We start from the raw sequence: 56,941 nt of genomic DNA, 5'->3' as shown, positions 1-56,941 counted from the left end.
GAAGAACTCGCCGACGAAATGGGCCTCACGCGCGAGCGTGTGCGCCAGATCCAGCAAGAGGCGCTGGTGCGTCTGAAGCGCTTCTTTGCTTCCAATGGCGTACGCAAGGACGCCGTTCTCTAGAAACTGATGACACCCATTCTGGTTTTCGACATCGAGACGATTCCCGATGTCGCCGGCATTCGCCGGCTTGAAAGTCTTCCCGCCACGATGTCCGATGAAGAAGTCGCCGAGCACGCGTTTGCGGCGCGGCGCGAGAAGACGGGCAGCGATTTTCTGCCGCATCACTTGCAGCGCATCGCGGCGATTTCCTGCGTGTTCCGCGACGACAATGGCTTTCGCGTGCGTTCGCTCGGTTCGCCCGCGGACGGCGAGGCGGCGCTCGTGCAGTCGTTTTACCGGACCATCGAGAAGTACACGCCGCAGTTGGTGTCGTGGAATGGCGGCGGCTTCGATCTGCCTGTGCTGCATTACCGGGCGCTGATTAATGGCATTCGCGCGAACCGGTATTGGGATCTTGGCGAAGACGATCGCGATTTCAAGTGGAACAATTACATTAGCCGGTATCACTCACGGCATACGGATCTGATGGATGTGCTCGCGATGTATCAGGCGAGGGCGAATGCGCCGCTCGATGCGCTGGCCAAGCTGTGCGGGTTTCCCGGCAAGCTCGGGATGGATGGCGGGCAGGTATGGCATGCGTTTCAGGCGGGGCGGATCGATGAGATTCGTAATTACTGTGAGACGGATGTCGTCAATACGTATCTGCTGTATTGCAGGTTTCAGTTGATGCGTGGGGGGTTCTCGCCTGAAGAGTATGCCGATGAGATAGCACTCGTTAAGAACTCTCTGGCGCAAGAGCCGGCGCCTCATTGGGGGGAGTATCTCTCTGCGTTCGATAATTGATTTTTTTTTGTCTGCGACGCTAGTCGCGATTTTGGGTTTTGTTTTTGTTTTTGGGTTTTCTCTCGCTGGCATCCGCGGTTTCGTAGCGGTACTTTATGCGTTGCCCCTGTGCGGGGCGGCACCTACTTTTCTTTGCAGCGGCAAAGAAAAGTAGGCAAAAGAAAGCCGCTTTTGTACCTCCGGTGCCTGCCCGGATACCGCTTCGGCACATGTTCTTTGAGCTATCGCGCAGCGACCTCCGCACTCCGTAGAAAGCCCGCAGTCAACCGCGCACAGCGCGAAAACCCAGACACAGTCTGGAGCACATAACGCCGCAATCAGACCGAAGGCAAACACACAAAAACAAGCCGACCGAATGTGCCCCGAGTGGATGTCATCTTTCGCGTCGCGCGCGCGTGACTGCGGGCTTTCTACGGAGTGTTGGCGTCACTGCGCGACAGCTCAAAGACTGTGTGCCGTGGCGTTATTCTGGCGGGCACCGGAGGTTTGAAGCGGCTTTCTTTTGCCTACTTTTCTTTGCCGCTGCAAAGAAAAGTAGGTGCCGCCCCGCACAGGGGCAACGCATGAAGCACCGCTACGAAACCGCGGATGCCAGCACAAAACCCAAAACCCAAAACCCAAAACCCAAAACCCAAAACCCAAAACCACCAACCTCAACCCATTTCAACCACGATGGGCTGATGATCAGAAGCCCGCGTAGCGCTATCAATCTCACACCTTCGCAACCGCCCCTGCAAATCCTCGGTAACGAAAACAAAGTCACACGTCAGCGGCCCATCGGACCACTGGACCGTGTCATAGACACCCGCAGTCATAGGCGGCGTCTGCCCAGGATGCAACGCGGTCCAGGCATCGACGAAAGAGGGACTTCCATCAAGCGGATCCAGCATCCGCCGATAAGCGTCACTGTCGTAAGCACTATTGAAATCGCCACAAACAATCGCACTGACAGGCCGAGCCGTATCGGCAAAAGGCCCGATCGCATTCTCGGCAGGCGCCGGGTTCGCGGCATGAGCAGCCGCCTCCTGCTGCATCTCGCGCAGCCAATCAACCTGAGCAAGCCGCTGCTTCAGCGAATAAAACTCGAGATGAGTAACAATCACCCGTACAGGCCCGCCGGGCGCGCGAAGCACGGCCTCGAGCGCGACACGCTGCATCGACGGCGCGTCGGGATCGGCGGGCCACGGCAGTGAATGCCGGATCACGCGCTCGACGGGCAAACGCGTCGCCAGCGCATTGCCGAACTGCCGGCGCGGCGCGGCCGGCGCATCGAGCTTGAGCGGCGCCAGATCCGCGCCGATCGCGCCCAGCACCGTGTAGCCGGGCAGCAGATCGGCCAGCTCGGCGAACTGGTCGTCGCCGGGATGACCCGCCAGCACCGAAAAGCCTCGCGTCACTTCCTGCATGCACAGCACGTCGAAATCGGCGAGCCGCCGTGCTTCGTCGATCGTGCGCGACAGGTTCACGTCCCCGTGCGCACTGCGTCCCCACTGGACATTCCAGCTGATCAGTCGCATCGTCAAATCTCCGTCGGTGTGTGTCGTTCGTCTACAATCTCGTGTTTGGTTCCACTTTTACAGAGTCTTTCAGGAAGTCGCAGGTGTCCGAAACTGTCCCCCACATTGGTAGAACGCGCTCGTCCAGAAAGGGCAAGCAGGCGCGCGAAGACGCTGCCGCCGGCCCGTTCAAGGCGCCCGAACTCGATATCGACTCGCTCGACATGGAAGCGCGCGGCGTCGGCCGCACCGTCACGGAAGACGGCTCGCCCGGCAAGGTCATCTTCGTCGAGGGCGCGCTGCCCGGCGAACGCGTCACCTATTCGAGTTATCGCAAGAAGCCGAGTTTCGAGCAGGCGCAGGTCGTCGATATTCTTAAAGAGAGCGTGATCCGTACCCGCCCGCAGTGCAAGTTTTTTGGCACGTGCGGCGGTTGTTCGATGCAGCATCTCGACGAACGCGCGCAAATCGCTGTCAAGGGCCGCGTACTCGAAGACAATCTGATGCATCTGGCGAAGCTGCGCCCCGAAACCGTGTTCCGTCCGATCCACGGTCCGACATGGGGCTATCGCTATCGCGCGCGCCTCACGGTGCGCCACGTCGCGAAGAAGGGCGGCGTGCTGGTCGGCTTCCACGAGCGCAAGAGCAGCTATGTCGCCGACATGACGAGCTGCGAAGTGCTGCCGCCGCACGTGTCCGACATGCTGGTGCCGCTGCGCCACATGGTGGAAGCGCTGTCCATTCGCGACCGCATGCCGCAGATCGAACTGGCCGTCGGCGCATCGGTGACGGCCCTCGTGCTGCGCATCCTCGAGCCGATCAACGCCGCCGACGAACAGCTGCTGCGCGATTTCGCCGATCAGCACAACGTGCAGTTCTGGCTGCAGCCGAAAGGACCGGATACCGTTTATCCGTTCTATCCGCTCGACAAGCCGCTCGACTACTCGCTGCCCGAGTTCAATATCCGCATGCCGTTCCGTCCGACGGACTTCACGCAGGTCAATCACCAGATCAACCGCGTGCTGGTCGGCCGGGCGCTGCGTCTGCTCGCGCCCGCAAAGACTGACCGCGTGCTCGATCTGTTCTGCGGCATCGGCAACTTCACGCTGCCGCTCGCGCGGATTTCGCGCGAAGTGGTGGGTATCGAAGGAAGCGAAGTGCTGACCTCGCGCGCGCTCGACAACGCGAAGGAAAACGGCGTCGACAGCCACACGTCGTTCGCGTGCCGCAATCTGTTCGAAGTCACCGCCGACGACATCCGCGCGCTCGGCCACTTCGACAAGTACCTGATCGATCCGCCGCGCGAAGGCGCGCTCGCGGTATCGAAGGCGCTGGCGGACATCGCGCAGAGCGGGGAAGGGCCGCTGCCGAAGCGCATCGTCTACGTGTCGTGCAATCCGGCGACGCTCGCGCGCGACGCGGGCCTGCTGGTGCACGAGGCGGGCTATCGCTTGAAGGGCGCGGGTGTGGTGAACATGTTCCCGCATACGTCGCACGTCGAGTCGATCGCGCTCTTCGAGCGGGATTGAGCGCTCAAAGCTGAAAGCGTCCGCTAAATGCGAAGCGGACGCCCAAAACAAAAACGCCACGGCATCAACCGTGGCGTTCTTGCTTGATGGAAGCCGATCAGACGATCAGAACTGCCACCACGACTTTTCCTTGCCGGGACGCGAATGACCCGTGATGTACGGGCTGTCCGGGAAGGTGCCGGCGAGGATGCGCTTGGTGTCGTCGGCGAGTTGCGGCTGATCGAGCTTCTGATACGACAGCATCATGATGTGCAGCGCGTCTTCGATCGCGGGCGCGTTCTTGTACTCCTTGATCGCGAGCTGCGCGCGGTTGATCGCGGCCACATAGGCGCCACGACGGTAGTAGTAGTCGGCCGCGTGCACTTCATGCGACGCCAGCGCATTCACGATGTAGCGCATGCGCTGCGCAGCGTCCGGCGCGTACTTGCTCTGCGGATACTTGTCGACCACGACCTTGAACGCGTCATACGACTCGCGCAGCGACTTCGGATCGCGCTCGCTCATGTCCTGGCCCGAGAAGCGGCCGAACAGACCGAGGTCGTCGTTGAAGTGGATCATGCCCTTCAGGTAGTACGCGTAGGGGATGTCCGGGTGATCCGGGTGCAGCTGGATGAAGCGGTTGACGGCCTGGTCGGCGGCATCGGTTTCGCTGTCCTTCCAGTTGCAGTACGCGACGTTGATCTGCGCCTGCTGCGCGAAGTGGCCGAACGGGTCGCGGCCTTCGAGCGCTTCGAAGTATTTCGCGCACTTGCCGAAGTCCCCGCCGCTCAAGGCGTCTTGCGCCTCCGTATATAATTTATTGTTGGTCCACGTGGCCGTTTCGTCCGTCTTTTCCGGCAGGCCATGACAGGCCGCTACCAGCGTTACGGCTGCCATGCAGGCGCCATAGAGGGCCGCTTTCCTGGCCAGCTTGTGGGCCACCGTCTTTCGAACAGTTTGAGTAATGATGTTCAAGGCTCGCATTTTCCAGTCTAGCTTTTACGTCCAGGTGACCCAGTCTCGATGACCCGTTCCAATACTCCGCGTCCCAGCCGTCATTCTGCTCAGCACTCCGACCAGGGCGCACGGAAGAGCAACAAAGATTATAGCCCAAGCGCCGACCGCGCCGACGCATCTGCGGGTGATCCCGCAGCCGCGCCGGGCGCCGATGCACTCGACGACGATCTCGTCGACGAGGCAGTCGCCGGCGAGCCCGTATCCGCCGCTGCGCAAGGCCGGGCGGGGCGCGCGGACGAAGCGCCGCGCGTCGTCACGGTGCCGTCCGAACTGGCCGGCGAGCGGCTCGACAAGGTGCTCGCCAAAGTCTTTCCGGAGTTTTCACGCAGCCGGCTGCAAAGCTGGATCGAGGCGCAGCGTGTGCGCGTCGACGGCCAGCCCGCGAAAATCCGTCAGCCGGTGCCGCTCGGTGCGTCGATCGAACTCGTGCCCGATCTGCTGCCCGAACAGCTCGCGTTCACGCCGGAACCCGTGCCGCTCGATATCGTCTACGAAGACGACGCGCTCGTCGTGATCAACAAGCCGGCCGGGCTCGTCGTGCATCCCGCGGCGGGCAACTGGAGCGGCACGGTGCTCAACGGCCTGCTGCATCGCTATGGCGACGCGGCCGCGGGCCTGCCACGCGCTGGCATCGTGCATCGGCTGGACAAGGAGACGTCGGGGCTGATGGTGGTGGCGCGTACCCTCGAAGCTCAAACCGATCTCGTGCGCCAGCTGCAGGCGCGCACCGTGAAGCGCCGCTACCTCGCGCTCGTGTGGGGCAACATGCCGGAAGACGGCACGATCGACGCGCCCATCGGTCGCGATCCGCGCGAACGCACGCGCATGGCCGTGGTCACGGGCGCGTCGGGCAAGCCCGCGCGCACGCACTTCCGGCGCATCGATTCGACCGTGTGGGAGCGGCAACCCGTGTCCGCGATCCACTGCGATCTGGAGACGGGCCGAACCCATCAGATCCGCGTGCATTGTGCGCATATCGGCCATCCGCTGCTGGGCGATCCCGTTTATGGACGCGCGCGCGGCAAGCGTTCCGTCGCGCCGCTGCCGGGCGGCTTCGCGCGGCAGGCGCTGCATGCGTGGCGGCTCGCGCTGGTCCATCCGAAGACGGGCCGGACGATGCAGTGGCGCGCCGACCCGCCGGACGATATCGCTGAATTGTCCGAAGCATTGGGCCTCGGCCGCGAGCGCGAAGACGAGTACGAGGACGACTACGACGATTACGAAGACGCGCACGACGGCGTCGTCGTCATCGAAGGCGACTACGACGACGAAGGCGATCTCGACGACGACGCCGATGAAAATGCAGACGACAAGGACCATCGCGCATGACCTTACCTGAGCTGACCTTCAACGATGTGCTGCGCCCCGAATGGTCCGTGTCGCCGCGCGTGCAGGCGCTCGTCACGACGCGCAACGGCGGCGTGAGCCTGCCGCCGTTCGGCACATGGCGCGACGGTGTCGACGGGACGGGCGGGCTGAATCTCGGCAGGAAATCGGGCGATGATCTCGCGCACGTCGAAGCGAATCGCGCGCGTCTGATGAAGCTGACGGGACGCGACGAAGCGGCGTGGCTGTCGCAGGTTCACGGCGCGACCGTCGTGAACGCCGACGACGTGCTGGCCGCGGCAAAGCGCGGTGAACCGACCACGGAAGCCGACGCCAGCGTGACCGACCGGACGGGCACGGTATGCGTCGTGATGATTGCCGACTGCATGCCCGTGTTGCTGTGCGATCCGCAAGGCCGGGCAGTGGGCGCCGCGCATGCGGGGTGGCGCGGTCTCGCGTCGGGTGTCGTCGAGAATACGGCGCAGCGGGTCGCGTCGCTCGCGGGCACTGACATGTCAGCGCTGCATGCGTATCTCGGTCCCTGCATCGGTCCGCAGACTTTCGAGGTTGGACCAGACGTGCGTGACGCCTTCATGAAGAGTGTCGGCGGCGCACAACGTGACGAAGTCGCCGGCGCATTCGTCACACATCCGACCAATGCGGGCAAGTACCTCGCGGATCTCCCGCAACTCGCACGATTTCGCCTGGCTCAGATCGGTATCACGAACGTGGTCGGTGGCGATCACTGCACGGTCACCGAACGCGAGCGTTTTTACTCATATCGACGCGATCGCGAGACGGGGCGAATGGCCGCATTGATCTGGCTCGCGGACCATTGATCGGTCGATACAAGACCACCTAAGTCCCGCTGCGCAAAGACAATTTTGGTGCACGCGAGTCGATGCGAAACTATCTCGCATGCGATCTTATGCTGCACTGCGCGAACCTAAGAAGACCTACGCGGTTGCGCAGTGCATAAGCGTTCCGCGCATGACTGACATGTCAGACGAGCCCGCCCAGACGGGCTCGTTTTGCATTGCACAGCACGATCGTTCTGCAGAAGTCGGATAGTGTTGAAATACATCGGGAAAACGATAATGAAAAAAATATCGCACTGCGGCAAAATCGGGAGCAAGCATTGACATGCCTTGCGATGGGGCGCAAGAATGTTCTCCACTGGGCAAGGACGTAACGCGGTCGCGATGCAGTCGCTGTTCCCGCGCGAGTACCTGCCTCTCAACCCGTCCGCGAGGACATTTCGGTCAAAAGCAGGCATGGCTGCATCTCACACTTCCTCGACTTCTTCTCGCACGGACACCTCGTCGGACCGCACGCAGCAGCAAGCGAATGCGGCAGGGGTGCAACAATGGTTCGATGCCTGGATGAACGCATGGCGTTCGCTGGGTGCGCAAGCCGCAGCGAACGGCAACCCTTTTAGCGTTCCTTCCATGCCCGACTTCGCGAAAGCGGCGGCGGCACAGGCAGGTTCGGGGCCGTTTTCGAACCCTTTCCTCGAACAGATAGCCAAACAGTTTGCGCAGGCTCAAGGCCAACCGAACGGTCAGGCTGCCGGCCAGCCGTTCAATGCCTTGTTCGGCCAGGCATTCGGTCCTCAGTTCGCGCAACAGTTCACACAGCAGATCGCCGGTTTGAAAATGCCGAGCGCATCGATTCCGCCGAATCGTCTGCAGCAGTTGCAGTCCGACTATTCGCGTGAAGCGATGCAGTTGCTGCAACAGGCGGCGCAAGCCACGGCATCGGGTATCGAACTCAAGGACCGGCGCTTCAGCTCCGACGCTTGGAAGACGACGCCCATCTACACGTACACGGCGGCGTGGTATCTGCTGAACGCGCGTTATCTGCAGGAACTCGTCGACGCGATCGACACCGACCAGAAAACGCGCGAGCGCATCCGCTTCGCCGTGCAGCAATGGACGGCGGCCGCATCGCCGAGCAACTTCTTCGCGCTGAATCCCGAAGCGCAGAAGACGCTGCTCGAAAGCAATGGCGAAAGTCTGCGGCAGGGCGTGATGAACCTGCTCAGCGACATGCAGCGCGGCAAGATTTCGCAAACGGACGAATCGCGCTTCGGCGTCGGCAAGAATCTCGCGATGACGGAAGGCTCCGTCGTGTTCGAGAACGAGCTGATGCAGCTGATCCAGTACACGCCACGCACGGCGACGGTTCATGAGCGGCCGCTGCTGATCGTGCCGCCTTGCATCAACAAGTACTACATCCTCGATCTGCAGCCCGAGAACTCGCTCGTCGCGCATGCGCTCGACTCGGGCCATCAGGTGTATCTGATTTCGTGGCGCAACGCGGATCAGTCGATCGCTCACAAGTCGTGGGACGACTACATCGCCGACGGCGTGCTGAAGGCCATCGACACGACGCGTCAGATCAGCGGCCGCGAGCAGATCAATACGTTCGGCTTCTGCATCGGCGGCACGCTGCTGGCGACGGCGCTGTCCGTGGCCGCGGCGCGCGGCGAGCATCCCGCCGCGTCGATGACGCTGCTCACGGCGATGCTCGACTTCGCCGACACGGGCGTGCTCGACATCTTCGTCGACGAAGCGCATGTGCAGATGCGCGAACAGACCATCGGCGGCAAGAACGGCACGCCGCCCGGACTGATGCGCGGCATCGAGTTCGCCAACACGTTCTCGTTCCTGCGTCCGAACGACCTCGTGTGGAACTACGTCGTCGACAATTATCTGAAGGGCCGCACGCCGATGCCGTTCGATCTGCTGTACTGGAACAGCGATTCGACAAGCCTGCCCGGTCCGATGTACGTCTGGTATCTGCGCAACACGTACCTCGACAACAAGCTGCGCGAACCCGGCGCATTGACTACGTGCGGCGAGAAGGTGGATCTGTCGCGCATCGACGTGCCGACGTTCATCTACGGTTCGCGCGAGGATCACATCGTGCCGTGGGAATCGGCGTATGCGTCGGTGCCGCTGCTGTCGGGGCCGCGCACGTTCGTGCTCGGCGCGTCGGGCCACATTGCCGGCGTGATCAATCCGCCTGCGAAGAAAAAGCGCAGTTACTGGTCGGTGGCGGGCGACGACAAGTCGTTGCCCGGGAATCCCGACGACTGGTTCGAAAGTGCGACGGAAACGCCCGGCAGCTGGTGGCCCGAGTGGACGAACTGGCTCGAGCAGTACGGCGGCAAGAAGGTGAAGCCGGCGGCGAAAGCCGGTTCCGCCGAATTCCCCGTGATCGAGCCCGCGCCTGGGCGCTACGTGCAGCAGCGCGAATAATCGTTCGGGTACCGAAGCATTCGCGAGCGGTCGCCGCCGAAACGCAATGAGCGACCGCCGCCATACGAACAACGAGTGACGACAAGTGGAGTGAGACAGACGCTGTATCGCAGTAACGCTGACTTGACCGGATTAACAACTTGACGGGCTACTGTGGAGCATGTCGCCGCAGCCCCGGAGGAAACTCAAATGACTGACGTAGTGATCGTATCGGCGGCCCGTACGGCTGTCGGCAAATTCGGTGGGTCGCTGGCGAAGATTGCGGCGCCGGAACTGGGCGCCACGGTGATCCGCGCCGTGCTGGAGCGTTCGGGCGTGAAGCCCGAGCAGGTGAGCGAAGTCATCATGGGCCAGGTGCTGGCCGCGGGCTCGGGTCAGAACCCGGCTCGCCAGTCGCTGATCAAGGCTGGTCTGCCGATGGCCGTGCCCGGCATGACCATCAACAAGGTGTGCGGCTCGGGCCTGAAGGCCGTGATGCTGGCGGCCAACGCGATCATCGCGGGCGACGCGGACATCGTCATCGCGGGCGGCCAGGAAAACATGAGCGCGGCGCCGCACGTGCTGCCGGGCTCGCGCGACGGTTTCCGCATGGGCGACGCCAAGCTGATCGACACGATGATCGTCGACGGCCTGTGGGACGTGTACAACCAGTACCACATGGGCGTGACGGCCGAAAACGTCGCGAAGGAATACGGCATCACGCGCGAAGATCAGGACGCGTTTGCCGCGCTTTCGCAAAATAAGGCGGAAGCCGCACAGAAGTCCGGCCGTTTCAATGATGAGATCGTGCCGATCCAGATCCCGCAGAAGAAGGGTGATCCGCTGTCGTTCGCGACGGACGAGTTCGTGCGTCACGGCGTGACGGCCGAATCGCTCGCGGGCCTGAAGCCGGCGTTCTCGAAGGAAGGCACGGTGACGGCGGCGAACGCATCGGGCCTCAACGACGGCGCGGCGGCTGTCGTCGTGATGTCGGCGAAGAAGGCCGAGGCGCTGGGTCTCACGCCGCTCGCGCGCATCAAGGCGTACGCGAACGCGGGCGTCGATCCGAAGGTGATGGGCATGGGCCCGGTGCCGGCCTCGCGCCGCTGTCTGGAGCGCGCGGGCTGGAGCGTGAACGATCTCGACCTGATGGAAATCAACGAGGCCTTCGCGGCGCAGGCGCTGGCTGTGCACAAGCAGATGGGCTGGGACACGTCGAAGATCAACGTGAACGGCGGCGCGATTGCGATCGGTCACCCGATCGGCGCATCCGGCTGCCGGATTCTCGTCACGCTGCTGCACGAAATGCAGAAGCGCGACGCGAAGCGCGGCCTGGCGTCGCTGTGTATCGGCGGCGGCATGGGCGTGGCGCTCGCGCTCGAGCGTCCGTAAGCAGAAGCGGACGTTTCACGAGGAGGCCGGCACGCGCCGGTGTCCGCTGAAGAGCGGCCGGCGGCGTGGCGCGGTCCGGTGCACGCAGCGCGAGTGAGCGGGTGCGCCGGACATTGGAAGGCGAAGCACGAGGCGGCTGGCGTCTCGTAAAACGATAATGGAGTGTGTTTTATGTCACAACGAATTGCGTACGTAACGGGCGGCATGGGTGGCATCGGCACGAGCATTTGCCAGCGTCTGTACAAGGATGGCTTCAAGGTGATCGCGGGTTGCGGCCCGAACTCGCCGCGCCGCGTGAAGTGGCTCGAAGATCAGAAAGCTCTGGGCTTCGACTTCGTTGCTTCGGAAGGCAACGTGGGCGACTGGGAATCGACCAAGAACGCATTCGACAAGGTGAAAGCGGAATGCGGCGAAGTCGACGTGCTGGTGAACAATGCGGGCATCACGCGCGACGTCGTGTTCCGCAAGATGACGCATGAAGACTGGACGGCCGTGATCGACACGAACCTGACCAGCCTCTTCAACGTCACGAAGCAGGTCATCGACGGCATGGTCGAGCGTGGCTGGGGCCGCGTGATCAACATTTCGTCGGTGAATGGCCAGAAAGGTCAGTTCGGTCAAACGAACTACTCGACCGCGAAGGCGGGGATTCACGGTTTCACGATGGCGCTCGCGCAGGAAGTGGCCACCAAGGGCGTGACGGTCAACACCGTTTCGCCGGGCTACATCGGCACGGACATGGTGAAATCGATCCGCGCCGACGTGCTGGAAAAGATCGTCGCGACGATTCCGGTACGCCGTCTCGGCACGCCGGATGAAATCGGGTCGATCGTTGCATGGCTGGCGTCGGACGAGTCGGGCTTCTCGACGGGGGCCGACTTCTCCCTGAACGGCGGCCTGCATATGGGCTGATCCGTGAGCGTCCTGTTTTGTCGCAGCACGAACAGAGCAGGACGTTGCATGGTTCAGATGTTTCTGGCGGCGTCTGGTACGCGCGGCGACAAGCTGTGCGTGCGGCAGGACGCCGTTTCTGCGCTTCATTCGCGCTCAAAGGCGTTACATGACCACTACTACAAAGAAAACAGCCGAACGACTCATTAAGAAATATCCGAACCGTCGACTGTACGATACAGAGACCAGCACTTACATCACGTTGACCGATGTGAAGCAGCTCGTGCTGGATCAGGAGGATTTCAAGGTCATCGATGCCAAGAGCAACGAAGACCTGACGCGCAGCATCCTGTTGCAGATCATTCTCGAAGAGGAGAGCGGCGGCCTGCCGATGTTCTCGTCGCTGATGCTGTCACAGATCATCCGTTTCTACGGACACGCGATGCAGGGCATGATGGGCACGTACCTGGAAAAGAACATCCAGGCGTTCATCGACATCCAGAACAAGCTCGCGGATCAGTCGAAGGGCCTGTACGAAGGCAAGACGATGAATCCGGAAGTCTGGTCGCAATTCATGAACATGCAGGCCCCGATGATGCAGGGGATGATGACGAGCTATATCGAGCAGTCGAAGAACATGTTCGTGCAGATGCAGGAGCAGATGCAGAACCAGGCGAAGACCATGTTCAGCTCGTTCCCATTCACGCAGCCTGCGCCGCAAGGGAATCCGGAGCCGGAGAAGAAGTAGCAGCGCTGGCGTTTTCCCGCGCACGGTTTTCGATGTGAGTCTGCCCGAGTCTGCCCGGTAGCGAGCCGGGCGGACGGCACGCTGTTCCTGTTTTGCTTTTCGCTCCGTGTCTTTCGCCGGCAGTCCATGGCGGCACGGAAGCAGGGTGGCCGCGCGGCGCCTCGGCGCCCGTCGCCACGGTATAATATGAGGTTGCTTGCGCGGGGCCGCGCCGATCTCCCACAAGATCCACATGGCCCCATTTCGCGACGGCCCTTGCGCCGTCGCACGGTGCGCCCACGTTTGCCGAGATTCCGGCGTGCGGGCTGCACGCCCAAGCCCCACATATCGCGTCACTCATCGCTTCTCGCCGGACCACTCTCTATGTCGCAGACTTCGACCCCCGCCGCGCCGACCGCTTCGATTCCGAAGGTCGGATTCGTCTCACTCGGATGCCCGAAAGCCCTCGTTGATTCCGAACAGATCATCACGCAACTGCGCGCCGAGGGTTACGAAATCTCCGGCACGTATGACGGCGCGGATCTCGTCGTCGTCAACACCTGCGGTTTCATCGACGAAGCCGTGCAGGAAAGTCTCGACGCCATCGGCGAAGCGCTGAACGAAAACGGCAAGGTGATCGTCACCGGCTGTCTCGGCGCGAAGCAAAGCGCGAGCGGCTCGAACCTGATCGAAGAAGTGCATCCGAAAGTGCTCGCCGTGACGGGCCCGCACGCGGTCGGCGAAGTGATGCAGGCCGTGCACAGCCATCTGCCGAAGCCGCACGATCCGTTCGTCGACCTCGTGCCCGCTGCGGGCATCAAGCTCACGCCGCGTCACTACGCGTATCTGAAGATTGCCGAAGGCTGCAATCACCGCTGCACGTTCTGCATCATCCCGTCGATGCGCGGCGACCTCGTGTCGCGTCCCGTGGCCGAAGTGATGCTCGAAGCGGAAAACCTGTTCAAGTCGGGCGTGAAGGAACTGCTCGTCATCTCGCAGGACACGAGCGCGTACGGCGTCGACGTCAAGTACCGCACGGGTTTCTGGAACGGCAAGCCGATCAAGACGCGCATGACGGACCTCGTCGGCGCGCTCGGCGAACTCGCTGCGCAGTACGGCGCGTGGGTGCGTCTGCATTACGTGTATCCGTACCCGAGCGTCGACGAAGTGATTCCGATGATGGCGGAAGGTTCGCTCAAGGGTCACGTGCTGCCGTATCTCGATGTGCCGTTCCAGCACGCGCATCCCGAAGTGCTCAAGCGCATGAAGCGCCCGGCGAACGCCGAGAAGGTCATGGAGCGTGTGCGCGCATGGCGCGAGATCTGTCCGGACCTGACCATCCGCAGCACGTTCATCGCGGGCTTCCCCGGCGAAACGGAAGAGCAGTTCGAAACGCTGCTCGACTTCATCCGCGAGGCGGAACTGGATCGCGTCGGCTGCTTCGCGTATTCGCCCGTCGAAGGCGCAACGGCCAATGAACTCGACGGCGCGCTGCCCGACGAAGTCCGCGAAGAGCGCCGCGCGCGCTTCATGGAAGTCGCGGAAGAAGTGTCGGCGAAGCGCATCGCGCGCAAGGTCGGCAAGACGCTGAAAGTGCTCGTCGACGAAATCAATCCCGACGGCGGCATCGGCCGCACGGCGGCGGACGCACCCGAAATCGACGGCGTGGTCTATATCGCGCCCGCGACGAAGGCGTCGAAGCGCTACAAGGTCGGCGATTTCGTGTCGGTGAAGATCACGGGTGCCGACGGCCACGATCTGTGGGGCGAGGTCTGAGCATGACGTCCACCGCGTCCGCTGGCACGCCGTCCATCCTCGCGCTCGGCGAGGCGATGGTTGAATTCAACCAGTCCGAGAAAGACCAGCCGACGTATCTGCAAGGCTTCGGCGGCGACACGTCGAACTTCTGCATCGCGGCGGCGCGGCAGGGCGCGTCGGCGGGGTTCGTGTCGGCTGTCGGCAACGATCAGTTCGGACGTCTGCTGATCGACTTGTGGCAGCGCGAGCAGGTCGATACGTCGTTCGTCAGGATCGACGATCAGGCGCCGACGGGCGTGTATTTCGTGTCGCACGGTCCGGCTGGCCACCAGTTCGACTATCTGCGCGCAGGGTCGGCCGCGAGCCGTTACGCGCCGCGCGACTTGCCGCTTGACGCGATCGCCGCCGCCAAGGTCATTCATCTGTCGGGCATCAGTCTCGCGATCGGCGTGAACGCCTGCGACGCCGCGCTCGCCGCGATCGCGCACGCGCGCGCGAACAACGTGCTCGTGAGTTTCGATACGAACCTGCGCCTCAAGCTGTGGCCGCTCGCTCGGGCGCGCGCGGTGATGCTCGAAGCGATCCGCCAGACGGACATCTGCCTGCCGAGCTGGGACGACGTCACCGAACTGACGGGCCTCACGGCACGCGACGACATCGTCGATTTTCTGCTCGCGCAAGGGCCGCGCGTGGTCGCGTTGAAGCTCGGCAAGGAAGGCTCGTATATCGCGACGCCGGACGAGCGCCGCGTCGTGCCGGGCCACGTCGTCAACGCCGTCGATGCGACGGGCGCGGGCGACTGTTTCGGCGGCGCGTTCATCGCGCGCATCGTCGCGGGCGACAATCCGTTTCAGGCGGCACGCTACGCGAACGTCGCGGCCGCGCTGTCGACACAAGGCTTCGGCGCCGTCGCGCCGATTCCCGATCGCGCGTCGGTCGAGAAGCTGCTCGGCGCCTGAGCGCAGGCGCCGTCCCACCCAGCCGCATCAGATTCAGCGCGCGATTCCGGCAACTCCGGTATGTTCGAAGACAAGATCACGCACGGCGCCCACGCGGCGCGTGCGATGCAACCAGGATCCAACTGAGACCAATGAGAGGAGCAAGCGATGCAACGTGAAGTGGTGGTAGTGAGCGGCGTCCGCACGGCAATCGGCGACTTCGGCGGCAGCCTGAAAGATTTCGCACCGACGGATCTCGGCGCGCGCGTCGTGCGCGAGGTGTTGTCGCGTGCGAACGTGGCCGGCGACGAAGTCGGCCATGTCGTGTTCGGCAACGTGATCCACACGGAACCGAAGGACATGTACCTCGCGCGCGTCGCGGCGATCAACGGCGGCGTTGCGCAGCACGCACCCGCGTTGACCGTGAACCGTCTGTGCGGCTCGGGCCTGCAGGCGATCGTGTCGGCGGCGCAGAGCGTGCTGCTCGGCGATGCCGACATCGCGATCGGTGGCGGTGCCGAAAGCATGAGTCGCGCGCCGTACATCATGCCGTCGGCGCGTTTCGGCCAGCGCATGGGCAACGCGAGCATCGTCGACATGATGCTCGGCGCGCTGCACGATCCGTTTCAAACGATCCACATGGGCGTGACGGCCGAAAACGTTGCGAAAAAGTACGACATCTCGCGCGACGCGCAGGACGCGCTCGCACTTGAATCGCACCATCGCGCGGCCAAGGCGATCGAAGCCGGCTACTTCAAGGATCAGGTTCTTCCCATCACGATTGCGTCGAAGAAGGGCGACACCGTGTTCGACACGGACGAGCACGTCCGCCTGAACGCAAGCGCCGACGATTTCTCGAAGTTGAGACCCGTGTTCGCGAAGGAAAACGGCACGGTGACGGCGGGCAACGCATCGGGCATCAACGACGCCGCGGCTGCCGTCGTGCTGATGGAGCGCAGCGTCGCCGAGAAGCGCGGCGCGAAGCCGCTCGGCCGGCTGGTCGCGTACGCGCATGCGGGCGTCGATCCGAACTATATGGGCATCGGTCCCGTGCCCGCGACGCAGAAGGCGCTCGAACGCGCGGGTCTGACGGTCAACGATCTCGACGTGATCGAAGCGAACGAGGCGTTTGCCGCGCAGGCGTGCGCCGTCAGCAAGGAACTGGGCCTCGATCCCGCGAAGGTCAACCCGAATGGCTCGGGCATTTCGCTCGGTCACCCGATCGGCGCGACGGGCGCACTGATCACGGTGAAGGCGCTGTACGAACTGCAGCGCATCGGCGGACGCTATGCGCTCGTGACGATGTGCATCGGCGGCGGGCAGGGCATCGCGGCCATCTTCGAGCGGATCTGATCCACTCGTCCGGGACGGCAGCGCTCGCCGCGCCGTCCCGTCTCTGAACGAACTTGCGGTATAACCGGTCGAAGCGGATTCTCGACGTCGCGTACGTCGTCAAGCCGGTTGAAAGGAACACACGGATGCAGGAAAGAAGGTCGAAACCCAGGGCGTCGTGGCCTGCGATGATCGCGGCTACGGCATTGGCCGTCACGGTCGCGCTGCCGGGCGCGGCGCATGCGCAGAGTGACGCCGTCAAGCAACTTGCGGCGCCGCCGGCAATCCAGTTGCCGCTGAAACCCAGCCCGGAGTTCGCGAAGTTTCCGCAATACGCGGGCACGCTCGGCAAGCGGCAGATCGTGCTGCGCCTGGGCGCGAAAACCGATCGGGAAGATGCGGGCGGCGTGCACGGTGAATATCAGTACGCCGACACGGGCGAAGTGATCCTGATCGCAGGCGACCGCGACGGCGACACGCTCGAAGTCGAAGAGTCGAACGACGGCACGCATATCACGGGCAACTGGGTCGGCAAATTTGCCGCCGATGGTTCGCTCGAAGGCGAGCGGATGAATGTCGACGACTCCGAGCCGCTGGAATTTTCGTTGCGGCCGATGGCTGCGGGACAGAAAGCGCCCGTCGCCGCGGCGCCTGCTCAGGCGCAGAAGCAGGTACAACCCGCGGCACAACCTTCCGCACAACAACCGTCGTCGCAACCCGCCCAGTCGCGCGGCCAGGCCGTCAACGGTGTGAGCAATCTGACGATCGGCGAATAAGTGCGAATAAGCGCCACGCGTATCACTGACGAATCCAACTCAATCTGACCATGACTCAAAAGACTCCGAAGCACGGCTTGCAGACTCGCATCGTTCAACCGGACGATCAGATCACGCACGGTTGGGAATCGTTCTCGGTGCCCGTGGCGCGTGCGTCGACGGTCGTGTTTCCGGACCTCGCAGCGATGCGCGCGCTCGACTGGAAGAACGACGCGCAATGGCGCTACGGCCTGCACGCGACGCCGACGTCGATCGCACTCGCGCAGCGGCTCGCCGCGCTCGAAGGCGGCAGTCATGCGCTGTTGCAGCCGTCCGGTCTGTCGTCGATTTCGAACGTCTATTTCGGCTTCGTGAAATCGGGCGACGACGTGCTGCTTCCCGACAACGTCTACTCGCCGAACCGCGACCACGCCGAATGGCTCGCGAAGGACTTCGGCATCACTGCGCGCTACTACGATCCGATGATCGGCGCGGGCATCGCCGATCTGATCCAGCCGAACACGAAGCTGATCTGGCTCGAAGCGCCGGGCTCGGTGACGATGGAAGTGTCGGATATTCCGGCCATCACGGCTGTTGCTCGCGCGCGTGGCGTCGTCACGGCAATCGACAACACGTGGTCTGCGGGACTCGCGTTCCGGCCGTTCGAACACGGCGTCGACATTTCGATGCAGGCGCTCACGAAGTACCAGTCGGGCGGCAGCGACGTGCTGATGGGCGCGACCATCACGGTCGACAAGGAACTGCATCTGAAGCTGAAAATGGCTCGGATGCGCATGGGCATCGGCGTGTCGTCGGACGATTGCTCGCTGATCCTGCGCAGCCTGCCGTCGATGAAAGTGCGTTTCGAGCAGCACACGAAGAGCGCGCTCGAACTCGCCAGGTGGCTGAAGACACGCCCCGAAATCGCCGCGGTGCTGCATCCGGCGCTGTCCGATTGTCCGGGGCACGAGTTCTATCAGCGCGATTTCACGGGCGCGGGCGGGCTCTTCTCGGTCGTGTTCGATGCGCGTTATACGCCTGAGCAGATCGACACGTTCTGCGAGTCGCTCGACCTGTTCTCGCTGGGCTGGAGCTGGGGTGGCGCGCAAAGTCTCGTGATGCCGTACAACGTCGCGTCGATGCGTACCGAGTCGCAATGGCCGCATCGCGGCACGCTGGTGCGTTTCTACGTCGGTCTCGAAGACGAAGGGGATCTGCGCAAGGACATCGAGCGTTGTCTCGTCGCGCTGGGTTGAACGCGTAGCGCTTCGTCGCATTACAAAAAAAGCCCGCTCGAATTTCGAGCGGGCTTTTTTATATCGTACGGTGGTCGCGCAAACGCGTTTCAGAACAGCCGCAGCAATCCGTCGAGTCCGACATGATTGAACGCGACGCTCGCTGCTTCACGCACAACGGGTTTCGCGCGGAACGCGACGGACAGGCCCGCCGCCGCCATCATCTTCAGATCGTTCGAGCCGTCGCCCATTGCGATCGCGCGCGTCGGTTCGATGCCGAGCTTGTCGCACGCTTCGCGCAGCGTACGCGCCTTCACGTCGGCGTTGACGATCTCGCCGAGCACGCGGCCAGTCAGCTTGCCGTCGACGATTTCCAGCGTGTTGGCGCGCGTGAAATCGAGTCCGAGACGCGCCTGAAGCTTTTCGGTGAAGAACGTGAAGCCGCCCGACACCAGCAGCGTCTTCATGCCCGCCGCCTTCGCGCCCGCCAGCATCTTCTCTGCGCCCGGCGATAGTTGCAGACGCTGCTCGTAGACCTTTTCGAGCGCGCTGGCGTCGAGGCCCTTCAGCAGCGCGACGCGGCGCGTCAGGCTCTCGTTGAAATCCTTGATCTCGCCGCGCATCGACGCTTCCGTGATCGCCGCGACTTCCGCCTTCAGCCCGCAAAAGTCGGCGATTTCGTCGATACATTCGATCGTGATCAGCGTCGAATCCATGTCCATCGCGACGAGGCCGAAGTCCGTCAGACGACGGCCCGCTTCGACGAACGCGTAGTCGAGTTCGTGCGTACCGCAGTAGACGTCGAGGTCGGGGCGCTGCCCGACGTCGGCGCTGTCGATGCGCACGGCGCACGGATCGATCGCGGACAGCTTAGCGCCGCGCGACAGTGCCAGCAGCGGCTTGTGATGTTCGGCGGCAATCGGGGTGAGGCTTTGGATGACGAGATTCATGTCGACGCGGGAAGTGAGCAGCTAGTCAGGACGTCGCGGCAGGACGGCACGGGAAATCCGGCTATTGTAACGGTTCGGCGCGGGCCGCCCGCACGGGCTGAAACGCGTGGCGGCATGGTTCATACTGACGGCTCAAAACAATCCGCCCGATGCGTCGATAACCAGCCGCATCGCCGGCGAAGACAAAACCCGGAGACACCCATGACCCCGTCCCACGAGGCCGGCATCGCCCGCGATTTCGATCTGCGGCATCTCGATGCGTCGTTTCACGCGGACCCGTATCCCGTCTATCACGCGCTGCGCACGCACGAGCCCGTCAAGCGCATGCCGGACGGCTCGCTTTTTCTGACGCGTTATCGCGACGTGCAGGCCGTCTATCGCGATCCGAAGACATTCAGCTCCGACAAGAAAGTCGAGTTCGCACCGAAGTACGGCGCGACGCCGCTGTTCGAGCATCACACGACCAGTCTCGTGTTCAACGATCCGCCGCTGCACACGCGCGTGCGCAAGCTGATCGCGGGTGCGCTGACGGCGCGCGCGATCGCCGCGATGGAAAGCGGGCTCGTGCATCTCGTCGACGGCTTGCTCGATCGTGCGGCCGCGCGCCGCGAGATCGACCTGATCGGCGATTTCGCGGCGGCGATTCCCGTCGAAGTGATCGGCAATCTGCTCGACGTGCCGCACGACGAACGCGAGCCGTTGCGCGACTGGTCGCTGGCGATTCTCGGCGCGCTCGAACCTTCGCTGACGCCGGCGCAGCACGAGCGCGGCAATCGCGCGGTGACGGAGTTCGTTGCGTATCTGAAGGATCTCGTCGCGCGACGCCGCGCGGCGCCGGGCGATCCGCAACACGACGTGCTCACGCGCCTGATTCAGGGCGAGGCGGGTGGCGAGCAGTTGTCCGAAGTCGAACTGCTGCAGAACTGCATCTTCATCCTGAACGCCGGTCACGAAACGACGACCAATCTGATCGGCAACGGTCTCGTCACGCTGAGCGTCTGGACGGAAGAACGCGCGGCCTTGCTGCGCGAGCCGGAACTGATCGACAGCGCCATCGAGGAATGCCTGCGTTTCGAAAGTTCGAACCAGCTCGGCAACCGGATGACGATGCTCGATACCGAGATCGGCGGCGTGCCGGTGACGGCGGGCACGCCCGTGACGCTGTGCATCGGCGCGGCGAATCGCGATCCCGAGCAGTTCGCCGATCCCGACCGCTTCGATATCCGCCGTACGCCGAACCGGCATCTCGCGTTCGGCTTCGGCATTCATCAATGCGCGGGACTGTCGCTTGCGCGGCTCGAAGCGCGGATCGCGATCGGGCGTTTCGTGCGGCGCTTTCCGTCGTACAGAATCAGCGGCGAGCCGACGCGCGGCGGCCGTGTGCGTTTTCGCGGTTATGCCGCGGTGCCTTGCCTGGTCGAATGAGCGGGCGAATGAAGCGCATGTCACTGTTCCGGCGTCCGTAGCTTTTTCCGCCTCGACGCAAGTCTTACAGCGAGATTGCGCCGTGCCGCTGCGTGCTGTGCCGCGTGTTGCATCCGCAGCGCGCGTGGCGGCGTGCCCGAATGCTGGGCACGCTTGCTGCTTCGCTAGGAGTTCAACTTCCGGGAGCGCGCGATGGCTCATATGATCTGGAAAGGCGCGATCAGCTTCGGTCTCGTCCATGTGCCCGTACAACTTTATCCGGCGACGAAGTCGGAGAAAGTCGGTTTCAATCTGCTCGACAAACGCTCGATCGATCCCATCGGTTATCGGCAGATCAACAAGCGCACGGGCAAGGAAGTGACGCGCGAAAACATCGTGCGCGGCTACGAGTACGAGAAGGACAAATACGTCGTGCTGACGGACGAAGAGATTCGCGCGGCGAATCCCGAATCGACGCAGACGATCGACATCATCGCGTTCGTCGAAGCGCCCGAAATTCCGTTTCTCTATCTCGACACCCCGTATTACCTGACGCCCGATCGCAAGGGCGAGAAGGTCTACGCGTTGCTGCGCGACGCAATGAAGGCGACGGGCAAGATCGGCGTCGCGAACGTCGTGATGCACAACAAGCAGCATCTGGCCGCGCTGATTCCCGTCGGGCCGATGCTCGCGCTCAACACGCTGCGCTGGGCAGCCGAAGTGCGTCCCTTCGACGAATTCAAGCTGCCCGACGAAAGCGCGAAGAAGTCGGGCGTGACGGCGCGCGAACTGGACATGGCGAAAAAGCTGATCGGCGACATGAGCGACAAGTGGGATCCCGCCGACTACAAGGACACGTTCCGCGACGACATCCTCGCGCTCGTCGACAGGAAGGTGCAGGCGGGCATGACGGAAGAGGTGATGGATATCGAAACGCCGCGCGAAGCGCGTCCATCTGCGGATATTCTTGATCTGTCCGATCTGCTCAAACGCAGCCTCGGACGCGGCGGCGGCAAGGGCAAACCTGCGGCGCGCGCCGCGGCACGCGACGAAGCCGACACAGAGGAAGCCGCGCCTGCAAAACCGCGCGCGGCAGCGAAGAAGACCACACGACGCTCGACAGGAACGACCGCGCGCAAGAGCACGACGACTGCGGCGCGCAAACGTCGCGCGGCGTGAGGTCCGCGCGCCGTTGACGCACGCCACGTCGCCTGCCGCACAACAGGAAGCGCATATCGATCATGACCGACAAGCTCGAGACCTATCAGCGCAAGCGCCGCTTCAATGAAACGCCGGAGCCGTCGGGTGTCGCCGGACGCGCAAAGAGCACGAAGCGCGCAACGTCCGCGAAGGCCCCGGCACGGAAGACGGCGAAGCAGCACGAGTTGTCGTTCGTGATTCAGGAACACGACGCACGACGCCTGCACTACGACTTCCGTCTCGAACTCGACGGCACGTTGAAATCGTGGGCCGTGCCGAAGGGACCGAGCCTCGACCCGTCCGTCAAACGGCTCGCCGTGCATGTCGAAGATCACCCGATCGAATACGGCTCGTTCGAAGGCGACATCCCCGAGGGCAATTACGGCGCGGGGTCGGTGATCGTCTGGGATCGTGGCACGTGGGAACCCGTGGGCGGCGAAGCGGGCGGACGTGAAGCGTACCAGGCGGGCAAGCTCAAGTTCCATCTGAACGGCCACAAGCTGCACGGCGGCTGGACGCTCGTGCGCAGTCACATGCGCGGCAGCGGCGACAAGGAGCAGTGGCTCCTCATCAAGGAGCGCGACGACGAAGCGCGAAGCGAAGCCGACTATGACGTACTCGAAGCGCGGCAAGGCAGCGTGCTGTCGGATGCGCCGGGCGCGCGCGGCGGAATGAATGGTGCGTATGGTGCGGATGGCGCAGGCAAAGCGGTAGCAGGCAAGACCAAAGAGGAACGCGCGAACGCGTCGGTGAAGGCGTCGAAGGCTGCTTCGTCGCGCAAAGCCAAAGGCACGCCCGACGACCGTCCCGACATCGTCGCGACGCGCAACGCGCAATCGCTGCGCGAACTGGCTGAACATCCGTCGATCGAAGGCGCCGTCGAGGCGAAGTTGCCCGCCGCGCTCAAGCCGCAACTGGCGACGCTCGTCGACAGCGCGCCCGCCAGCGACGACTGGCTCTACGAAATCAAGTTCGACGGCTATCGCGTGCTGGCGCGCATCGATCGCACGTCGAAGGAACCCGTGAAGATTTTCACGCGCGCGGGCAACGACTGGAGCGCGAAGTTCAGCAAGCAGGTCAAGGCGATCGCGAACGTCGGCGTCGACAGCGCGTGGCTCGATGGCGAAGCCGTGGTGCTCGACAGCAACGGCGTGCCGAATTTCCAGGCGCTGCAAAACGCTTTCGACGCGAACCGTCCGCAAGACATGACGCTGTATCTGTTCGACTTGCCTTATCTGAACGGCTACGACCTGCGCGGTGTGCCGCTCGAGCAGCGTCGCGCGATTCTGCGCGCGCTGCTCGAAACCGTCGGCGACGATTCACTGCGCTTTTCGTCGGACTTCGGTTTCGATGCCGATCAGTTGCTGAAGAGCGCGTGTGACATGCAGCTCGAAGGCATCATCGGCAAGCGGCGCGACAGCCTTTATGTGTCGGGCCGCTCGCCCGCGTGGATCAAGCTCAAGTGCAGGCGTCGTCAGGAGTTCGTGATCGGCGGGTATTCGGAGCCGGCGGGCAGCCGCGAAGCGTTCGGCGCTTTGCTGCTCGGCGTGTACGACACGAAGGGCAAGCTGCAATACGCGGGACGCGTCGGCACCGGTTTCGACGCGACCAAACTGCGCTCGATCAAGAAGGCACTCGACGCGCGCGAAACGGCGACGATGCCGTTCGCGAGCGAACCGCGCGAACGAAGCCGCACGCCCGTACATTGGGTGAAGCCGGAACTCGTCGCCGAATGCAACTTCGCGGAATGGACGAGCGACGGCGTCGTGCGGCAGGCGTCGTTCGTCAGCTTGCGCAGCGACAAGCCCGCGAAGCAGATCGTCCACGAAGCGCCGCAAAAGGGGGATGACGTGCAGCACATCATGGAAGAATCGGGAGCCGGTCCGGCGAAGAAAAAGCGTGTGTCGAAGTCGAAGACGGCGGAGGTTCAGGCTAAGGCTCAGCCGCAGGCCGAACCGAAGGCAACTTCAAAGGCCAGATCCAGCAAGGCGGGCACGGCGACCGTTTCCGGCGTTCGCATCTCGCATCCCGATCGCGTGATCGACAAGAGCACGGGCGCGAGCAAGCTCGAACTCGCCGAATACTACGCCTCGGTGGCATCGTGGATGCTGCCGTTTCTGAAGGACCGGCCTGTCGCGCTGGTGCGCGCGCCGGAGGATATCGGCGGCGAACTGTTCTTTCAGAAGCACAGCCAGAAGCTCGCGATTCCGAATATCACGCAGCATCCGGGACTGGACCCCGATCATCCGCCGCTGCTGACGATCGAGAGCGAAGCGGCGCTCGTCGGCGCGGCGCAGATGGGCACGATCGAACTGCATACATGGAACGCGGTGGCCGCGAACATCGAGAAGCCGGACCGCATGGTGTTCGATCTCGACCCGGACCCGGCGCTCGGCTGGAAGCGGATGATCGAAGCGGCGCAACTCACGCGCGAACTGCTCGACGAACTCGGCCTCGCGTCGTTCTGCAAGACGAGCGGCGGCAAGGGGCTGCATGTCGTCGTGCCGATCGCGAAACAACTGGGCTGGGACGAAGTGAAGGCGTTCTCGCAGGCCGTCGCGCAGCACATGGCGACCGCGCTGCCGAAGCACTTCGCCGCGAAGATGGGCGCGCAGAATCGCAAGGGCAAGATTTTCGTCGACTATCTGCGCAACGGTCGTGGATCAAGCACCGTCTGCGCGTATTCGCTGCGCGCGCGGCCTGGGCTGGGCGTGTCGGTGCCGCTGGCATGGGACGAAGTGCCCGGCACGACGGCGGGCGATCAATGGAACATCGCCAACGTGCATGAGCGGCTCGATGCGCTGAAAAGCGATCCGTGGGCCGATTACGCGAAGACGAAGCAGCGCATCACGGCCGCGATGCGGCGCAGGCTCGATACGGCGGAACACGATTGAGACTTCGCGCATCGGCAGATGGGCAAAGTGCGGGATGCGCGAGCGTCATCGCATGCAATTGAGGGAGAGCATCATGAAGACATCGCAGCAACACGCGACGGGCGACGAGCACGAAGAGTACGAAACCCGCCCCGAAGGCAACGACCAGTCGAACGTGCCGAAGCGTCCGTTCGGCGAAGAGGCCGCGCCGTTGCCACACGAATCGGATCAAAGCATGGAGTCGCAGCACGAGCATGAGCCGCGCGGCGTCGGCAAACAGGCGCACAGCGACCTCGAGCATGGGCTTGAGGATACCGACCGGCGCGGCGGCGGCGACTATCAGGAACGCACGCAGAACGATGAGCATGTCAACGAGAATTCCGCTGGAACGGGTGACAAGCGTCGTTGAGTGAGCGTCAAACTGTCTTGTTGTCCGTGTCCCAATACGGCGGGTCGCCGAAATGGGCGGCGAGAAAATCGATGAACGCGACGGTCTTCGGCGGCACGAACGCGCGCGACGGATACACCGCCCAGATCGCGACCGTTTCGGCGAGCGGATACGAATCGAGCACGCTGACCAGTTCGCCGCTGCGAAGATAAGGCGCGACGTCCCACGTCGATTTCAGCGCGATGCCGAAACCCGCGAGCAGGGCATCGCGTATCACTTCGCCGTTGTCGGTGGCGAGCCGCCCGCCGACGCGCACGCTGAGCGGCCCCGCGGGCGTGACGAACGACCAGTCGCGCTGATCGGCGAGGATCACGCACTCATGCTGCGCGAGATCGGACGGATGATGCAGCGTGCCGCGTTCGGCGAGATACGACGGCGCGCAGCAGATCACGCGCCGGTTCGCCGCGAGCCGCCGCGCGACGAGCGTCGAATCTTTCAGCGCGCCTAGCCGGATGCCGACATCGACGCCGGCATCGACGAGATCGACGATCGTGTCGGTGAGACGCAAATCGACGCTCACGCCCGGATAGCGACGCAGGAACGCCGCGATCACGGGCGACACATGCTGCCGGCCGAACGACGACGGCATCGACACGCGCAGCCGTCCCTGCGGCTCGGCCTGTCCGCGTCCGACCGACGCGCGCGCGGCCGCCGCCGCGTCGAGCAGCGTTTCAGCGCGCGCCATGAACACTTCGCCTTCCTGCGTGAGGCTGACGCGGCGCGTCGTCCGATGCAGCAGACGCGCGCCCAGCAGCTTTTCCAGATTCGCGATCCGCGCGCTCGCGACGGCGGGCGACAGTCCGAACTCGCGTCCCGCCGCCGATACGTTCGCCAGCAACGCCGCCCGCACGAACAGCGCGACGTCGAGCAGGTCGAGGCGGTCGCGTTCGCTCAATGCTGTCTGAAGAACCGTGTCCATCGATTATTTGGAAATTCCAGAAAATGTTTCAGCCATTACGCCGGTTTTCACAGCGTAAAGAATTTTCTACAGTTGAGTCAACGCGATCGGCGCGGTACTGACGAATCAGATGCTGCGCCGCTGTCCGCGAATTGCTCAGAAACCTCACACGAACCCAGGAGCCGTCATGAAAGCCATTGGACTGACCCGTTACCTTCCCATCGACGATCCCGAGTCGCTCGTCGACGTCGAACTCGACAAGCCGCAGCCGACGGGGCACGACATTCTCGTGAAGGTCGAGGCGATTTCCGTGAATCCGGTGGACTACAAGGTGCGCTCGCCGAAGGACACCGTTGAAAAGACGCCGCGCGTGCTGGGTTGGGACGCGTCGGGGACCGTCGAGGCTGTCGGGCCGGACGTGACGCTGTTCAAGGCGGGCGACCCCGTGTTCTATGCGGGCAGCATCACGCGCCCGGGCGCGAACAGCGAGTTTCATCTCGTCGATGAGCGGATCGTGGGCCGCAAGCCGGCGTCGCTCGATTTCACGCAGGCCGCTGCATTGCCGCTGACGGCGATCACCGCATGGGAGGCGCTGTTCGACCGGCTGGGCGTATCGCCGCAGGGCGGGGACGCGGGCAAGTCGGTGCTGATTATCGGCGGCGCGGGCGGCGTGAGTTCGATCGGCATTCAGCTGGCGAAGCAACTGGCGAAGCTGACGGTGATCGCGACGGCATCGCGGCCCGAATCGGCGAAGTGGGCGAAGGAGCTGGGCGCGGATCATATCGTCGATCATTTCGGCGACATGCCCGAGCAGTTGAAGGCGATCGGCTTCGAGCAGGTCGATTATGTGTTGATGTTCAATGACACCGATCGGCATTTTCCGGCGGCCGCTGCTGTGATCAAGCCGCAGGGCGGGATTGCCACGATCGTCGAGAATGCCCGACCCGTTCCGGTCGAGTTGTTGAAGGCGAAAAGCGCCGCGTTTCATTGGGAGTTCATGTTCACGCGGTCCATGTTCGGGACGCCCGATATGATCGAGCAGCATAAGCTGCTGACTGAAGTGGCGCGTCTTGTCGACGCTGGGACGTTGCGGACTACTGTTGGTGAGAGTCTCGGCAAGATCAATGCGGAGAATGTGCGGCGCGCGCACAAGATGCTTGAAGAAGGGCGCGCGATTGGGAAGCTGGTGTTGGCCGGGTTTTGATTTTTTTGTCTGCGACGATAGTCGCGATTCTGGCTTTTTGTTTTTGCTTTTTTGTTTTTTGTTTTTTGCTTTTTGTCTTTTGCTGGCATCCGCGGTTTCGTGTCGGTCTGCTAGTGTCGCCCCTGTGCGGGGCGGCACCTACTTTTCTTTGCAGCGGCAAAGAAAAGTAGGCAAAAGAAAGCCGCTCCAAACCTCCGGTGCCCGCCAGAATAACGCCACGGCACACGGTCTTTGAGCTGTCGCGCAGCGACGCCAACACTCCGTAGAAAGCCCGCAGTCAGGCGCGCGCGGCGCGAAAGATGACATCCACCTGGGGCACATTCTGTCGGCTTGTTTTTGTGTGTTTGCCGTCGGTCTGATTGCGGCGTTATGTGCTCCAGAGTGTGTGTGTGTTCGCGCCGTGCGCAGTTAACTGCGGGCTTTCTACGGAGTGTTGGCGTCGCTGCGCGACAGCTCAACTGCGGCATGCCGAAGCGCTATCCTGGCGGGCACCGGAGGTATAAAAGCGGCTTTCTTTTGCCTACTTTTCTTTGCCGCTGCAAAGAAAAGTAGGTGCCGCCCCGCACAGGGGCAACGCATGCAGCACGATACGAAATCGCGGAGGCCAGCGAAAAGAACCAGCCCATGACAAGCAGTACAAACACCCGCGCCACGACCCGCCGCTTGGCGTTAGACTTCAACTGAAACACGCAAAAAGACCGAAAAAAACCGCAGCGCGCAGCTGCCCAACAACGAGGTGACAGTATGAGCATCAGCGTCAAACTTCCCGCCGTTTCTGTTGTGGCTTCTCTCGCATGCGCAACGCTTGCGCTCGTCGCGCTGCCGGCGTTCGCGGCAACGCCGATCACGGTGACGTCGCAGGCCGCCACGGACGGCCCTATCCGCTATACCGTCAAGGTCACGTCGAAGCAGTTCGGCAACTCGCAGGAAACGCGCACCATCCGTTCCGGCGAATCCGATGACTTCACGTGGAAAACCGTGCCGCCCGGCGGCCCCGTCGCCGTCGATGGCGATTGTCCCGATATGTCCTCGCTGCCGCTCGACCCGAATGGCGCCATGATCCGTCAGACGCAGATCCGCTTCGCCCCCGTCGTCGCGAAAGACGGTACCGCGACCGTGCAGATGAACTTCCAGGCACAAACGCCGAAAGGCACCAAGACCGTGTCGAACAACGGCAAGTCGCTCAAATGTGCAAACTACGCGAGCGTGAGCCAGGTGCTGCGCTTCACGATGCCGACCAACGGCAGCACGAAGACCCTCACGTTGAGCGATGGCTCGCAGGTCGCGGTGTCGGCGAAACGGTAACGCATAGATCGCTTGCATGCGGCGTGCATGTCACACAGGTGACGCGCCGCATGCGTAAAGAATGGATTGACTGCGTCAGCTACGTCCCGGATGACGCTCGACCAGTCGCGACGCCAGAAACCGGTGCTCAGCCGAAAACAGCCGCCGGTACGTGAGCAGCACCGCGCCGACGGTTCCGAGCGCCGATGCCGCCGCGATCAGGAACATGATCACGATCTGATAACGCACGGCCTGCACGGGCGATTGCCCGGCGAGCACCTGGCCCGTCATCATCCCCGGCAGGCTGACGACGCCGACCACGGCCATCTGGTTGAGCGTCGGAGTCATGCCCGCGCGCACGGCCTGGCGCGCCGGTCCCTGCGCGGCTTCCCAGCGCGTCGCGCCGAGCGCGAGCGCCATGTCGACTCGATCGCGCCGCGCCGTCAGTTCCTCCGTCATCCGCTCGATGCCAAGCGATACGCCCGTCAGCGTGTTGCCGAGAATCATCCCGAGAATCGGAATCGCATATTGCGGCTCGTACCACGGACGAATGCGAATCACCAGGAACAATCCGACGGCAGCGACGAGCCACGCGCTCGCCCAGATCGACATGATGCTGTCCGCGCGCTGTCCCGCGTAGGTGCGCGTGCCGCGTCCCGCGCCCGCGAAGCCCGCGATCAGCGTCATCACGATCATCAGCGGCAGCACCACGTACCAGCGGTTGTACGCGAACACCCACGCGAGCACATAGCCGATCGCCAGCAGCTGGACGACGGTGCGCACGGCGGCCCACGCGAGCTTGCGTTCGAGATCGAGCTTCAGCGCTACCGACACCGCGCCGTTCACGACGATCAGCAGCGCTGCAATCGCCAAGTCCCATAGACTGAGGTTCTGCAGGCTCATCGCGTGTTCTCCGTGGCGTGCGCGGACGAGACGCGCTTCGGATCGTCCAGCACACCCGCACGCATCGTCAGATGGCGGTTGTTGACGCGTGCGGCCTGCGCGGGATCGTGCGAGACCCACAGCCACGCGCGCACCTGTGGCGCGGCATCGAACCACGCGCGCACGAGTCCTTCGATGGCAAGCGCCGATTCAGGATCGAGCGAACCCGTTGGTTCGTCGAGCAGCAGCACATCGGGTTCGAGTTGCAGCACGCGGATCAACGCGGCGATCTGCGCTTCGCCGCCCGACAATTCGCTCGCGAAGCGGTCGAGAAAATCGCTCGCACGGCCCGCCTGCGACGCAAGCGCCGCTGCACGGTCGCGATCGAAGCGCACATCGCGATATGCGTGCAGCGTATACGGATAGCGCAGATTGTCTTCGACGGTGCCGTCGAGCAGCGCGGGCCGCTGGCGGATATACGCGACATGGCGTCGAAAGCGCGGGATCGTTGCGCGCGCAATCCGTTTGCCGCGCCAAAGCACGTCGCCGCCTTCGAGCGGATCGAGCAGCGCAAGCGCGCGCATGAACACGCTCTTGCCTGAACCCGACGGACCGGTGATCGCGATGCGCTCGCCTGCATGAATGGCGATGCTCGCCGGATGCAGCAGCGTCTGACCGCGCGCCGCGTCGCGCCGCACGATGTCATGCGCCTCGACGAGGGGTGCGTCGTCGTTCATGTTTGTGTTCGCGTTGTGGGGCATGGCTTGTTGGATACTGTCGCAGCGCATCATCATAGCGAAGCGCGCACGCGGGCACACGACGTGCTGCGCAGACGAATGACGTAAGCATTCTCACCGGAGCCCTCATGGCTGTGCTGCATTCGGCTGGCATGACAATCGGCAAAACGATAGGCAAAATCCTCGCATGGCTTATCGCCGTGCTGCTGATTCTGATCGCGGTACTCGTGGTCTTCATTCTCACCTTCGACTGGAATCGCGCGCGGCCCTATGTGAACGAGAAGGTGAGCGAAGCGATCGGGCGTCCGTTTGCGATCGAGGGTGACCTCAAGGTCGGCTGGCGACATCCCGTCGGCGAAACGGGCTGGCATGCGTGGGTGCCGTGGCCGCGTTTCTCCGCGCAGAACATCACGATCGCGAACCCCGACTGGACCAAACAGAAGCACTTCGCGACGCTCGACGAGATCGACTTCCAGGTGAAAGTGCTGCCGCTGCTTGCGCACGACATCGTGATTCCCGCGATCAATCTGGTGAACCCGTCCGTCGATCTCGAACGTGTTCTCGACGGACGCAACAACTGGACGTTCAAGCTGAAGTCGTCCGCGCAGCCGTCCGAGTGGAAACTCGATCTGCACGACATCCAGTTGAACAAAGGGATGATCGCGCTCTCCGATCAGCAGAAAAAGATCGACATGCAGGCGGTCGTCGATACGCTCGGCCAGCCGATTCCCATCGGCGAAGCGATGAAGCAGCAGGAAGAGGCGTCGCGCAAATCGTCGGCGGAAGTGGTCGGGCGGCAGGGCGCGAAGCAGTTGACCGCGCAGGCGAAGGCGGCAGCGGCTTCCGAGGCGTCGGGTGCGTCTGAGGTGGCGCCGGGCTCGCCCGTCGCTTCGGGCGCGTCGGCACCCGCTGTGACGGCGGGCGCGGGGGCATCCACGGCTGTCGCCGCATCCGGCGCGCCTGCCAGTTCGACAGGCACAGCCGTCGCGCAGCGTCCAAACGCACCGCAATACGGCATCGGCTGGACCGTGAAAGGCACGTACAACCGCTCGCCCGTGTCGGGTAACGGCAAGCTCGGCGGCGTGCTCGCGTTGCAGGACATGTCGCGGCCATTCCCCGTGCAGGCTGACGTGAAAGCGGGCGATCTGCGCATCGCGCTGGTCGGCACCGTGACGGATCCCGCGCATCTGGCCGCCGTCGATCTGCGGCTCTGGCTGCAGGGCACGAGTCTCGATCATCTGTACGATCTGACGGGCATTACGCTGCCCGAGACGCCGCCGTACGCGACGGAAGGCCATCTGATCGGCAATTTCAAGCAGGGCGCGAGCGTGTTCCGCTATGAAAATTTTACAGGGCGCGTCGGCGGCAGCGATCTGAACGGCACGCTCGTGTATACGCAGCGCGCCACGCGTCCGTTGCTCGAAGGCACGCTTGTCTCGAACTTGTTGCAGTTCAAGGATCTCGCGCCGATCATCGGTGCAGACAGCAACGCGAGCAAGAAGAAGCGCGGCGACACCTCGCGTCAGCCGTCGAACAAGGCGCTGCCGACGGAAGAGTTCAAGACCGACCGATGGAAGGCGATCGATGCGAACGTGAAGTTCACGGGCCGCCGCATCATCAAGGATCCCGCGCTGCCGATCACCGATCTCTACACGCACGTCGTGATGACGGATGGCGTGCTGTCGCTGGAGCCGCTGAAATTCGGCGTCGCAGGCGGCTCGCTCGCGTCGAACATTCATCTGGACGGCAGCACGACGCCGCTCAAAGGCCGTTTCTCGACGGAAGCGCGCCATCTGAAACTCAAGCAGCTGATGCCGACGGCGAAGACGATGCAAAGCGCGCTCGGTGAAATCAACGGCGATGCAGCGCTGTCGGCGACGGGCAATTCGCCCGCGGCGCTCGCGGGCACGTCGAACGGCGAAGTGAAGCTGCTCATCACGGATGGCGCCGTCAGCCGCCTGCTGATGGAAGCGGCGGGCCTGAACGTCGCGAACGTCGTCTATGAAAAGCTGTTCGGCTCTCGCGACGTGCAGATCAATTGCGCGGCGGCCGACTTCGTCGTGACGAACGGCGTGCTCGATTCGCGCGTGTTCGCGCTCGATACGCAGGACGCCGTGATCAATGTCGACGGCACGGTGAACATGAAGGACGAATCGATGGATCTCGGCGTGCATCCGCATACCAAGGGTTTCCGCATTTTCACGCTGCGCTCGCCGCTGTACGTGAAAGGCACGTTCAAGGATCCGCACGTCGGCGTGAATGCGGCGGCGCTCGCGGTGCGCGGCGGCGCGATGGTCGGCCTCGGTCTGATCAATCCGTTCGCGGCGCTGATTCCTCTGATCGCGCCGAGCAACAACAAGCCGCTGCCGTGTCAGCAACTGATGGCCGCGATGCAGGCCGAACATCCGACAGCGCCGCCGCCGGGACAGCGCGAAAACGGCAAGGGCATCAAGGTGCCGGCCGGCACGCCGGGCGCATCGGAAGCTGCGCCGTCGAAGAAGCCGGCTGCGCCTGTGAACGGTGCATCGTTGCCGGGGCCCGCGCACGCGGCGGATTACAAGGGAAGCTGAACGACGAGCGAGGCGTTCTCAATCGAGTTGACGAAGCGCCTGAAAAAAACACCACGGCCGCGAACATTCGCGGCCGTGGTGTTTATGTGAACTGTGTGAAGGAATCGGCGGAATTCAGCGTAGCGAGCGCGGTGTCGCGTCGCCTGCCGCATCCCGGCGCACGCCGCGCCGCGTGCTGGCGGCCGTCCGCGTCGCACCGAACTCGGGCAGGATGCGCGCTCTCGCGCGGCTCGCGAACACCAGAAAACCGAAACCGTCCGCCTCGTACCAGTAGCCGCCGTTCTCCAGTCCGTCGAGTGGCTGCTCCAGCGCGTTCGCAATCGATTCGATGCAGCGCCTGCGCAATTCGGCGACGGCAGGATAGGGCGGATGTGCGCCGCGCACGCTGCATAGCAGGACATCGAGTCCCGGCAACACATGCGCGTACAGCACAGGCTCGTCCTGCGCGCGGGCGCGCGCAATCTTGGTGTCGAGCTGACCGAATGGCTTGAAGTGTCGCAGCACGGCGAGGAACGACTCGTCGCCGTCCACCTTCGCGCGCCTGCGCTTTTTCGGGAAGGACATAAAAACTCGCCTGAAAAAGAATTGCAAGAAACGCAGCGTCCTCATGCGACCACTCCCGGCTTCGCGCGCCGCACGTCGATCTTTTATAGCATACGAAAATGCCGGATACACGGTGATTCGTCTGTCTCACTCCATCGTCCGTGCGAATCAGGCCGAATCGCGTCGCCGTGCGCTTTCGCATCTCCTGTGCATCTGGTCTCAATAATAGACTCAGCCGCGCTGCGCGTGTTTCCGGACCCTTAAAAAAAGACATTTTTATGTGCGCCAGCACCTTCTTCGCGCGCATTGAAATATCCGTGGCGCCCGTCGATAATGGCCGCGTCCCAGTTGCGGCACGGTTTCGACGCATATTCCGCCAATGCGCTGAAGCGATGGACGCCGCACATGAGTGAAAATATCGATGGCGTTCGCCGCGCATCGACGCTACACGCGCTGCGCCCAGCGACGATGCATGCGCTCAGCTCATCATTGCGCGCACGCCCGTTCCACATGTCGGGAAAACGGCGCACGTCGCAATGGGCGTTCGTGCCGCACTGCGCCAGGCATCCATGAAACTGTTCACCAAAGGTCTATTGCTGATTGCGTTGCCGAGCGCCATCGAACTGGCGTTGCTCGGCGTCGTCTTCGACATGCAGGCGCAGACGACAGCCGCCGTCGAGCGCTCGTCGGACAGCAAGCAGACGCTCTATCAGGCGACCGCGCTCGAAAACCCCGTGCTGCGGCAGGTGGCGCGCGTGCGCACGGGTATCGCAGCAGGCGACCCGTCGTTCATGGAGCGTCATGCGGCGTGGGTCGATATCGGCGACCGGCTCGGGCGTCTGGAACAGGCCGTCGCCGATACGCCCGATCAGGCCGCGCGCGTGCAGGGCATGCGCGACGCCATCGACAGTTATCGGCAGCAGGCGCTGTCCGTCGCGCAATCGCTGCGCACGGGCGCGACGATGAAGCCGTTCGCCACGCTCGAAGGCGGCGAACTGCCCGCGCAGGTGGTGCGTTTTCGCGAGCAGTTGCATACGTTCATCGACGAAGCATCGCGGCTCGAAGGCGAGCGCAACGCGTCGCTCGCGCATCAGCGCCAGCGCCAGCAATATACGCTGGTGGGTGCCGTGATCGGCTCCATGCTGCTGTGGGCGGGCACCGCGTTCGCGTTCGCGCGCGGCATCGGCCGGCGGCTCGACGTGCTCGCGGACAATGCGCAGCGGCTCGCCGACGGGCAGTCGTTGTCGAAACCGCTGGCGGGCAACGACGAAATCGCCGCACTCGATGCCGCGCTGCATCGAACCAGCGGGCTGTTGCGCGTCGCGGAACAGAATCAGGCTGCGCTGAAGGTCTCGCTGCAGGCGCGCGCGGCCGAACTCGCGGGCGTCAACGAAACGCTGCGTCAGGAGACGCAGGACAACGAGATGTTCATCTACAGCGTGTCGCACGATCTGCGCTCGCCGCTCGTGAACATGCAGGGTTTTTCGAAGGAACTGCAGGTTTCGTGCGACGAACTGCGCGCGACCGTCGTCGAAGCCCGCTTGCCCGAGGACGAATACAAACGGCTCGCGCATGTGCTCGACGGCGACGTGCAGGAGTCGCTGCGTTTCGTGCGCTCGTCGGTGACGCGCGCGGCGGCCATCATCGAAGCGCTGTTGCGCATTTCGCGCGCGGGGCGGCTCGAATATCAATGGCAGCGCGTGAGCGTCGGGCGCGCGGTCGCACGTGCCGTCGATACGCTGCAAAAGCATATCGACGAGCGCCGTGCCGTCGTCGTCGTGCGCGAACTGCCGACCGCGTGGGGCGATCCGTCCGCGATCGAGCAGGTGTTCAGCCAGTTGCTGTCGAACGCGATCAATTTCCTCGATCCGTCGCGGCCGGGGCGCATCGAAATCGGCGCACTGGACGGACAGCAGGACGACGGCGCGCAGGCCGCCGCGCCACGAACGCGCACCTACTTTGTGCGCGACAATGGCCTGGGCATTCCGGCCGCGTATATGTCGAAAGTATTTCGCGCGTTCCAGCGGCTGCATGGCGACGTCGCGCAAGGCGAAGGCGTCGGCCTCGCGCTCGTGCGCCGCACCGTCGAACGTCATGGCGGGCGCGTGTGGGTCGAATCGGCGGAGGGCGCGGGCTCGACGTTTTTCGTCACGCTGCCCGATCATCCGCTGCGACGTTGATGCGCACATGAAGTCGTGCTGCGCGCATGTGCCAGCGCAAAAGAAGCCGTAAGCCAACACCCGCATAATATCGGGCAGTGAGTCGTACCATTGGACGCGATCGCACGGCGCGGTCGCGGACAACTCGCAACGCATAACGCAGGTACAACGCAAGAGCGCTGGAGGGAACATGTCAAACGGGGAAGCGGTCGGCAAGTCGGTCGGCATCGTGCTGGTCGAGGACGACGACGGGCACGCGACGCTCGTAGAACGCAATCTGCGGCGCGCGGGCATTTCGAACGGGTTCGTGCGTTTTTCCGATGGCCAGGAAGCGCTCGACTACTTCTTCGGCGAGCCGCGCGCGAGCGATCGCGAAAGCGGCCGGCCGTCGCGCGACCAGCTGGCGAATTACGTCGTGCTGCTGGATCTGAAGATGCCGCGCGTCGACGGCTTCGAGGTGCTGCGGCGGCTGAAGGAATCGCCGTCGACGGCCTCGATGCCCGTCATCGTGCTTACGACGACCGACGATCCGCGCGAAATCGAGCGCTGTTATGAACTCGGTTGCAACGTCTACATCACGAAGCCGGTCGAATACGATGCGTTTATCGAGGCTGTGCGGCGGCTGGGTTTTTTCCTGCAGGTTGTGAAGCTGCCGCCGGGGCAGCGCTATGCGTCGGCCTGACGTGCCAAAGCGCGGCCGTCGCGCTCGCAGGGCCTTCGTTGCACCGCTGAAGTCCTCGTCCGTTCCATTGATCTGAATCATCTGGCATGACAGAACACGTATCCACGCCACCCGCAGCTCTCGTGCTCGTCGTCGACGACGACGAAGGCATCTTGCGCCTCGCGCGCAAGTCGCTCGAACGCGCCGGCTGCCGGGTCGAACTGAGCAGCAGCGTCGAGGCTGCGCATCGGTCGATCGTCGCGAATCCGCCCGATCTGATCGTGCTCGACTACCAGCTCGACGGCGCGGAGACGGGGCTCGATTTTTTCCGGCGTCTGCGCGGCGAAGGCGTGCGTATTCCGGCGATTCTCGTCACCGGCTTCACCGACGAATCGCGTGTGATCGAAGCCTTGCGCTCGGGCGTGTCCGACGTCGTGCCGAAAGCAGGCGACTATCTCGACTATCTGCCCGAAGCTGTCGAACGCGTGCTGTCGCAGATGCGGCTGCAGCGTGAATCGGCGGAAGCGCTGCTGCTGCGCGAACGCGAAGCGCATTACCGGATGCTGTCGGAAGCGCTGCCGCACCTCGTGTTCACGTGCAACGTGAATGGCGATTGCGATTTCGTCTCGAAGCAGTGGGTCGAATACACGGGGCTGGACGGTCCGAACGCGTTGGGTCTCGCGTGGCTCGACGCCGTGCATCCCGACGATCGCGAGGCGACGCGGCGCAACGTGCTCAAAACGGTGCGCGGCGACGGCAGCGACTATCGCAGCGAATTCCGTATCCGCCGACGCGACGGCGCGTATCGCTGGTTCGATGTACGCATCGCCGCGGTGCGCGACGCGGGCGGCGTCATCAGCAAATGGTTCGGCAGTTGCACCGACATCCATTCGCAACGCGAAGCCATCGAAGAGCGCGAGCGCCTGCTCGCCTCCGAACAGGCCGCACGGCAGACGGCGGAAGAGGCGAACCGCGCGAAGGACCGTTTCCTCGCGATGCTGTCGCACGAATTGCGCACGCCGCTCACGCCCGTGCTGGCGGGCGCGCGCATGCTCGAAATCATGCCGGACCTGCCGGACCCTGTGCGCGCGGGCGTTGTGATGATCCGCCGTAACGTCGAACTGGAAGCGCGGCTGATCGACGATCTGCTCGATCTCACGCGGGTGGCGAACGGCAAGCTGCGGCTGTCGCTGGAAACAGTGGACGTGCACGACGTGATCGAGAGCGTGCTCGAACTGTTCCGCAGCGAAATCCAGACGAAGCAGCAGGACGTGCACGTCGACAAGAGCGCGCACCATCATTTCGTGCTGGCCGATCGCGCGCGGCTGCAGCAGATGCTGTGGAACCTCATCCGCAACGCCGCGAAGTTCACGCCGGACGGCGGCCACATCTACGTGCGCACGCGCGATGAACGGATGCAGGTGCAGATTTCGATCGAAGATACGGGTGTGGGTATCGAGCCGGAGCAGATCGGCAAGCTCTTCAATGCATTCGAGCAGGGCAGCCAGAACATGTCGCGGCAGTTCGGCGGCCTGGGTCTCGGACTCGCGATCACGAAAGCGCTCACCGACGCGCACGGCGGCACCGTGACGGCGCAAAGCCCTGGCGCACATTGCGGCGCGACCTTCACGATCACGCTGCCCACGGCAGCCGAGCCCGTCGCCGAGCCCGTCGCGCCCGTCGCCGCGAATGTGCAGTCGGCGGGCGGCCTGACGATCCTGCTGATCGAAGACCACGCCGACACGGCCGAAGTGATGGCGACGCTGATGCGTGCGCTCGGCCATGAAGTGACCGTCGTCGGACGCGTAGCCGACGCGCTGGCCGCGACGCAGAGCGCCGAATTCGACCTGATCGTCAGCGACGTGGGCTTGCCCGACGGCACGGGCCTCGATTTCATCAGGGTGTTCCGCGAAACCGACGATGCGCCCGCCGTCGCGCTGACGGGCTTCGGCAGCGACGAGGACATCCGGCGCTGTCTCGAAGCCGGCTTCACGTCGCATCTGACCAAGCCTGTCAATTTTTCACAGCTGGAGCAGGTGATCGAGGGCGCCGCGGTCGTGAAGCTGCAGAAGGGTTCGGACGAAGCAAGAACGGGTTAGCGGCACGCGTTGGTTCGTCACGGCTGCAAACGGCAAGGGCCTGTCATGCGACAGGCCCTTGTGTCTTTCATCGAGCGGCAACGCGAGCGTGCCGCTTCAGATACGCCGTCAGACGCGCGGCGAATTTTTCAACGAATCGCGGATTTCACGCAGCAGCAGCACGTCTTCCGGCGTGGGCGGCGGCGCGGCCGGTTCGGCGGCTGCGGGCGCGCGCAGCTTGTTGATGAACTTGACCATCATGAAGATGATGAAGGCGAGGATCACAAAGTTGATCGCGACCGTGATGAACGAGCCATAGCCGAATGCGGCGACGCCCGCCGTTTGCAGGTCTTTGTAGGAATCGGGGTTGCCCTTGAAGTTGGCAGGTATGTGTCCAAGCAGGACGAACTTGTTGGAGAAATCGAGGCCGCCCGTCGCCACGCCGACAACAGGCATGATCAGATCCTTCACGACCGAGTTGACGATCGTCGAGAACGCGCCGCCGATGATCACACCGACTGCGAGGTCCATCACGTTGCCTTTGAGGGCAAATTCCTTGAATTCCTTGACTAGGCTCATCGGGCAGTTCTCCTTGAAGTCGATGGCGACATGATAGCCAACGATCGGCGCAGCGTGAAATGATTTAGCGCCCGATCGAAACGAACGGAGGAAATGGCCCGCTCGTTTGGCAGATATGTCGCAGAAGTGACGAAGAACCGTCGGTGTTTGCAAGCGCCGGGCCTGCAGTGCACAACGGATGAAGCCGCTCAGATTTGCGCGGCCCGCGCCTGTTCGATATGCGCGGCGAACGTGACGGGATCGGTATTCGTCCCGCATAGCAGCACGCCGACGCGCTTGCCTTGAAGTTGCTCACGCAAGGGGCCGAGCAGGGCAGCTGTGGCCGCCGCGCAGGCGGGCTCGACGGCGAGCTTGAGTTGCGTGAACAGCGTGAGCATCGCGGCGCGCAACGCGTCGTCTGTGATAGTCACAAGACGGTCCATATGACGGCGGCACAGCTCGTAGCTGTATTGCTCGGTGTGCGGCGCCATCAGCGAATCGGCGATCGAATGCATGTGGCTCATCTTGACCGTGTGATTCGCGTCGAAGCTGCGGTTCATCACGTCCGCGCCTTCCGGCTCGACGCCGTACACACGAACGCGCGGATTGGCGAGGCGCAGCGCCGTCGAAATGCCCGCCGCGAGTCCGCCGCCGCCGATGGGCACGATCACGGCATCGAGATCGGGCGTCTGCGTCGCCCATTCGTAGCCGAGCGTCGCGGTGCCGAGCACCGTGCGGTAACCGTTGAACGGATGCACGAAATAGCGGCCTTCCTCGGCCTCGATACGTCGCACGATCTCGAACGCTTCGTTCACGTTGTCCGCCATCACGACTTCCGCGCGGTACTGGCGGCACAACGCGATGCGCGCGGGATTCGCCGCGTGCATCACGACGACCTTCGCGCTGATGCCCGTGCGCATCGCCGCATACGCGACGGCCACGGCATGATTGCCGCCCGACACGCAGGTCACGCCCGCGTTGCGTTGGGACTGATCGAGCGCCAGCAGATTCGTGAACGCGCCGCGCGCCTTGAAACTGCCGCCTGCCTGCAGCAGCTCGAACTTGAAGTTGACGAGCGTGCCTTCGAGCGTCGGAAAATCCATCCGGTCGAATACAGGCGTTCGCACGACCCACGGCGTCAACGCGAAGTGCTGCGAGGCGATATCGTCGAGTGTCGGTATCGGCTCGCCGTCGATCGTGCGGTCGGTGTGCTGCGGCGTGGCAGTGGACATGGCGTGCGTACTCGTAGGTGGGTGAGGTCCGCGTTCTTATGCCGTGTTGTTGTGCTTGTTTTTCTTTTGACTGCTTCGATCAATGCGCGTGCGCGTCGACCGACATGCTGTGAATGAATTTTTCGAGGAACCGTTCGCACTGCGCGAGCTGATCGAGCGAGACGAACTCGTTCGCCTTGTGCGCCTGCTGGATGTCGCCGGGACCGCACACGATGCTCGGGATGCCCGCCAGCGAGAACAGACCCGCTTCCGTGCCGTACGCGACCTTGCGCTTGTCCTGATCCGCCGTGAGCGCGCGCACCAGTTGCGTGATGGCTGCCTGTTCCGTCGCGTCGAGCCCCGGCGCGGCGGCGATCTTCGTGATCTCGATCGCGGCCGCTTCGTGCTCGCGCTTCATTTTCGGCAACAGCGTTTCGCGCGCGTACTGGTCGATGCGCGCGAAGATCGGCTCGGGGTCGAGCGTCGGCAGATTGCGAAACTCGAATTCGAAGCTGCATTCGGCGGGCACCGTGTTGATCGCGTTGCCGCCCTTGATCGTGCTGGTCTGCGCGGTCGTGAACGGCACGTCGTAGAGCTGATCGAACGGACCTTGCTCGCGGAACTGGTCGGCCATGTCGCGGATGAAGCAGATCAGGCGCGCCGCGTATTCGATCGCGTTCAAGCCCTTCGGCGTGAGCGACGAATGCGCCGCGAAGCCGCGCACGCAGCACTGATACGCGTTGATGCCCTTGTGCGCGATGATGGGCCGCATGCTGGTCGGTTCGCCGACGATGCAGCCGTCCGGCTTGATGCCGCGCTTCATCAGATCGGCGATCATCAGCGGCGCGCCGACGCAGCCCACTTCTTCGTCGAACGAGAACGCAAGGTGGATTGGCCTGGCGAGTTTCGTCTGCTGCATTTGCGGCACGAGTGTCAGCGCCGCGCCGATGAAGCCCTTCATGTCGCACGTGCCGCGTCCGTAGAGCTTGTCGCCGCGCACTTCCGGCTTGAACGGATCGCTGTCCCATTTCTGGCCGTCGACGGGCACGACATCCGTGTGGCCCGACAGCACGATTCCGCCATTCGTCTCGCCGTCATGCGCCGGAATGGTCGCGAAAAGATTCGACCATTTGCCGCTTTCGTCGTGTGTGAGCGTCGCTTCGATGCCTTGCTCGCGCAGCGAATCGCGCACCGTTTCGATCAGACCGAGGTTCGGATTGCGGCTGACCGTGTCCATCGACACGAGGCGCGTGACCCAGGGAAGCGAGGCGGGAGAGGAAGCGTTGGCGGAAGCGGCGGAAGAGGTGGACGTTTGTGCGGACAGCGCTTTGTCAGCGACCTGTGACATGACTTGAGCTCCAGCTTGGGTGTCTTTCGATCATACCCAAAAAACGCTTAACTAGCCAAAGCTCATAACTTCAGTCGCTTGCGGGACGGGGCTTTGCGCGACGCAGCAATTCGTGTGTGTGCGTAGGCAAACGTTGCAATCGATTTTGCTGACGGGTCAGGATCGTGGGTGACCGGTTGTGAGCAACGCGAGCAATGCGCGCTCGTAAATCCCGTAGACGGGTGCGATGGAAGCGAGTTCGATGCGTTCGTCCGCTGCGTGAATGCCCACGCACTGCACGCCGAAGCCGCACAGCGCGGGAATGCCGAGCGACGCGAGGTAATTGCCGATGTTCGACGGCCCGGCGACGACACGCGGCAGGTCCACGCCGAGTTCGTTGCGTGCTGCTTGATACAGCGCATGCGCCATTGGATTCGCTTCCGGCACGCGATACGCAGGCCAGCCCGTAATCCATTCGATCGACGTTGCGAGCGAAGCGTCGTAATGCGCGTCGTGTTCGCGAACCGTGTCTTCGATTACGCGTTGCGCGTGCGCTGCATCGAAGTGCGGCGTGAGCCGGCAATCGATATCGAGTTCGCAGCGGTCGGGCACGCGCGTGAAGGTTCCGTCGCCCGAACGGATGCCTGTAACGGTGAGTTGAGCGGGGCGTCCGAAGTCTTCATCGGCGTCGAGCGCGAGATCGTTCAATGCAGCGGCGAGTTGCGCGCCGCGTATCGCCGCGTTGAGACCACGCGTGCTGCTCGCGCCCGAGTGCGCCGCGACGCCGCGCACGACGAGCTTCGCGCGAATGAATCCGCGCGCGCCGACCACGATGCGGTCGCTGCCCGGATAGCCGATGAATACGCCGTCAGGTCTGGGCGCATGCACTGAATCGAAGAACGCGCGCGCTCCGCCGAAACGGCCCGTATGCTCGTCGAGATCGAACAGCACGCCGAGCGTGCCCGAGAACGCATCGGTACGCCGTGCGAATGCGGCGGCGAGATGCGCGAAGATCGCGACGGCCGCTTTGCTGTCCGCGCTGCCACGTCCGTAGAGCCAGCCGTCTGCAACGTGCGCGCTCAGTGGCGGAAAAGTCCACGTCGATTCGTCTCCGAAACCGGCAGTGTCGAGCGTCGCATCGAGCACATAGTGCGGGCCTTCTTGCGAGCCGCGTATTTCCGCGTAAAGCGCGAGCGGTTCGCCTTCTTCCGAAACGAGACGACGCGCGCCAACGCCGCGTTCGACGAGCCATGCTTCGACACATTCGAGCACGGGCAAGCACGCATCGATGCCGCCACGGCTCGGCACACGGACAAGCGCCGTCAACAGTTCGACGATGGATGCCGTGTCGACCGCGCCCGTCATGTGTCTAGCGCGACGACGCGACGCGCTGATCCGCCGCGCCCTTCGACGGCGTACCGAGCGCGCGCAGCGTCTCCTTCACGGTCGAAACGCGCACCGTGAAATCGGGGCTGCGCGTTTCGATGCGCAGCTTGTCCTGGCCCGCGAGCTTGATGTGCTTGTGCTTCTGAACCATTTCGATGATCCGCATCGCGTCGACAGGCGGATTCGGAACGAACTGCAGCGCGATGACGGCTTCGCCCGCGTCGATCTTCGAAATACCGAGCGGTTTCGCGGCGAGGCGCAACCGGTGCGTTTCGACGAGCGCATGCGCCTGCGGCGGCATCTTGCCGAAGCGGTCGATCAGCTCTTCCTGAATGCCGTCGATCGAATCGTTGTGCTCGCAGTTGGCGAGGCGCTTGTACAGCGACAGACGCTCCTGCACGTCGCCGCAATAGTCGGCGGGAAGAATGGCGGGCGTGTGCAGGTTGATTTCTGTCGTGGCCGCCAGAGGCGCCGTGAGATCCGGCTCCTTGCCGTTCTTCAGCGCCTTCACCGCGTCGTTCAGCATGTCGGTGTAAAGCTGGAAGCCGATCTCGTGAATCTCGCCCGACTGCTTGTCGCCGAGCACTTCGCCCGTGCCGCGAATTTCGAGGTCGTGCATCGCCAGATAGAAGCCCGCGCCGAGTTCTTCCATCTGCTGAATCGCCTCCAGCCGCCGTTGCGCCTGCTTCGTGAGCCCTTGCGGATCATGCACGAGCAGATACGAATACGCCTGGTGATGCGAACGCCCGACACGCCCGCGCAACTGATGCAGCTGCGCGAGACCGAACTTGTCGGCGCGATGGATCAGGATCGTGTTTGCGCTCGGCACGTCGATACCCGTTTCGATGATCGTCGTGCACAGCAGCACGTTCGCGCGTTGCGCGACGAAATCGCGCATCACGCGTTCGAGTTCGCGTTCGTGCATCTGGCCATGAGCGACTGCGATCCGCGCTTCGGGCACGAGCGCTTCGAGCATCTGACGGCGGTTCTCGATCGTCTCGACTTCGTTGTGCAGGAAGTACACCTGGCCGCCGCGCTTCAGTTCGCGCAGCATCGCTTCGCGGATCACGCCGTCTTCCTCGCGCCGCACGAAGGTCTTGATCGCGAGCCGCTTCTGCGGCGCGGTTGCGATCACCGAGAAGTCGCGCAAGCCCTCGAGCGCCATCCCGAGCGTACGCGGAATCGGCGTCGCGGTGAGCGTCAGCACATCGACCTCGGCGCGCAGCGCTTTGAGCGCTTCCTTCTGGCGCACGCCGAACCGGTGTTCCTCGTCGATGATCACGAGCCCGAGCCGCTTGAACTGCACATCCGACGACAACAGCTTGTGCGTGCCGATCACGATATCGACGCTGCCTTCGTTGATCTGCTGGATCGACGCGCTGACTTCCTTGCCCGTCTTGAAGCGCGACAGTTCCGCGATACGCACGGGCCAGTCGGAGAAGCGGTCGGTGAAGGTCTGCGTATGCTGTTCGGCGAGCAGCGTGGTCGGCGAAAGCAGCGCGACCTGCTTGCCGCCCATCACCGCGATGAAGGCCGCGCGCAACGCGACTTCCGTTTTGCCGAACCCGACATCGCCGCACACGAGCCGGTCCATCGGCTTGCCGCTCGTCATGTCGCCGATCACGGCGGCGATCGCGGCTGCCTGGTCGGGCGTTTCCTCGAAGCCGAAGCTTTCCGCGAACTTCACGTAGTCGCGCGGATCGAGTGCGAACGCATGGCCTTCGCGCAGCGCGCGGCGCGCATACAGGTTCAGCAGTTCGGCGGCCGTGTCGCGGATCTGCTGCGCGGCCTTGCGCTTGGCTTTTTCCCACTGGCCGGAGCCGAGCGAGTGCAGCGGGGCGCTTTCGGGATCGGCGCCGCTGTAGCGGGAAATGACGTGCAGCTGCGAGACGGGCACGTAGAGCTTGCTGTCGCCCTGGTATTCGAGGTGCAGGAACTCGGTTTCGCCTTCGCCGAGATCCATCGTCACGAGGCCCATGTATCGGCCGATGCCGTGCTGCGAATGCACGACCGGGTCGCCGACCTTCAACTCGGACAGATCGCGCACCATCGAATCGACGTTGCTCGCCTGTTCCTGGCGGCGTCGTCCCGCTTTACGCGCTAGCGGGCCGTACAGCTCCGTTTCCGTCAGGATCGCGATGCCTTCGGCGGGAACCGCAAAGCCGTTCGAAAGCGGCGCGACGCCTAGCGCGAAGCGCGCGTCGGACGTCAGCCAGTCGTCGTAGCTGTCGGCGGAAGCAGGGCGCAGTTCGTTATCGGCGAGCAGTTGCGCGATCGTTTCGCGGCGGCCCGCCGATTCCGCTGCGAACAGCACGCGGTTCGGCGTCGTGGCGAGCCACGCGCGCAACGCCGAAACGGGATCGTCGGCGTGGCGGTCGATCGCCAGATTCGGCAGCGGCACGGCCCAGCCGCCACCCGCGTTGCCCGGCAGCGACAGGCGCGCGAACGGCTTGGCGAACGTGTAGAAATCGTCGTCCGACAGGAACAGGCGCTTCGGTTCGAGAATCGGCCGATCGCGGTCGTGCGACAGGAAACCGTGGCGTTGCTTGGTATCCGCCGTGAAGCGTTTGATGGCCGCGTCCAGATCGCCGACGAACACCAGTTGCGAGGCGTCGGGCAGATAGTGAAAGAGCGTCGCCGTCTCTTCGAAGAAAAGCGGCAGATAGTATTCGATACCCGCCGACGGCACGCCGTTGCCGATGTCCTTATAAATCGACGCGCGGCTCGGATCGCCTTCGAACACCTCGCGCCAGCGGCTGCGAAACGCGGTGCGCGCGGCTTCGTCGAACGGAAACTCGCGGCCCGGCAACAGACGCACGTCCTTCACGGGATACAGGCTGCGCTGCGAATCGGGATCGAATGCGCGGATCGAATCCACCTGATCGTCGAACAGGTCGATCCGGTACGGCAGCGGCGAGCCCATCGGAAACAGGTCGATCAGCGAGCCGCGCACGCAGTATTCGCCCGGCCGCACGACCTGGCTCACGTGTTCGTAGCCGGCCAGCGTCAGTTGCGCTTTGAGCTTCGCTTCGTCGAGCCGCTCGCCCTGTGAGAACGAGAACGTGTAGGCGGCCATGAACGATGCGGGCGGCATCCGGTACAGCGCCGTCGTCGCGGGCACGAGCAGGATGTCGCAGCGGCCTTCGCCGAGATCGTGGAGCGTCGCGAGGCGCTCGGACACGAGATCCTGGTGCGGCGAGAACGAGTCGTACGGCAGCGTTTCCCAGTCGGGCAGCAGGCGGACGCGCGCGTTCGGCGCGAAAAACGCGAGTTCCTGCGACAGCCGTTGCGCATCGACGGCGCTCGCGCAGACCACGGCGAGCAGCGGCATCTGCGCCTTGTACGCGTGGTGATAGCGGGCGATCAGCATTGCATCGGACGAGCCGTGCGTGCCGTCGAACACGAAACGCTGGCCGGCCTTGACCAGCGCGACAGGCGTTGAAGAAGAGGACTGCGTGGATGCGGCGATGTCGGGCATAAAAGGGAAACGGCCTGTGGGTGACGCCAATGAACGACGGATCAACGATCAACTGCAAACGTATGGGTGCAACGGGCAATAGCAAGCGCGCTGCCAGCCGATTAGCCAGCCGAACTGCCAGCCGAACTGCCAACGACAGCCCGCCAATGAAACGCGCCAGCGGACGCTTCGTGGGCGTGTCGCTGGACGGGTAGGACTGGCAGGCGCGGCAAGTTTACGCGCGCCGGGACGTGCGTGCCGAAGACCTATTATAAAATCCGTCCTTCACTTTGACCTGCAACGCGCCCGTTTCCGTGACTTCCCGCCTTTTTGCACTGATTCCCTGCGCCGGCACCGGCAGCCGTTCGGGCGCGCTGATGCCCAAGCAATATCGAACCGTCGCAGGCCGCGACATGCTGCATTATTCGCTCGCCGCGTTCGACGCCTGCAGCGAATTCGCGCAAACGCTCGTCGTGATCGCGCCCGACGACCAGCATTTCGACGCGCGCCGCTTCGGCGGTTTGCGCTTTGCCGTGCAGCGCTGCGGCGGCGCATCGCGGCAGGCATCGGTGCTCAACGGACTGCATGCGCTCGCCGGGTTCGGCGCGCACGACGGCGACTGGGTGCTCGTGCACGACGCCGCGCGCCCCGGCATCACGCCGGCGCTGATCCGCACGCTGGTCGGCGCGCTGAAGGACGACGCCGTCGGCGGCATCATGGCGCTGCCCGTCGCGGATACGCTGAAGCGCGTCACGCCCAACACCGACAACCGCATCGACCACACGGAACCGCGCGACGGCCTGTGGCAGGCGCAGACGCCGCAGATGTTCCGCATCGGCATGTTGCGCGACGCGATTCTGCGCGCGCAAAGCGACGGCCACGATCTCACCGACGAGGCGAGCGCGATCGAATGGAGCGGCCACGCGCCTAAACTGGTTCAGGGCAGCCTGCGCAACTTCAAGGTCACGTATCCGGAAGACTTCGATCTGGCCGAAGCCATTCTCGGGCGCGGCACAGCGGGCTGACGCTCCGCGCCGTTTTCGCCGCTAACCACAACGATTTCACGAAACAACGGAACCCCACGCATATGGATTTGAGAATCGGACAAGGCTACGACGTTCACGCACTGGTGCCGGGACGGCCGCTCATCATCGGCGGCGTGACGATTCCGTACGAGCGCGGGCTGCTCGGCCACTCGGATGCCGACGTGTTGCTGCACGCGATCACCGACGCGCTGTTCGGCGCCGCCGCGCTCGGCGATATCGGCCGTCATTTCCCGGACACGGCGACGGAATTCAAAGGCGCGAACAGCCGCGTGCTGCTGCGCGAATGCGCGGCGCGCATCGCCAAGGCGGGCTTTACGATTCAGAACGTGGACAGCACCGTGATTGCGCAGGCGCCGAAGCTCGCGCCGCATATCGACGGCATGCGCGCGAACATCGCCGAAGATCTTGGCCTGCCCATCGAGCGCGTCAACGTGAAAGCGAAGACGAACGAAAAGCTCGGCTATCTGGGGCGAGGCGAGGGCATCGAAGCGCAGGCGGCGGCGCTGTTGCTGCGGGTCTGAGTTTCGGCAAGCGCGTGACTCGCACGCGTTCAAAAGCAAAACGCCACGCATTGCGTGGCGTTTTTGCTTGCAAAGGAAGCGCTTATTTGCCTTCGGCGACGATCACCTGCGCAGCCGCGTTGACGACAGCCGCGATCCGGCCGACATCGCGCAATTGCGTCGAGCTCATGCCTTCGTTGACGAGCGTGTCGAAGTGCGACTTCACGCAGAAATGGCACTTGCCGATGATCGACGCAGCCAGCGCATACATTTCAAAGCGTCGCTTGTCGACGCCGCCGTGCGACGCGTAAGCATTCATCCGCAAGCCCGCGGGCTGCGACTTCAGATCGGCGCTGTCCGTCATCTCGACGTACGGATACCAGACGTTGTTCATGCCCATCAGCGCGGCAGCCGTCAACGCGCCGTTCACTTCTTCCGGCGACAGCACGCCTGCATTGCGGATCGCGGCGATGATCGTCGGGCTCTTCGCAGCGAACGCCGCGGCCAGCGCGACGCCGACGGCATCGTTGCCTTCCAGCGATGAGCGCGCGATCGTGCCGTCCAGATTCAGACGAATGTCTTTGGCGTAGTCGGGAATTGCTTCCTTAATCGTCGCGATGAATTCCATTGACATCTCCTATCAAAGTGTCGATAAAAAAGCCCGCTGGCCTTTTCAAGCGTAGCGGGCTTTCGACTGCACGTTCTTAGAGCGTTGCGCCGCCGACTGCGCGGTTGCACGGGCACAGTTCGTCCGTTTGCAGACCGTCCAGAATACGCAGCACTTCTTCCGGGTTACGGCCGACGTTCAGGTTGTTCACCGAAACGTGCTGGATCGTGTTGTCCGGATCGACGACGAACGTAGCACGCAGTGCGACTCCCGCTTCCTTGTCGCGCACGCCGAGCTGGTCGATCAGTTCGCCCTTCACGTCGCCGAACGCATAGTGGTTCAGCTTGTTCAGGTCCTTGTGCTCACGGCGCCATGCGAGCTTGACGAATTCGTTGTCGACGCTGCCGCCGAGCAGAACGGCATCGCGCTCTTCGAAGTCCTTCGCCAGCTTGCCGAATTCGACGATTTCCGTCGGGCAAACGAACGTGAAGTCCTTCGGGTAGAAATAGATGATCTTCCACTTGCCCGGGAACGACGATTCGGTGATTTCTTCGAACGCCGACACGCCGTTCTCTTCGTGGTTGTTGAAACCCGGCTTGGCAGCGGTGACGGTGAAAGCTTCGAGTTTATCGCCGACTGTTTTCATGCGGTGACTCCTTGAAAATTGACAAATGAGATTCGAACAAACAACCTGCTCAAGCTACCTGCTGGCTGTAACGAACGCGTTACACGATAAAAACTATAACTCTATTAACCAATCGTTTCAATAGATTTTATCTAATGATGTGGATAGATTTTCTCGAAAGCGTCGATAGTGCAGTTTCGTATTATGGTATTTGCACGAAAGCGGGGACCGGATTACCCAAAATGCAGCAACCCGAATTGGCGCTGAATCCGCGTCAGATGCTCTTCGCCAGCGGAAACTCGATCGTCACTTCGAGACCTGGCAGCGGCGTGCGATTGCGCAGCCGCAGCGCGCCCCGATAACGCCCGACGAGCCGCTGCACGATCGCCATCCCGAGGCCCGTGCCGTTCGCCTGCGTGCGCGCCGTATTCACGCGGTAGAACGGGCGCGTGACGAGCGAGAGCTGATCTTCCGGAATGCCAGGACCCTCGTCGACGACCGACAGCTCGACACGCGAATGCGACACGCGCGTTTCCAGAATCACGTGCGGAATGCCGTCGGACTCGGAGAGCCCGTACTTACGCGCGTTCTCGATCAGATTGCCGACGACCCGCCGGATATCGGTTTCGTCCGCCTCGATCACAGCAGACGGAGCAAGCCGCGTGACCAGCCGCATGCCATCTTCGCTCGACATGCGTGCAGCCAGTTCTCCTGCGATCACGGAAAGGTCGACAGGTTCCGGATTTCTCTGCACGGGACGCGCGTAATCGAGGAAGCGCCCGATGATCATGTCCATCTGCTCGATGTCGTCGATCATCGCGTCTTTGGTCGCTTGATCCGACGGACTCATTTCCGTTTCCAGACGCAGGCGAGCAAGCGGCGTGCGCAGATCGTGCGAAATACCGGCGAGCATCAGCGCGCGATCCGCTTCGAGCTGTTCTAGATCCTGCACCATCTGGTTGAAGCTTCGATTGGTTTCAGCGGCGACGCCCATGCCGCGCTCGGGCAGTTTTTCGGGCGCCTGACCGGAACCGACCTTGCGCGCGGCCATTGCGAGGCGCGCGAATGGCCGGTTTACCAGACTCGTGATGAACGCCGCGCCGAATAGCGATAGTGCGAGCGCAAAAATACCCCAGCCGGCCCATTGCAGGCCCGTCACGCTATCGAGCTGATCGCGATCTAGCGCGACCCAGTAATCGTCGTCGTCGATCTTGAAGCTGATCCATACGCCGGGAATGTCGTTCACCGACTGCGCGATGATCGTGTCGTCGCCGAGACGCCCGCGAATGTCATGCTCGATCAAACGATTGAGCGATTCGTCGGGCTGGAGCTTGTATTTGTCGGTGGTCTCGCGCGGGTACACGCGCACGCCTTCATTGCTTTCCAGATCTTGCAGCAGCGCGCGCCGCAAGTCGGGATCGGAATAGAGGAGTGCGGTGCGCGTGAGCTTGACGATCGCGACCAGTTGCAGCGCGACGCGCTGCGCACGCGGTTCGCGCTCGATCACCCGGAAGCTCTGGAACCATGCCGCGAGACTGACCGCGATCAGAAGCGCGATCAGCAGGAATGTTCGCCAGAACAGGCCGCCGAATGCGAGCGTCAGGAGGCGCCGGTCGATCCGCATGCGGCCTTCGTGTCAAGGAAGAGGGACAACTGCAACGGCAAACTCAGGCAGCGCCGTCGGGAATGAACACATAGCCCAGACCCCAGACCGTCTGGATGAAGCGCGGGCTGCCCGGATCCGGTTCGATCAGCTTGCGCAGACGGGAAATCTGCACGTCGAGGCTGCGGTCGAACACTTCATATTCACGGCCGCGCGCGAGTTCCATCAGCTTTTCGCGCGACAGCGGCTGGCGCGGATGACGCGCGAACACCTTCAGCACCGAGAATTCGCCCGTTGTCAGCGGGATTTCCTGGCCGGCCTTAGTGAGCGTGCGGGTGGCGAGGTTCAGCGCGAACTCGCCGAATTCGAAGACTTCCGAAGTTTCCGACGGTGCGCCCGGCAGTTCGGACGGCGACTGATGGCGCAGCACCGCGTGAATGCGCGCGACGAGTTCGCGCGGATTGAACGGCTTCGGCAGATAGTCGTCGGCGCCCATTTCGAGGCCGACGATGCGATCCACGTCCTCGCCCTTGGCCGTCAACATGATGATCGGCGTGCGGTCGTTGCTGCCGCGCAGACGCCGGCAGATAGACAGACCGTCCTCGCCCGGCAGCATCAGGTCGAGCACCAGCAGGTCGAAACGTTCGCGCACCCACAGCTTGTTCATCGAGGGCGCGTTCTCGGCGACATAAACGTTAAAGCCCTGCTCGCCGAGATAACGGCGCAGCAGATCACGCAGACGCGGGTCGTCGTCGACGACGAGGATTTTCGAAGGGTTTTTGGTTTCCATGGTCGGCATCTTAGCGCGATTAGAAAGAGGTGCGCGTTTGCACCAATTATCAAGTAACAGTCAGTTACAAAATTTACCCGGCCTGTGGCACGACGTAAAGCCTTGGCGCTTACACTCCTTTACTGTTTGCGCCAGTTCGGTAGATACTTCACTCGAATAAAGCTCTCGCACCCGGTTTCAAGCCGGAGTCATTACACGTATCTGAGGTTGCCGGTTGCCGCGCCACGAAGGGAACAAGATGAAGGGAGGGGTCTGGCCGAACATGCGCCTGAGCTTGATCGCAGTAGCCGTTGCGATCGTGTTCGCTAGCGCGTTGAGCCCGGTCTCCGCCTATGCCGATTCCTCGACGGAACGCAACACTGACACCCGCCCGCCCCAGCGTCCACACATGCGCTCGGGCCGCCAGCCGCACAATCCTAATGCCGATCGCCCCGCATCCGACACGATCATGCGCACGACTGCCGTGCCGCCCGATCTGGATCAACGTCGACGCGACGGACACATGACGCCTGAAGAACGTCGTCTGCTGCGGCAGCATATCGAAGACGCCGTTCGCGAACTGTACAAGCGCTGACGCCGGGCTTTGCGCGCCGTGTTCTGCGGCGCAAACAGGTGTGATTCATCCCGTGAGGCATAGATGAAGCGACGCGACTTCCTTTCGATGGCAGCGGCGGCAGGCGCCTCGCTATCGATGTCGCGCGTGTTCGCCGCGCCACAGGCTGACGGCGACATAACGTCGCGACTGGATGCGCGCACAACCGCTCGCGACGGCTCCGGCAAGCTGCTGATCCTGATCGAACTGAAGGGCGGCAACGACGGATTGAACACCGTCATCCCATTCGCCGATTCCACTTACTACACGCTGCGCAGGCACATCGCGATTCCGCGCGATCAGGCGCTCGCGCTCGATGCACGCACGGCGCTGCATCCGGCGCTGCGTCCGCTGCTTTCCTTGTGGCGCGATGGGGAACTGGCGGTGGTGCAGGGCGTCGGTAGCGAGCGCGACACGTCGGCGCATTTTCGTTCGCGAGAGATCTGGGACACGGCAACGCGCGCCGACGTCTATCGGCGCGACGGCTGGCTGACGCGTGCGGCCGGGCAGTGCGCCGCGCTGAATGGAAGCTTTGCGACGGCGTCGTTCGGCAGTGTCGAGCCGGGACCGTTTGCACAGTCGGCTTCGTGCATCGAACGGGAATGGATGCGTGTCGACGATCCCGATGCGGCCGGCTATGTCAATTGGAACGATGCGAACGAAGGCAAGCTCGGTCCCACGCAGAGCGCGGCGCTCGGAGGAGCACTCACGTTTCGAGATTCGATCGACTCGGCGCTGCGCACGATCGATGCGATGCAGCCGCATGCGCGCACTGCGATCCGCTTGACGCTCGATGGCTTCGATACACATGCGAATCAGCCCGGGCGACACGCGGGCTTGCTGACGCAACTCGCCGACGGCTGCGCAACGCTGCGCACAGAACTCATGCGGCGCGGCCGCTGGCGCGACACGCTCGTCATGACGTACTCGGAATTCGGCCGCTCCGCGCATGAGAACGCGCAGCGCGGCACCGAGCATGGCGGCGCCGCTGCGCACTTCGTGATGGGCGGCGAGGTGCGGGCCGGTTTGTATGGGCAGCCGCCCGATCTGACACGACTCGATGCCGATGGCAAGTTGCCCGTCGAGACCGATTTCAGGCGGCTCTACGCGACCGCGCTCGCTTCATTCTGGAAGCTGGATGCAAACGCCGTGCTGGATGACGACCTGAAACCCTTGCCTCTGCTACGCGTGTGAGCAGCGTCTGAGAAATCAGTGTTTGCGTGCGGCTCGCCAGGCGACCCACAGCTTGCGGATCGGCGTGAGCGCGATCCGCTGATGCAGCACGTGGTAACCGTCGCGCTCGATCTCGTCGAGCAACGCCAGTGCCAGCGCCGCCAGCGCGCGTAGCGTGCTCTGCGAGTGACGTTCGCCGACGGGCAGCGCTTCGAGCGCCTTTCCGATCGCGTCGCGGGCGCGCGCCGTCTGGAAGCGCATCATCTCGGTGAACGCGTCCGTGTACTTGCGGTTGATCAGATCCGCCGCCGTCACGTTGAAGCGCTGCATTTCGTCGATGGGAATATAGATGCGTCCGTGCCGCGCGTCGTTGCCCAGATCCACGACGATCTGCGCGAGCATCAGCGCCTCGCCGAGCGGCGCGGCCCACGTCGCCGCCTGCGAAGGATCGCGCGCCGTCGCGCGCGCGACCACCGACGCAAACGTGCCGCCGACACCCGCCACATAGCGGCGCAAATTCGGATAGTCGAGATAGCGCGCCTGATCGAGGTCCATCTCGAAGCCTGCAATCAGGGTCTGCAAGGCGGGATACTCGGTTTGCACATCGGGCAGATGCGCGGCGAGCGCCTGCGAGACGGGGTGCGTCGGCTCGCCGGCTGCGAGCGCTGCCGCTTCCTTTTGCCACCAGGCGAGCTTCGTGCGCCCGATGGTCGGATCCGTCGTTTCCTTCACCGTTTCCTCGAACTCGCGTCGCAGCGCAAACAGCGCGGCGAGTAGCGGCTGCCGCTCGGCGGGCGCCTGACGCAACGCATAGTAAGTGCTCGAACCGGGAGGCGCCGCTTTCTGCTGGCAGTATTCGTCGAAATTCACGGGATTGGCTTGTGGGGAAGGCGGCCGCGCACGGTTTGCGCGAGAGACCGAAAATTGTAGCATCGACGCTATTCGACAGATGCAGACAAGCGCAGGGCAATCGGTTAGAATCTCGCGCTTACGCTTTCGGACGTGCTTTCCGGCGCAAGCGTTCGCGGTCGCGGCGGTCTGATCCTATCCGGCTCAGAGTTGTCCACGCGAATGACATCGCGATGAAAAATGCGGCGTCCGGCAGCCGGCGAGACATCGGTGCTGCATGCTTCCGGCATGCGCCCGGCTGCGAGGATGGCGAAATTGGTAGACGCACCAGGTTTAGGTCCTGACGCCCGCAAGGGTGTAGGGGTTCGAGTCCCCTTCCTCGCACCACTTGATTGATGATTGATCGATCGCTTGCTCGATGATCGATCGCGCCGTACACAAGACCCCGCCTGTCCAGGACTCGCGGGGTTTTTGTTTTCTTTCGCCGAACAGGCAAACCCGACGCCCACAAAAAACCCCGCGCGAAGGCGGGGTTCATGCATCGCACGGAAGCTGCGCGGCCTGCTTAGTGGCAGCGCTTTTCCCAGTGGTGATGCACGCGCACCTTGTGGCACTCGTGATGATGGTGGTCGTTTGCGAATGCCGACGACATGCTCATGAAGCCAGCGGCAGCAGCGACCAGTGCCAGAACAACCTTCTTCATTTTTGATCCTCGAAGTCAGAGAGAAAGCGAGCGGAGATCGTAGCAAGCCAGTATTACGATTTCCTTGAGACGCGTCGCTCGAAATGCGGAATATGCTAGACGTCCTGCTTCTTGCTCTGTGTTTCGCCGTGGGTTATCTGGTTGCACGTGCAACCAGGCTCTTATGTTCTCAATCCGGGTGATACGGAATCCTTCACATCGCGAGCGACGTCCGACCCCTCTCTCAGACTCGGACGTGAGTGCCGACCATGTTCTCGATGCATTGCTGCGCCAGATCGACGGAATCGATCCGTTGTATGGAGTCTGAGCGGATGAATGCTGTCGGGAGAGCGGCTTGTGAATGAGTGTTTAAGGAATTAGGCAACGACAGATTCAACGGCGCTGCGCAAGCGCCGACGATGGATCGGCCCGGACTTCGTCTGTTCTGACTACGCTGCGTTACGCGCGATGGCGTTTTCGATCACTTTGTCGAGTGCTTCGCTGAGCGCGACCTTCTCGCGATCATCGAGGCAATCGAACAGATCGATGTTCCACTTGCGCGCGATGGGCATCACTTTGCGATAGAGCGCCCGGCCTTCCGTGGTCAGCGATACGAGCACCACGCGGCCGTCTTCCGCGCTCGCTTCGCGTTGCACGAGGCCTTGTCTGATCAACGCCTCGGCTGCGCGGCTCGCCTGACTCTTGTCGAGGTTCGCGTGGCGCGCGAGATCCATGATCGAGAACGGCCCGAACGATCCGACCGATGCAATCACGCGCGCCTCAGGCAGCGTCACGTCGAGCTTGGCCATATACCGTTCGCTGATGCCCCGCTCGGAAAGTTTATTCAGCACGTGCAGACGATACGTCAGAAACTGTTCGAGTCCGGCTTTGTCGGAGGCCTTCATGGTCTTCCTGTTGTGAGTGGATGCAGTCCCGCGATGTGATTGTTGCTGCATCCGCTCGCGCGGTCAACGCGGGCCGTACCTGAGTCGCGTCATCTGTTCGGCTTCGTTCGCAAGCAGTGTGGCTGCGTCGCGAATCGCCACTTCGAGCGTGATCGGACCGGGCGCGGGAGAGAAGCATCCGCTGAAATATTCGGCGAGTTTCGGCAAGGCGGACGGGTCGACGGCACCCGAGAGCAACGTGGCCGGCACGCTTGCCGCGCGTGCATGCCGGCACGCGATGAAGGGCGCCTTGCCGTGCAGCGTCTGCACGTCCGAGCGGCCTTCGCCCGTGATGAGCCAGTTCGCGCCTTCGAGTGCAGCGTCCAGGCCGACTTCGCGCGCGACGACTTCTGCGCCCGGTTCGAAGTCTGCGCCCAGCATATGCAGCGCGAATCCCAGGCCGCCTGCTGCGCCTGCGCCCGGCTGGTTGCGCGCGACACGATTCATGGCCGGCTCGACGAGATCGGCGAAGTGGGCAAGGGCGGCGTCGATGGTCGCGACCTGCGCGGGTTGCACGCCTTTCTGCGGACCAAAGATGGCGGTTGCGCCGTGATCGCCGGTGAGGGGATTGTCGACATCCGACATGCCGACGAACGTCGCCTCGCGCAAGCGCGTATCGAGAGCTGACGCGTCCACGCGCGCCAGTTGCGCGAGCTGTTCCGGCGTCGCGTCGAGTTCATGTCCTTGCGCATCGAACAGCTTGAGGCCGAGCCCGACGAGCAGGCCTGCGCCGCCGTCGTTCGTGCTGCTGCCGCCAAGCGCGACGAAGAAGCGCCGCACGCCGGCGTCGAGCAGTGAGCGGATCGCTTCGCCCATGCCGCGCGTGCTGCGCTTTTCGACGGGAACGCCCATGCCGACGGGGTCGGTGATGCCGACGACCTCCGCCGTTTCGATGATCGCGCTGCCATCGGCGAGCAGGCCCATAGCGGCCTCGCGTGCGGCGCCCGCCGCGCCGCGCACCGTGAGCATGCGGCGCTCGCCGCCGCGCGTCAGCATGGCGTCGAGCGTGCCTTCGCCGCCGTCGGCCATCGCGCAGATGCGGATCGTCGCGTCGGACCGCGCGCGCAGGATGCCCGACGCGATGGACTGCGCGACTTCCTCGGCAGAGAGCGAACCTTTGAACGAGTCAGGGGCGATGACGACGATGGGCGCGGACGACGTATTCGGCATGGTGTCT

At 63.4% G+C, this 56,941-nt stretch carries 49 protein-coding genes and 1 tRNA gene (1 of these 50 only partly in view); 29 read left to right on the top strand and 21 right to left on the bottom strand.

Translation table 11 applies throughout. The annotated features are described in order from the left end of the window. A protein-coding gene (gene rpoS, locus QEN71_RS22240) for an RNA polymerase sigma factor RpoS (RefSeq protein ID WP_201652160.1) crosses the window boundary here: on the top strand, positions 1–123 show its final stretch. The gene continues 972 nt to the left of window position 1, outside the view; 123 of the gene's 1,095 nt are visible here — the last part of the coding sequence; its start codon lies off the left edge, out of view; it ends in the stop codon at positions 121–123. A 6-nt stretch (positions 124–129) separates the two neighbouring features. Then, the gene (locus QEN71_RS22235) at positions 130–906 is read left to right on the top strand and encodes a 3'-5' exonuclease (RefSeq protein WP_201652162.1); all 777 of its coding nucleotides are present in this window, start codon (positions 130–132) and stop codon (positions 904–906) included. A 653-nt stretch (positions 907–1,559) separates the two neighbouring features. Here QEN71_RS22235 and QEN71_RS22230 read toward each other — a convergent pair. Beyond that, positions 1,560–2,423 carry an endonuclease/exonuclease/phosphatase family protein gene (locus QEN71_RS22230; protein ID WP_201652164.1) on the bottom strand — a complete coding sequence of 288 codons (864 nt, stop codon included), beginning with the start codon at positions 2,421–2,423 and terminating at the stop codon, positions 1,560–1,562. Positions 2,424–2,506: 83 nt separating this feature from the next. Here QEN71_RS22230 and rlmD point away from each other — a divergent pair, with 83 nt between their 5' ends. Further along, positions 2,507–3,931, top strand: coding sequence for a 23S rRNA (uracil(1939)-C(5))-methyltransferase RlmD (gene rlmD, locus QEN71_RS22225; RefSeq protein WP_201652166.1), 1,425 nt, complete (start codon positions 2,507–2,509; stop codon positions 3,929–3,931). A gap of 105 nt (positions 3,932–4,036) precedes the next feature. On the opposite strand, the gene QEN71_RS22220 is transcribed toward rlmD, so the two are convergent. Continuing rightward, the gene (locus QEN71_RS22220) at positions 4,037–4,894 is read right to left on the bottom strand and encodes an outer membrane protein assembly factor BamD (RefSeq protein WP_201652169.1); all 858 of its coding nucleotides are present in this window, start codon (positions 4,892–4,894) and stop codon (positions 4,037–4,039) included. A gap of 39 nt (positions 4,895–4,933) precedes the next feature. Here QEN71_RS22220 and QEN71_RS22215 point away from each other — a divergent pair, with 39 nt between their 5' ends. From QEN71_RS22215 to QEN71_RS22165, 11 genes are all read left to right on the top strand, one after another. Next, complete coding sequence (locus tag QEN71_RS22215) at positions 4,934–6,256, top strand: RluA family pseudouridine synthase (protein WP_201652171.1); 1,323 nt, start codon at positions 4,934–4,936, stop codon at positions 6,254–6,256. Further along, complete coding sequence (pgeF, locus tag QEN71_RS22210; protein WP_201652173.1) at positions 6,253–7,092, top strand: peptidoglycan editing factor PgeF; 840 nt, start codon at positions 6,253–6,255, stop codon at positions 7,090–7,092. The genes QEN71_RS22215 and pgeF overlap by 4 nt, the downstream gene beginning before the upstream one ends. A 435-nt stretch (positions 7,093–7,527) precedes the next feature. After that, entirely contained in the window at positions 7,528–9,516 is a 1,989-nt protein-coding gene (gene phaC / locus QEN71_RS22205) for a class I poly(R)-hydroxyalkanoic acid synthase (protein WP_201652175.1), read from the top strand. A gap of 189 nt (positions 9,517–9,705) precedes the next feature. Further along, entirely contained in the window at positions 9,706–10,887 is a 1,182-nt protein-coding gene (locus tag QEN71_RS22200) for an acetyl-CoA C-acetyltransferase (RefSeq protein ID WP_201652177.1), read from the top strand. 171 nt (positions 10,888–11,058) lie between these two features. Further along, positions 11,059–11,799 (top strand): 3-ketoacyl-ACP reductase, encoded by a 741-nt coding sequence (locus QEN71_RS22195; RefSeq protein WP_201652179.1) that lies wholly within the window; start codon positions 11,059–11,061, stop codon positions 11,797–11,799. Positions 11,800–11,947: 148 nt separating this feature from the next. Then, entirely contained in the window at positions 11,948–12,526 is a 579-nt protein-coding gene (phaR, locus tag QEN71_RS22190; RefSeq protein ID WP_012400378.1) for a polyhydroxyalkanoate synthesis repressor PhaR, read from the top strand. A gap of 363 nt (positions 12,527–12,889) precedes the next feature. Continuing rightward, complete coding sequence (rimO, locus tag QEN71_RS22185) at positions 12,890–14,281, top strand: 30S ribosomal protein S12 methylthiotransferase RimO (protein ID WP_201652181.1); 1,392 nt, start codon at positions 12,890–12,892, stop codon at positions 14,279–14,281. Between the two features lie 2 nt (positions 14,282–14,283). Beyond that, entirely contained in the window at positions 14,284–15,222 is a 939-nt protein-coding gene (locus tag QEN71_RS22180) for a sugar kinase (RefSeq protein WP_201652183.1), read from the top strand. Between the two features lie 147 nt (positions 15,223–15,369). After that, entirely contained in the window at positions 15,370–16,554 is a 1,185-nt protein-coding gene (gene bktB / locus QEN71_RS22175; RefSeq protein WP_201652185.1) for a beta-ketothiolase BktB, read from the top strand. A 125-nt stretch (positions 16,555–16,679) separates the two neighbouring features. Next, complete coding sequence (locus tag QEN71_RS22170; RefSeq protein WP_201652187.1) at positions 16,680–17,309, top strand: hypothetical protein; 630 nt, start codon at positions 16,680–16,682, stop codon at positions 17,307–17,309. A 50-nt stretch (positions 17,310–17,359) separates the two neighbouring features. Beyond that, positions 17,360–18,544 (top strand): cystathionine beta-lyase, encoded by a 1,185-nt coding sequence (locus QEN71_RS22165; RefSeq protein ID WP_201652189.1) that lies wholly within the window; start codon positions 17,360–17,362, stop codon positions 18,542–18,544. A gap of 89 nt (positions 18,545–18,633) precedes the next feature. On the opposite strand, the gene serB is transcribed toward QEN71_RS22165, so the two are convergent. Then, a complete protein-coding gene (serB, locus tag QEN71_RS22160; RefSeq protein ID WP_201652191.1) occupies positions 18,634–19,473 on the bottom strand; it encodes a phosphoserine phosphatase SerB in 840 nt (279 codons plus the stop codon). Positions 19,474–19,674: 201 nt separating this feature from the next. Between serB and QEN71_RS22155 the strand changes: the two genes are divergently transcribed. The 4 genes from QEN71_RS22155 to QEN71_RS22140 all read left to right on the top strand — a co-directional run bounded on the left by QEN71_RS22155 (position 19,675) and on the right by QEN71_RS22140 (position 25,359). Further along, positions 19,675–20,898 (top strand): cytochrome P450, encoded by a 1,224-nt coding sequence (locus QEN71_RS22155; RefSeq protein WP_201652193.1) that lies wholly within the window; start codon positions 19,675–19,677, stop codon positions 20,896–20,898. Positions 20,899–21,090: 192 nt separating this feature from the next. After that, positions 21,091–22,056, top strand: a complete 966-nt coding sequence (ku, locus tag QEN71_RS22150) for a non-homologous end joining protein Ku (RefSeq protein WP_201652195.1) — start codon at positions 21,091–21,093, stop codon at positions 22,054–22,056. A gap of 62 nt (positions 22,057–22,118) precedes the next feature. Further along, the gene (gene ligD / locus QEN71_RS22145) at positions 22,119–24,971 is read left to right on the top strand and encodes a DNA ligase D (protein WP_201652197.1); all 2,853 of its coding nucleotides are present in this window, start codon (positions 22,119–22,121) and stop codon (positions 24,969–24,971) included. A 73-nt stretch (positions 24,972–25,044) separates the two neighbouring features. After that, positions 25,045–25,359 (top strand): hypothetical protein, encoded by a 315-nt coding sequence (locus tag QEN71_RS22140; RefSeq protein ID WP_201652199.1) that lies wholly within the window; start codon positions 25,045–25,047, stop codon positions 25,357–25,359. A gap of 7 nt (positions 25,360–25,366) precedes the next feature. Here the strand turns inward: QEN71_RS22140 and QEN71_RS22135 are convergent, their stop codons facing one another. Then, positions 25,367–26,317, bottom strand: a complete 951-nt coding sequence (locus QEN71_RS22135; RefSeq protein ID WP_201652201.1) for a LysR family transcriptional regulator — start codon at positions 26,315–26,317, stop codon at positions 25,367–25,369. 166 nt (positions 26,318–26,483) lie between these two features. Between QEN71_RS22135 and QEN71_RS22130 the strand changes: the two genes are divergently transcribed. Further along, positions 26,484–27,500 carry a zinc-binding alcohol dehydrogenase family protein gene (locus QEN71_RS22130; RefSeq protein WP_201652203.1) on the top strand — a complete coding sequence of 339 codons (1,017 nt, stop codon included), beginning with the start codon at positions 26,484–26,486 and terminating at the stop codon, positions 27,498–27,500. Positions 27,501–28,244: 744 nt separating this feature from the next. Then, the gene (locus QEN71_RS22125; protein ID WP_201652205.1) at positions 28,245–28,805 is read left to right on the top strand and encodes a DUF6013 family protein; all 561 of its coding nucleotides are present in this window, start codon (positions 28,245–28,247) and stop codon (positions 28,803–28,805) included. 75 nt (positions 28,806–28,880) lie between these two features. On the opposite strand, the gene QEN71_RS22120 is transcribed toward QEN71_RS22125, so the two are convergent. Both QEN71_RS22120 and QEN71_RS22115 read right to left on the bottom strand, forming a co-directional pair. After that, positions 28,881–29,687: an ABC transporter permease gene (locus QEN71_RS22120; protein ID WP_201652207.1), complete on the bottom strand. Its 807-nt coding sequence runs from the start codon at positions 29,685–29,687 to the stop codon at positions 28,881–28,883. Next, the gene (locus tag QEN71_RS22115; protein ID WP_233471945.1) at positions 29,684–30,403 is read right to left on the bottom strand and encodes an ABC transporter ATP-binding protein; all 720 of its coding nucleotides are present in this window, start codon (positions 30,401–30,403) and stop codon (positions 29,684–29,686) included. Before QEN71_RS22115 ends, QEN71_RS22120 begins: the two co-directional genes overlap by 4 nt. A 128-nt stretch (positions 30,404–30,531) precedes the next feature. On the opposite strand from QEN71_RS22115, the gene QEN71_RS22110 reads away from it, so the two are divergent. Next, positions 30,532–32,973 carry an AsmA family protein gene (locus QEN71_RS22110; RefSeq protein ID WP_201652211.1) on the top strand — a complete coding sequence of 814 codons (2,442 nt, stop codon included), beginning with the start codon at positions 30,532–30,534 and terminating at the stop codon, positions 32,971–32,973. Positions 32,974–33,087: 114 nt separating this feature from the next. Here the strand turns inward: QEN71_RS22110 and QEN71_RS22105 are convergent, their stop codons facing one another. Both QEN71_RS22105 and QEN71_RS22100 read right to left on the bottom strand, forming a co-directional pair. Next, positions 33,088–33,582, bottom strand: coding sequence for a hypothetical protein (locus QEN71_RS22105; RefSeq protein ID WP_201652213.1), 495 nt, complete (start codon positions 33,580–33,582; stop codon positions 33,088–33,090). Between the two features lie 194 nt (positions 33,583–33,776). Beyond that, positions 33,777–34,046, bottom strand: coding sequence for a hypothetical protein (locus QEN71_RS22100; protein ID WP_201652215.1), 270 nt, complete (start codon positions 34,044–34,046; stop codon positions 33,777–33,779). A 39-nt stretch (positions 34,047–34,085) separates the two neighbouring features. On the opposite strand from QEN71_RS22100, the gene QEN71_RS22095 reads away from it, so the two are divergent. The 3 genes from QEN71_RS22095 (at position 34,086) to QEN71_RS22085 (ending at position 38,435) form a co-directional block, all read left to right on the top strand. After that, positions 34,086–35,696 (top strand): sensor histidine kinase, encoded by a 1,611-nt coding sequence (locus QEN71_RS22095; protein ID WP_201652217.1) that lies wholly within the window; start codon positions 34,086–34,088, stop codon positions 35,694–35,696. A 169-nt stretch (positions 35,697–35,865) separates the two neighbouring features. Continuing rightward, positions 35,866–36,357 carry a response regulator gene (locus tag QEN71_RS22090; protein ID WP_201652219.1) on the top strand — a complete coding sequence of 164 codons (492 nt, stop codon included), beginning with the start codon at positions 35,866–35,868 and terminating at the stop codon, positions 36,355–36,357. Positions 36,358–36,443: 86 nt separating this feature from the next. Continuing rightward, complete coding sequence (locus QEN71_RS22085) at positions 36,444–38,435, top strand: hybrid sensor histidine kinase/response regulator (protein WP_201652221.1); 1,992 nt, start codon at positions 36,444–36,446, stop codon at positions 38,433–38,435. A 108-nt stretch (positions 38,436–38,543) separates the two neighbouring features. Here QEN71_RS22085 and mscL read toward each other — a convergent pair whose 3' ends face one another. The 5 genes from mscL to mfd form a co-directional block, all read right to left on the bottom strand. Beyond that, entirely contained in the window at positions 38,544–38,993 is a 450-nt protein-coding gene (gene mscL / locus QEN71_RS22080) for a large conductance mechanosensitive channel protein MscL (RefSeq protein ID WP_201652223.1), read from the bottom strand. A 188-nt stretch (positions 38,994–39,181) separates the two neighbouring features. Continuing rightward, positions 39,182–40,204 carry a threonine/serine dehydratase gene (locus tag QEN71_RS22075; RefSeq protein WP_201652226.1) on the bottom strand — a complete coding sequence of 341 codons (1,023 nt, stop codon included), beginning with the start codon at positions 40,202–40,204 and terminating at the stop codon, positions 39,182–39,184. Between the two features lie 79 nt (positions 40,205–40,283). Then, a complete protein-coding gene (gene argE / locus QEN71_RS22070; protein WP_201652229.1) occupies positions 40,284–41,531 on the bottom strand; it encodes an acetylornithine deacetylase in 1,248 nt (415 codons plus the stop codon). Positions 41,532–41,687: 156 nt separating this feature from the next. Next, positions 41,688–42,875 (bottom strand): M20 family metallopeptidase, encoded by a 1,188-nt coding sequence (locus tag QEN71_RS22065; RefSeq protein ID WP_201652232.1) that lies wholly within the window; start codon positions 42,873–42,875, stop codon positions 41,688–41,690. Between the two features lie 4 nt (positions 42,876–42,879). Beyond that, complete coding sequence (mfd, locus tag QEN71_RS22060; RefSeq protein ID WP_201652235.1) at positions 42,880–46,374, bottom strand: transcription-repair coupling factor; 3,495 nt, start codon at positions 46,372–46,374, stop codon at positions 42,880–42,882. Positions 46,375–46,667: 293 nt separating this feature from the next. Here mfd and ispD point away from each other — a divergent pair, with 293 nt between their 5' ends. Then, positions 46,668–47,378: a 2-C-methyl-D-erythritol 4-phosphate cytidylyltransferase gene (ispD, locus tag QEN71_RS22055; RefSeq protein WP_201652238.1), complete on the top strand. Its 711-nt coding sequence runs from the start codon at positions 46,668–46,670 to the stop codon at positions 47,376–47,378. Between the two features lie 62 nt (positions 47,379–47,440). Then, positions 47,441–47,920: a 2-C-methyl-D-erythritol 2,4-cyclodiphosphate synthase gene (ispF, locus tag QEN71_RS22050; protein ID WP_201652241.1), complete on the top strand. Its 480-nt coding sequence runs from the start codon at positions 47,441–47,443 to the stop codon at positions 47,918–47,920. Positions 47,921–48,002: 82 nt separating this feature from the next. Here ispF and QEN71_RS22045 read toward each other — a convergent pair whose 3' ends face one another. The 4 genes from QEN71_RS22045 to ompR all read right to left on the bottom strand — a co-directional run bounded on the left by QEN71_RS22045 (position 48,003) and on the right by ompR (position 51,533). Continuing rightward, positions 48,003–48,527, bottom strand: coding sequence for a carboxymuconolactone decarboxylase family protein (locus QEN71_RS22045; RefSeq protein ID WP_201652244.1), 525 nt, complete (start codon positions 48,525–48,527; stop codon positions 48,003–48,005). A gap of 76 nt (positions 48,528–48,603) precedes the next feature. Further along, positions 48,604–49,152, bottom strand: a complete 549-nt coding sequence (locus tag QEN71_RS22040; protein WP_028365469.1) for a peroxiredoxin — start codon at positions 49,150–49,152, stop codon at positions 48,604–48,606. Positions 49,153–49,405: 253 nt separating this feature from the next. Further along, the gene (locus QEN71_RS22035) at positions 49,406–50,755 is read right to left on the bottom strand and encodes an ATP-binding protein (RefSeq protein WP_201652247.1); all 1,350 of its coding nucleotides are present in this window, start codon (positions 50,753–50,755) and stop codon (positions 49,406–49,408) included. Between the two features lie 43 nt (positions 50,756–50,798). After that, positions 50,799–51,533, bottom strand: coding sequence for an osmolarity response regulator transcription factor OmpR (gene ompR / locus QEN71_RS22030; RefSeq protein WP_377791223.1), 735 nt, complete (start codon positions 51,531–51,533; stop codon positions 50,799–50,801). Between the two features lie 229 nt (positions 51,534–51,762). Between ompR and QEN71_RS22025 the strand changes: the two genes are divergently transcribed. Then, a complete protein-coding gene (locus tag QEN71_RS22025; protein WP_201652253.1) occupies positions 51,763–52,098 on the top strand; it encodes a hypothetical protein in 336 nt (111 codons plus the stop codon). 63 nt (positions 52,099–52,161) lie between these two features. Further along, positions 52,162–53,310, top strand: coding sequence for a DUF1501 domain-containing protein (locus QEN71_RS22020; protein ID WP_201652256.1), 1,149 nt, complete (start codon positions 52,162–52,164; stop codon positions 53,308–53,310). A gap of 15 nt (positions 53,311–53,325) precedes the next feature. Here the strand turns inward: QEN71_RS22020 and QEN71_RS22015 are convergent, their stop codons facing one another. Beyond that, positions 53,326–54,159: a squalene/phytoene synthase family protein gene (locus tag QEN71_RS22015; RefSeq protein ID WP_201652259.1), complete on the bottom strand. Its 834-nt coding sequence runs from the start codon at positions 54,157–54,159 to the stop codon at positions 53,326–53,328. Between the two features lie 279 nt (positions 54,160–54,438). On the opposite strand from QEN71_RS22015, the gene QEN71_RS22010 reads away from it, so the two are divergent. Further along, a tRNA-Leu gene (locus tag QEN71_RS22010) sits at positions 54,439–54,525 on the top strand. Between the two features lie 178 nt (positions 54,526–54,703). Here QEN71_RS22010 and QEN71_RS22005 read toward each other — a convergent pair. The 3 genes from QEN71_RS22005 to QEN71_RS21995 all read right to left on the bottom strand — a co-directional run bounded on the left by QEN71_RS22005 (position 54,704) and on the right by QEN71_RS21995 (position 56,934). After that, positions 54,704–54,841 (bottom strand): hypothetical protein, encoded by a 138-nt coding sequence (locus QEN71_RS22005; protein WP_201652262.1) that lies wholly within the window; start codon positions 54,839–54,841, stop codon positions 54,704–54,706. A gap of 428 nt (positions 54,842–55,269) precedes the next feature. Then, the gene (locus QEN71_RS22000) at positions 55,270–55,725 is read right to left on the bottom strand and encodes a MarR family winged helix-turn-helix transcriptional regulator (RefSeq protein ID WP_028365474.1); all 456 of its coding nucleotides are present in this window, start codon (positions 55,723–55,725) and stop codon (positions 55,270–55,272) included. Positions 55,726–55,788: 63 nt separating this feature from the next. Then, the gene (locus tag QEN71_RS21995) at positions 55,789–56,934 is read right to left on the bottom strand and encodes a glycerate kinase (protein WP_201652265.1); all 1,146 of its coding nucleotides are present in this window, start codon (positions 56,932–56,934) and stop codon (positions 55,789–55,791) included. Positions 56,935–56,941: the final 7 nt, after the last annotated feature.

This window comes from Paraburkholderia sabiae, assembly GCF_030412785.1.
In the GTDB taxonomy this organism is placed as follows: domain Bacteria; phylum Pseudomonadota; class Gammaproteobacteria; order Burkholderiales; family Burkholderiaceae; genus Paraburkholderia; species Paraburkholderia sabiae.
Note: the sequence above shows the minus strand (reverse complement) of the source record. Positions and strands in the feature narration are given on the sequence as shown.

What these genes read in the sequence shown, in the direction of transcription:
- QEN71_RS22125 (WP_201652205.1), top strand. Translation starts at nt 28,245, where the DNA reads ATGAGCATCAGCGTCAAACTTCCCGCCGTTTCTGTTGTGGCTTCTCTC.
- QEN71_RS22235 (WP_201652162.1), top strand. Translation starts at nt 130, where the DNA reads ATGACACCCATTCTGGTTTTCGACATCGAGACGATTCCCGATGTCGCC.
- QEN71_RS22230 (WP_201652164.1), bottom strand. Translation starts at nt 2,423, where the DNA reads ATGCGACTGATCAGCTGGAATGTCCAGTGGGGACGCAGTGCGCACGGG.
- QEN71_RS22115 (WP_233471945.1), bottom strand. Translation starts at nt 30,403, where the DNA reads ATGAACGACGACGCACCCCTCGTCGAGGCGCATGACATCGTGCGGCGC.
- ispF (WP_201652241.1), top strand. Translation starts at nt 47,441, where the DNA reads ATGGATTTGAGAATCGGACAAGGCTACGACGTTCACGCACTGGTGCCG.
- rimO (WP_201652181.1), top strand. Translation starts at nt 12,890, where the DNA reads ATGTCGCAGACTTCGACCCCCGCCGCGCCGACCGCTTCGATTCCGAAG.
- QEN71_RS22140 (WP_201652199.1), top strand. Translation starts at nt 25,045, where the DNA reads ATGAAGACATCGCAGCAACACGCGACGGGCGACGAGCACGAAGAGTAC.
- QEN71_RS22075 (WP_201652226.1), bottom strand. Translation starts at nt 40,204, where the DNA reads ATGTCCACTGCCACGCCGCAGCACACCGACCGCACGATCGACGGCGAG.
- QEN71_RS22200 (WP_201652177.1), top strand. Translation starts at nt 9,706, where the DNA reads ATGACTGACGTAGTGATCGTATCGGCGGCCCGTACGGCTGTCGGCAAA.
- ompR (WP_377791223.1), bottom strand. Translation starts at nt 51,533, where the DNA reads ATGCCGACCATGGAAACCAAAAACCCTTCGAAAATCCTCGTCGTCGAC.
- bktB (WP_201652185.1), top strand. Translation starts at nt 15,370, where the DNA reads ATGCAACGTGAAGTGGTGGTAGTGAGCGGCGTCCGCACGGCAATCGGC.
- serB (WP_201652191.1), bottom strand. Translation starts at nt 19,473, where the DNA reads ATGAATCTCGTCATCCAAAGCCTCACCCCGATTGCCGCCGAACATCAC.
- QEN71_RS22090 (WP_201652219.1), top strand. Translation starts at nt 35,866, where the DNA reads ATGTCAAACGGGGAAGCGGTCGGCAAGTCGGTCGGCATCGTGCTGGTC.
- QEN71_RS22220 (WP_201652169.1), bottom strand. Translation starts at nt 4,894, where the DNA reads ATGCGAGCCTTGAACATCATTACTCAAACTGTTCGAAAGACGGTGGCC.
- ku (WP_201652195.1), top strand. Translation starts at nt 21,091, where the DNA reads ATGGCTCATATGATCTGGAAAGGCGCGATCAGCTTCGGTCTCGTCCAT.
- QEN71_RS22215 (WP_201652171.1), top strand. Translation starts at nt 4,934, where the DNA reads ATGACCCGTTCCAATACTCCGCGTCCCAGCCGTCATTCTGCTCAGCAC.
- QEN71_RS22130 (WP_201652203.1), top strand. Translation starts at nt 26,484, where the DNA reads ATGAAAGCCATTGGACTGACCCGTTACCTTCCCATCGACGATCCCGAG.
- phaC (WP_201652175.1), top strand. Translation starts at nt 7,528, where the DNA reads ATGGCTGCATCTCACACTTCCTCGACTTCTTCTCGCACGGACACCTCG.
- QEN71_RS22170 (WP_201652187.1), top strand. Translation starts at nt 16,680, where the DNA reads ATGCAGGAAAGAAGGTCGAAACCCAGGGCGTCGTGGCCTGCGATGATC.
- QEN71_RS22065 (WP_201652232.1), bottom strand. Translation starts at nt 42,875, where the DNA reads ATGACGGGCGCGGTCGACACGGCATCCATCGTCGAACTGTTGACGGCG.
- QEN71_RS22095 (WP_201652217.1), top strand. Translation starts at nt 34,086, where the DNA reads ATGAAACTGTTCACCAAAGGTCTATTGCTGATTGCGTTGCCGAGCGCC.
- QEN71_RS22165 (WP_201652189.1), top strand. Translation starts at nt 17,360, where the DNA reads ATGACTCAAAAGACTCCGAAGCACGGCTTGCAGACTCGCATCGTTCAA.
- QEN71_RS22155 (WP_201652193.1), top strand. Translation starts at nt 19,675, where the DNA reads ATGACCCCGTCCCACGAGGCCGGCATCGCCCGCGATTTCGATCTGCGG.
- mfd (WP_201652235.1), bottom strand. Translation starts at nt 46,374, where the DNA reads ATGCCCGACATCGCCGCATCCACGCAGTCCTCTTCTTCAACGCCTGTC.
- QEN71_RS22035 (WP_201652247.1), bottom strand. Translation starts at nt 50,755, where the DNA reads ATGCGGATCGACCGGCGCCTCCTGACGCTCGCATTCGGCGGCCTGTTC.
- QEN71_RS22105 (WP_201652213.1), bottom strand. Translation starts at nt 33,582, where the DNA reads ATGAGGACGCTGCGTTTCTTGCAATTCTTTTTCAGGCGAGTTTTTATG.
- QEN71_RS22040 (WP_028365469.1), bottom strand. Translation starts at nt 49,152, where the DNA reads ATGAAAACAGTCGGCGATAAACTCGAAGCTTTCACCGTCACCGCTGCC.
- ligD (WP_201652197.1), top strand. Translation starts at nt 22,119, where the DNA reads ATGACCGACAAGCTCGAGACCTATCAGCGCAAGCGCCGCTTCAATGAA.
- phaR (WP_012400378.1), top strand. Translation starts at nt 11,948, where the DNA reads ATGACCACTACTACAAAGAAAACAGCCGAACGACTCATTAAGAAATAT.
- QEN71_RS22045 (WP_201652244.1), bottom strand. Translation starts at nt 48,527, where the DNA reads ATGGAATTCATCGCGACGATTAAGGAAGCAATTCCCGACTACGCCAAA.
- QEN71_RS22020 (WP_201652256.1), top strand. Translation starts at nt 52,162, where the DNA reads ATGAAGCGACGCGACTTCCTTTCGATGGCAGCGGCGGCAGGCGCCTCG.
- QEN71_RS22135 (WP_201652201.1), bottom strand. Translation starts at nt 26,317, where the DNA reads ATGGACACGGTTCTTCAGACAGCATTGAGCGAACGCGACCGCCTCGAC.
- QEN71_RS22025 (WP_201652253.1), top strand. Translation starts at nt 51,763, where the DNA reads ATGAAGGGAGGGGTCTGGCCGAACATGCGCCTGAGCTTGATCGCAGTA.
- QEN71_RS21995 (WP_201652265.1), bottom strand. Translation starts at nt 56,934, where the DNA reads ATGCCGAATACGTCGTCCGCGCCCATCGTCGTCATCGCCCCTGACTCG.
- QEN71_RS22085 (WP_201652221.1), top strand. Translation starts at nt 36,444, where the DNA reads ATGACAGAACACGTATCCACGCCACCCGCAGCTCTCGTGCTCGTCGTC.
- mscL (WP_201652223.1), bottom strand. Translation starts at nt 38,993, where the DNA reads ATGAGCCTAGTCAAGGAATTCAAGGAATTTGCCCTCAAAGGCAACGTG.
- QEN71_RS22110 (WP_201652211.1), top strand. Translation starts at nt 30,532, where the DNA reads ATGGCTGTGCTGCATTCGGCTGGCATGACAATCGGCAAAACGATAGGC.
- QEN71_RS22000 (WP_028365474.1), bottom strand. Translation starts at nt 55,725, where the DNA reads ATGAAGGCCTCCGACAAAGCCGGACTCGAACAGTTTCTGACGTATCGT.
- QEN71_RS22180 (WP_201652183.1), top strand. Translation starts at nt 14,284, where the DNA reads ATGACGTCCACCGCGTCCGCTGGCACGCCGTCCATCCTCGCGCTCGGC.
- QEN71_RS22195 (WP_201652179.1), top strand. Translation starts at nt 11,059, where the DNA reads ATGTCACAACGAATTGCGTACGTAACGGGCGGCATGGGTGGCATCGGC.
- argE (WP_201652229.1), bottom strand. Translation starts at nt 41,531, where the DNA reads ATGTCACAGGTCGCTGACAAAGCGCTGTCCGCACAAACGTCCACCTCT.
- pgeF (WP_201652173.1), top strand. Translation starts at nt 6,253, where the DNA reads ATGACCTTACCTGAGCTGACCTTCAACGATGTGCTGCGCCCCGAATGG.
- QEN71_RS22120 (WP_201652207.1), bottom strand. Translation starts at nt 29,687, where the DNA reads ATGAGCCTGCAGAACCTCAGTCTATGGGACTTGGCGATTGCAGCGCTG.
- QEN71_RS22005 (WP_201652262.1), bottom strand. Translation starts at nt 54,841, where the DNA reads ATGAAGAAGGTTGTTCTGGCACTGGTCGCTGCTGCCGCTGGCTTCATG.